This is a genomic window from Amycolatopsis sp. NPDC051061 (assembly GCF_040682935.1).
Taxonomy (GTDB): Bacteria; Actinomycetota; Actinomycetes; order Mycobacteriales; family Pseudonocardiaceae; genus Amycolatopsis.
The window spans coordinates 55,445-113,115 of record NZ_JBFBBZ010000016.1; the positions used below are offsets into that span (position 1 = coordinate 55,445).

The 57,671-nt window shown below is 71.0% G+C and carries 50 protein-coding genes, 1 tRNA gene and 1 pseudogene (2 of these 52 running past the window's edge); 16 read left to right on the plus strand and 36 right to left on the minus strand.

From position 1 onward, the window contains the following. Window positions 1–475 carry the end of a DUF2786 domain-containing protein gene (locus AB0N03_RS22625; RefSeq protein WP_364374954.1) on the plus strand. Its footprint begins 734 nt before the window's first position, so the window shows 475 of its 1,209 coding nt (coding positions 735–1,209); the start codon falls outside the window, past its left edge; it ends in the stop codon at window positions 473–475. A gap of 3 nt (window positions 476–478) precedes the next feature. Here AB0N03_RS22625 and AB0N03_RS22630 read toward each other — a convergent pair whose 3' ends face one another. Next, window positions 479–1,666 (minus strand): aldolase/citrate lyase family protein, encoded by a 1,188-nt coding sequence (locus AB0N03_RS22630; RefSeq protein ID WP_364374957.1) that lies wholly within the window; start codon window positions 1,664–1,666, stop codon window positions 479–481. Then, window positions 1,667–3,244, minus strand: coding sequence for a malate synthase A (gene aceB / locus AB0N03_RS22635; protein WP_364374960.1), 1,578 nt, complete (start codon window positions 3,242–3,244; stop codon window positions 1,667–1,669). It lies immediately after the preceding gene. 113 nt (window positions 3,245–3,357) lie between these two features. On the opposite strand from aceB, the gene AB0N03_RS22640 reads away from it, so the two are divergent. Next, window positions 3,358–4,134, plus strand: coding sequence for an IclR family transcriptional regulator (locus AB0N03_RS22640; RefSeq protein ID WP_364374963.1), 777 nt, complete (start codon window positions 3,358–3,360; stop codon window positions 4,132–4,134). Window positions 4,135–4,324: 190 nt separating this feature from the next. Here AB0N03_RS22640 and ftsY read toward each other — a convergent pair whose 3' ends face one another. Beyond that, entirely contained in the window at window positions 4,325–5,617 is a 1,293-nt protein-coding gene (gene ftsY / locus AB0N03_RS22645) for a signal recognition particle-docking protein FtsY (protein ID WP_364374966.1), read from the minus strand. Window positions 5,618–5,757: 140 nt separating this feature from the next. Between ftsY and AB0N03_RS22650 the strand changes: the two genes are divergently transcribed. From AB0N03_RS22650 to AB0N03_RS22660, 3 genes are all read left to right on the plus strand, one after another. After that, the gene (locus tag AB0N03_RS22650; RefSeq protein WP_364374969.1) at window positions 5,758–6,966 is read left to right on the plus strand and encodes an anhydro-N-acetylmuramic acid kinase; all 1,209 of its coding nucleotides are present in this window, start codon (window positions 5,758–5,760) and stop codon (window positions 6,964–6,966) included. A 20-nt stretch (window positions 6,967–6,986) separates the two neighbouring features. Next, window positions 6,987–8,552 carry a sodium:solute symporter gene (locus AB0N03_RS22655; RefSeq protein WP_364374972.1) on the plus strand — a complete coding sequence of 522 codons (1,566 nt, stop codon included), beginning with the start codon at window positions 6,987–6,989 and terminating at the stop codon, window positions 8,550–8,552. Between the two features lie 84 nt (window positions 8,553–8,636). Next, window positions 8,637–9,137: a DUF3455 domain-containing protein gene (locus AB0N03_RS22660; RefSeq protein ID WP_364374975.1), complete on the plus strand. Its 501-nt coding sequence runs from the start codon at window positions 8,637–8,639 to the stop codon at window positions 9,135–9,137. 171 nt (window positions 9,138–9,308) lie between these two features. Here the strand turns inward: AB0N03_RS22660 and smc are convergent, their stop codons facing one another. Together smc and AB0N03_RS22670 are read right to left on the minus strand one after the other, a co-directional pair. Further along, window positions 9,309–12,911: a chromosome segregation protein SMC gene (gene smc / locus AB0N03_RS22665; protein ID WP_364374977.1), complete on the minus strand. Its 3,603-nt coding sequence runs from the start codon at window positions 12,909–12,911 to the stop codon at window positions 9,309–9,311. 168 nt (window positions 12,912–13,079) lie between these two features. Further along, a complete protein-coding gene (locus tag AB0N03_RS22670) occupies window positions 13,080–13,367 on the minus strand; it encodes an acylphosphatase (protein WP_364374979.1) in 288 nt (95 codons plus the stop codon). A 202-nt stretch (window positions 13,368–13,569) separates the two neighbouring features. On the opposite strand from AB0N03_RS22670, the gene AB0N03_RS22675 reads away from it, so the two are divergent. Next, window positions 13,570–14,184, plus strand: coding sequence for a hypothetical protein (locus tag AB0N03_RS22675; RefSeq protein ID WP_364374982.1), 615 nt, complete (start codon window positions 13,570–13,572; stop codon window positions 14,182–14,184). Window positions 14,185–14,318: 134 nt separating this feature from the next. Here AB0N03_RS22675 and AB0N03_RS22680 read toward each other — a convergent pair whose 3' ends face one another. The 8 genes and pseudogenes from AB0N03_RS22680 to kdpF all read right to left on the minus strand — a co-directional run bounded on the left by AB0N03_RS22680 (window position 14,319) and on the right by kdpF (window position 22,544). After that, window positions 14,319–14,549: a hypothetical protein gene (locus AB0N03_RS22680; protein ID WP_364374985.1), complete on the minus strand. Its 231-nt coding sequence runs from the start codon at window positions 14,547–14,549 to the stop codon at window positions 14,319–14,321. 68 nt (window positions 14,550–14,617) lie between these two features. Further along, a complete protein-coding gene (locus tag AB0N03_RS22685; protein ID WP_364374988.1) occupies window positions 14,618–14,839 on the minus strand; it encodes a hypothetical protein in 222 nt (73 codons plus the stop codon). 21 nt (window positions 14,840–14,860) lie between these two features. Continuing rightward, complete coding sequence (locus AB0N03_RS22690) at window positions 14,861–15,559, minus strand: response regulator (RefSeq protein WP_364374991.1); 699 nt, start codon at window positions 15,557–15,559, stop codon at window positions 14,861–14,863. After that, window positions 15,556–18,086 (minus strand): annotated as a pseudogene (locus AB0N03_RS22695) (DUF4118 domain-containing protein). The gene AB0N03_RS22690 and the pseudogene AB0N03_RS22695 overlap by 4 nt, the downstream one beginning before the upstream one ends. 4 nt (window positions 18,087–18,090) lie before the next feature. After that, complete coding sequence (locus AB0N03_RS22700; RefSeq protein ID WP_364374994.1) at window positions 18,091–18,681, minus strand: potassium-transporting ATPase subunit C; 591 nt, start codon at window positions 18,679–18,681, stop codon at window positions 18,091–18,093. Window positions 18,682–18,686: 5 nt separating this feature from the next. Then, complete coding sequence (gene kdpB, locus AB0N03_RS22705; protein WP_364374997.1) at window positions 18,687–20,747, minus strand: potassium-transporting ATPase subunit KdpB; 2,061 nt, start codon at window positions 20,745–20,747, stop codon at window positions 18,687–18,689. Continuing rightward, window positions 20,744–22,405 carry a potassium-transporting ATPase subunit KdpA gene (gene kdpA, locus AB0N03_RS22710; RefSeq protein ID WP_364375000.1) on the minus strand — a complete coding sequence of 554 codons (1,662 nt, stop codon included), beginning with the start codon at window positions 22,403–22,405 and terminating at the stop codon, window positions 20,744–20,746. The genes kdpB and kdpA overlap by 4 nt, the downstream gene beginning before the upstream one ends. A 37-nt stretch (window positions 22,406–22,442) precedes the next feature. Next, complete coding sequence (gene kdpF, locus AB0N03_RS22715; RefSeq protein ID WP_247062298.1) at window positions 22,443–22,544, minus strand: K(+)-transporting ATPase subunit F; 102 nt, start codon at window positions 22,542–22,544, stop codon at window positions 22,443–22,445. A gap of 397 nt (window positions 22,545–22,941) precedes the next feature. Between kdpF and asnB the strand changes: the two genes are divergently transcribed. Together asnB and AB0N03_RS22725 are read left to right on the plus strand one after the other, a co-directional pair. Then, window positions 22,942–24,783 carry an asparagine synthase (glutamine-hydrolyzing) gene (asnB, locus tag AB0N03_RS22720; protein WP_364375003.1) on the plus strand — a complete coding sequence of 614 codons (1,842 nt, stop codon included), beginning with the start codon at window positions 22,942–22,944 and terminating at the stop codon, window positions 24,781–24,783. A gap of 34 nt (window positions 24,784–24,817) precedes the next feature. Beyond that, window positions 24,818–25,156, plus strand: a complete 339-nt coding sequence (locus AB0N03_RS22725; protein ID WP_364375006.1) for a hypothetical protein — start codon at window positions 24,818–24,820, stop codon at window positions 25,154–25,156. Here the strand turns inward: AB0N03_RS22725 and AB0N03_RS22730 are convergent. Both AB0N03_RS22730 and AB0N03_RS22735 read right to left on the minus strand, forming a co-directional pair. Further along, window positions 25,153–26,151, minus strand: coding sequence for a Gfo/Idh/MocA family oxidoreductase (locus AB0N03_RS22730; protein ID WP_364375009.1), 999 nt, complete (start codon window positions 26,149–26,151; stop codon window positions 25,153–25,155). The two genes, AB0N03_RS22725 and AB0N03_RS22730, sit on opposite strands and share 4 nt — an antisense overlap. Beyond that, entirely contained in the window at window positions 26,148–27,167 is a 1,020-nt protein-coding gene (locus tag AB0N03_RS22735; protein WP_364375012.1) for a LacI family DNA-binding transcriptional regulator, read from the minus strand. The genes AB0N03_RS22730 and AB0N03_RS22735 overlap by 4 nt, the downstream gene beginning before the upstream one ends. A gap of 114 nt (window positions 27,168–27,281) precedes the next feature. Between AB0N03_RS22735 and AB0N03_RS22740 the strand changes: the two genes are divergently transcribed. The 7 genes from AB0N03_RS22740 to iolD all read left to right on the plus strand — a co-directional run bounded on the left by AB0N03_RS22740 (window position 27,282) and on the right by iolD (window position 34,890). Next, window positions 27,282–28,160: a TIM barrel protein gene (locus tag AB0N03_RS22740; protein ID WP_364375015.1), complete on the plus strand. Its 879-nt coding sequence runs from the start codon at window positions 27,282–27,284 to the stop codon at window positions 28,158–28,160. A gap of 20 nt (window positions 28,161–28,180) precedes the next feature. Next, window positions 28,181–29,176: a sugar ABC transporter substrate-binding protein gene (locus AB0N03_RS22745; RefSeq protein ID WP_364375018.1), complete on the plus strand. Its 996-nt coding sequence runs from the start codon at window positions 28,181–28,183 to the stop codon at window positions 29,174–29,176. 77 nt (window positions 29,177–29,253) lie between these two features. After that, window positions 29,254–30,285 (plus strand): ABC transporter permease, encoded by a 1,032-nt coding sequence (locus tag AB0N03_RS22750; RefSeq protein WP_364375343.1) that lies wholly within the window; start codon window positions 29,254–29,256, stop codon window positions 30,283–30,285. Next, a complete protein-coding gene (locus AB0N03_RS22755; protein WP_364375021.1) occupies window positions 30,282–31,061 on the plus strand; it encodes an ATP-binding cassette domain-containing protein in 780 nt (259 codons plus the stop codon). The genes AB0N03_RS22750 and AB0N03_RS22755 overlap by 4 nt, the downstream gene beginning before the upstream one ends. A 34-nt stretch (window positions 31,062–31,095) precedes the next feature. Further along, window positions 31,096–32,025, plus strand: a complete 930-nt coding sequence (gene iolC, locus AB0N03_RS22760; RefSeq protein WP_364375024.1) for a 5-dehydro-2-deoxygluconokinase — start codon at window positions 31,096–31,098, stop codon at window positions 32,023–32,025. Window positions 32,026–32,167: 142 nt separating this feature from the next. Next, the gene (gene iolB, locus AB0N03_RS22765; protein WP_364375027.1) at window positions 32,168–33,058 is read left to right on the plus strand and encodes a 5-deoxy-glucuronate isomerase; all 891 of its coding nucleotides are present in this window, start codon (window positions 32,168–32,170) and stop codon (window positions 33,056–33,058) included. Continuing rightward, window positions 33,055–34,890 (plus strand): 3D-(3,5/4)-trihydroxycyclohexane-1,2-dione acylhydrolase (decyclizing), encoded by a 1,836-nt coding sequence (gene iolD, locus AB0N03_RS22770; protein WP_364375030.1) that lies wholly within the window; start codon window positions 33,055–33,057, stop codon window positions 34,888–34,890. The genes iolB and iolD overlap by 4 nt, the downstream gene beginning before the upstream one ends. On the opposite strand, the gene AB0N03_RS22775 is transcribed toward iolD, so the two are convergent. Further along, entirely contained in the window at window positions 34,861–36,252 is a 1,392-nt protein-coding gene (locus tag AB0N03_RS22775; protein ID WP_364375033.1) for a cytochrome P450, read from the minus strand. The genes iolD and AB0N03_RS22775 overlap by 30 nt on opposite strands. A 78-nt stretch (window positions 36,253–36,330) precedes the next feature. On the opposite strand from AB0N03_RS22775, the gene AB0N03_RS22780 reads away from it, so the two are divergent. After that, window positions 36,331–36,903 carry a TetR/AcrR family transcriptional regulator gene (locus tag AB0N03_RS22780; protein ID WP_364375036.1) on the plus strand — a complete coding sequence of 191 codons (573 nt, stop codon included), beginning with the start codon at window positions 36,331–36,333 and terminating at the stop codon, window positions 36,901–36,903. Here AB0N03_RS22780 and AB0N03_RS22785 read toward each other — a convergent pair. The 20 genes from AB0N03_RS22785 to AB0N03_RS22880 form a co-directional block, all read right to left on the minus strand. After that, window positions 36,893–37,837 carry a hypothetical protein gene (locus tag AB0N03_RS22785; RefSeq protein ID WP_364375039.1) on the minus strand — a complete coding sequence of 315 codons (945 nt, stop codon included), beginning with the start codon at window positions 37,835–37,837 and terminating at the stop codon, window positions 36,893–36,895. The two genes, AB0N03_RS22780 and AB0N03_RS22785, sit on opposite strands and share 11 nt — an antisense overlap. Continuing rightward, on the minus strand, window positions 37,834–39,063 hold the full coding sequence (locus AB0N03_RS22790) for an MFS transporter (RefSeq protein WP_364375042.1): 1,230 nt from the start codon (window positions 39,061–39,063) through the stop codon (window positions 37,834–37,836). Before AB0N03_RS22790 ends, AB0N03_RS22785 begins: the two co-directional genes overlap by 4 nt. An 8-nt stretch (window positions 39,064–39,071) precedes the next feature. Then, a complete protein-coding gene (locus AB0N03_RS22795) occupies window positions 39,072–40,625 on the minus strand; it encodes a discoidin domain-containing protein (protein WP_364375346.1) in 1,554 nt (517 codons plus the stop codon). A gap of 459 nt (window positions 40,626–41,084) precedes the next feature. Then, the gene (locus AB0N03_RS22800) at window positions 41,085–42,152 is read right to left on the minus strand and encodes an NAD(P)-binding domain-containing protein (protein ID WP_364375045.1); all 1,068 of its coding nucleotides are present in this window, start codon (window positions 42,150–42,152) and stop codon (window positions 41,085–41,087) included. 111 nt (window positions 42,153–42,263) lie between these two features. After that, the gene (locus tag AB0N03_RS22805) at window positions 42,264–43,559 is read right to left on the minus strand and encodes a GGDEF domain-containing protein (protein ID WP_364375048.1); all 1,296 of its coding nucleotides are present in this window, start codon (window positions 43,557–43,559) and stop codon (window positions 42,264–42,266) included. A 384-nt stretch (window positions 43,560–43,943) separates the two neighbouring features. Continuing rightward, on the minus strand, window positions 43,944–44,699 hold the full coding sequence (locus AB0N03_RS22810; RefSeq protein ID WP_364375050.1) for an SRPBCC family protein: 756 nt from the start codon (window positions 44,697–44,699) through the stop codon (window positions 43,944–43,946). Window positions 44,700–44,786: 87 nt separating this feature from the next. After that, entirely contained in the window at window positions 44,787–45,641 is an 855-nt protein-coding gene (locus tag AB0N03_RS22815; RefSeq protein ID WP_364375052.1) for a xanthine dehydrogenase family protein subunit M, read from the minus strand. Next, window positions 45,638–48,079, minus strand: coding sequence for a molybdopterin cofactor-binding domain-containing protein (locus AB0N03_RS22820; RefSeq protein ID WP_364375054.1), 2,442 nt, complete (start codon window positions 48,077–48,079; stop codon window positions 45,638–45,640). Before AB0N03_RS22820 ends, AB0N03_RS22815 begins: the two co-directional genes overlap by 4 nt. Then, window positions 48,079–48,603, minus strand: a complete 525-nt coding sequence (locus AB0N03_RS22825) for a (2Fe-2S)-binding protein (protein WP_364375056.1) — start codon at window positions 48,601–48,603, stop codon at window positions 48,079–48,081. Before AB0N03_RS22825 ends, AB0N03_RS22820 begins: the two co-directional genes overlap by 1 nt. Before the next feature lie 205 nt (window positions 48,604–48,808). After that, window positions 48,809–49,921 carry an XdhC/CoxI family protein gene (locus AB0N03_RS22830; RefSeq protein ID WP_364375058.1) on the minus strand — a complete coding sequence of 371 codons (1,113 nt, stop codon included), beginning with the start codon at window positions 49,919–49,921 and terminating at the stop codon, window positions 48,809–48,811. Continuing rightward, window positions 49,914–51,026 (minus strand): VWA domain-containing protein, encoded by a 1,113-nt coding sequence (locus AB0N03_RS22835; RefSeq protein WP_364375060.1) that lies wholly within the window; start codon window positions 51,024–51,026, stop codon window positions 49,914–49,916. The genes AB0N03_RS22830 and AB0N03_RS22835 overlap by 8 nt, the downstream gene beginning before the upstream one ends. Before the next feature lie 193 nt (window positions 51,027–51,219). After that, window positions 51,220–51,293, minus strand: a tRNA-Arg gene (locus tag AB0N03_RS22840). 259 nt (window positions 51,294–51,552) lie between these two features. Further along, window positions 51,553–52,422 (minus strand): MoxR family ATPase, encoded by an 870-nt coding sequence (locus AB0N03_RS22845; protein WP_364375062.1) that lies wholly within the window; start codon window positions 52,420–52,422, stop codon window positions 51,553–51,555. Between the two features lie 243 nt (window positions 52,423–52,665). Continuing rightward, window positions 52,666–53,283 (minus strand): nucleotidyltransferase family protein, encoded by a 618-nt coding sequence (locus AB0N03_RS22850; RefSeq protein WP_364375065.1) that lies wholly within the window; start codon window positions 53,281–53,283, stop codon window positions 52,666–52,668. Continuing rightward, window positions 53,276–54,106, minus strand: a complete 831-nt coding sequence (locus AB0N03_RS22855; protein WP_364375068.1) for an IclR family transcriptional regulator C-terminal domain-containing protein — start codon at window positions 54,104–54,106, stop codon at window positions 53,276–53,278. Before AB0N03_RS22855 ends, AB0N03_RS22850 begins: the two co-directional genes overlap by 8 nt. 10 nt (window positions 54,107–54,116) lie before the next feature. Then, a complete protein-coding gene (gene pcaC, locus AB0N03_RS22860) occupies window positions 54,117–54,521 on the minus strand; it encodes a 4-carboxymuconolactone decarboxylase (protein ID WP_285998970.1) in 405 nt (134 codons plus the stop codon). An 11-nt stretch (window positions 54,522–54,532) separates the two neighbouring features. Then, on the minus strand, window positions 54,533–55,309 hold the full coding sequence (gene pcaD / locus AB0N03_RS22865) for a 3-oxoadipate enol-lactonase (RefSeq protein WP_364375072.1): 777 nt from the start codon (window positions 55,307–55,309) through the stop codon (window positions 54,533–54,535). 23 nt (window positions 55,310–55,332) lie between these two features. Then, window positions 55,333–55,887 carry a protocatechuate 3,4-dioxygenase subunit alpha gene (pcaG, locus tag AB0N03_RS22870; protein ID WP_364375075.1) on the minus strand — a complete coding sequence of 185 codons (555 nt, stop codon included), beginning with the start codon at window positions 55,885–55,887 and terminating at the stop codon, window positions 55,333–55,335. Continuing rightward, the gene (pcaH, locus tag AB0N03_RS22875; protein ID WP_364375078.1) at window positions 55,884–56,621 is read right to left on the minus strand and encodes a protocatechuate 3,4-dioxygenase subunit beta; all 738 of its coding nucleotides are present in this window, start codon (window positions 56,619–56,621) and stop codon (window positions 55,884–55,886) included. Before pcaH ends, pcaG begins: the two co-directional genes overlap by 4 nt. Before the next feature lie 12 nt (window positions 56,622–56,633). Next, window positions 56,634–57,671 carry the 3' portion of a thiolase family protein gene (locus AB0N03_RS22880; protein ID WP_364375081.1) on the minus strand. It continues 144 nt past the right edge of the window, so the window shows 1,038 of its 1,182 coding nt (coding positions 145–1,182); its start codon lies off the right edge, out of view; its stop codon occupies window positions 56,634–56,636.

Sequence of the window (57,671 nt, forward strand, 5' to 3'; positions counted from 1 at the left end):
CCGCCGGATCTGGCTCGACACCCCGTACGTCGACGCCAAGTCGCTGCTGGTCCACGTGGTCGCGAAGGCCAACCGCTGCCGCGCCGTCTTCGACGCGCGCTGGGACCTCGTCACCGTGGTCGGCGACGAGAACGACCTGGACTCGGTCGCGCTGCTGACGACGTCCCTGCTGGTCCAGGCGACCCGGGCGATGATCGCCGACCCGGCCGGCCGGGACCGGGCGTTCCGGAAGTCGTTCCTCGTCTCCTACGCCACCCGGATCGGCGAGCGCCTCGAGAAGGCCGCCGCGGCCACGCTCACCGCCACGCCCGACCCGGACCGGCTGCTGCCGGTGCTGGCCTCGCACGAGCTGAAGGTGAACGCGGCCTTCACCACGCTCTTCCCCCAGGTCGTGGGCAAATCGGTGACCGTGCGCAGCGCCGAGGGCTGGGACGCGGGCCGCGAAGCCGCCGACCGCGCCCGGCTCGGTGACTAACCCTCACGCGAGCCGCAGCGCGTACTTCTCCAGCTCCGGCCGCCCGAACGGCAGCTCACCCTCGTCGAGCGCGCCGCAGTCCAGCCCGCGCAGCAGGTACACCGCCAGCGCCTGCGCCGTCGCCGGCTCGTCCAGGACTCCCCCGGCCTGCTTGTCCGCGTACGCCCGCAGCCGCTCCACCGCCGCCGTGAAGCCCGAGCGGTAGAACGCGTAGGTCGCCGCGAAACGCGTCGGCAGCTGGTGGGGGTGCAGGTCCCAGCCCTGGTAGAAACCCCGTTCCAGCGACCGGCGGACGAGGCGGAGGTGCTCCGCCCACGCGGCCGGGAGCGCGTCCCCGATCGGGAGCTTGTTGGTCGAACCGTCGGACAACCGGACGCCGGTGCCGGCCACCGCGACCTGCATCAGGCCCTTGGCCAGGTCCGCCGCCGGGTGCTCCATGCTCTGGTACGCGGCCGCGATGCCCAGGCCCGCGCTGTAGTCGTACGTCCCGTAGTGCAGCCCTGAGCACCGGCCCGACGCGGCCCGCACGATCCGCGCCACCGACAGCGTCCCGTCGAGATCCACAATGGACTGCGCCGTCTCGATCTGGACCTCGAACCGCAGCGTTCCCGCGGCGAGCCCGTACGCGGATTCCAAGCGCTCCAAGACTTCCGCGGCCACCGACACCTGCTCGACCGCCGTCACCTTCGGCAGCGTGACGACGAACCCGGGCGGCAGCGGACCGTGGTCCAGCAACGAACCCAAGAACAAGTCGAGCGTGCGGATACCGCGACGGCGCGTCGCCGCTTCGAAGCTCTTGAAGCGGATGCCGCAGAACGGCGTCCCGCCGGTGGTGGCCAGGGTCTGGCCCGCCGCCCGCGCGGCCGCGTCCTCGACGTCGCCGGGCACGCGGCCGTAGCCGTCTTCGAAGTCGATCCGCAGGTCCTCGATCGGCTCGGTCAGCAGCTTCGCGCGGACGCGCTCGTACACGTCGTCCTCGACGCCGAGGAGCTCGGCGTGCTCGATGAAGACGCGCATCGCCTGCTTGCCCCAGTCGGCGACCAGGCGGGTGCGGTACTGCGACGCCGGGACGTACACCGTGTGCACCGGCTGGCGTCCCGGCCGCTCCCCCGGGTACGACGCCGCGACGCGCGCGTCGGCCTCGGCCAAGCGCGCGTCGGCGGCGTCGTAGACGTCCTCGGGAAGACGCACCTACTTGATCCGCTCGTAGGCGGGCAGCGTCAGGAAGTCGGGGAACTCGTCGGCCAGCGCGACCTGCTCGAACAGCTCGATGGCCGGCAGCAGCCGGTCGGCCGGCAGCTCCCGGGCGAGCTCGCCGCGGACGTCCGCGAGGACGCCGCGCACCAGCTCCGACGTCACGACGTCGCCGGTTTCGAGCGTGGTCCCGTTCTTGACCCACTGCCAGATCTGCGACCGCGAGATCTCCGCCGTCGCCGCGTCCTCCATCAGGTTGTGGATCGCCGCCGCGCCGTTGCCGCTGAGCCAGGACGCGATGTAGCGGACGCCGACGTCGACCGCGGCGCGCAGGCCGGCCGCCGTCGCCCCGCCCGGCGTCGAAGCGACGTCCAGCAGCTGGTCGGCGGTGACGCTGACCTCGTCGCGGGTGCGTCCGAGCTGGTTCGGCTCGTCGCCGAGGACCTTGTCGAACTCCTCCTTGCAGAGCTCGACCATGCCCGGGTGCGCGACCCAGGAGCCGTCGAAGCCGTCGCCGGCCTCGCGGGACTTGTCCGCGTGCACCTTGTCGAAGGCGCCCTGGTTGACCTCCGGGTCCTTGCTCGGGATGAACGCGGCCATACCGCCGATCGCGAACGCGCCGCGCTTGTGGCAGGTGCGCACCAGCAGCTCGGTGTAGGCGCGCATGAACGGCGCGGTCATGGTGACGGAGTTGCGGTCCGGCAGCACGAACTTCTCGCCCGCGTCGCGGAAGTACTTGATCACGCTGAACAGGTAGTCCCAGCGGCCGGCGTTGAGGCCCGACGCGTGCTCGCGCAGCTCGTAGAGGATCTCTTCCATCTCGAACGCGGCCGGGATGGTCTCGATCAGCACGGTGGCGCGGACGGTGCCGTGCTCGATGCCCAGCGCCTTCTCCGAGTGGGTGAAGACGTCGTTCCAGAGCCGCGCTTCGAGGTGGCTCTCCATCTTGGGCAGGTAGTAGTACGGGCCCTTGCCGCGCTTGAGCTGCTCGGCCGCGTTGTGGAAGAAGTGCAGGCCGAAGTCGACGAGCGCGCCGACGGCTTCGCGGCCGCCGAAGGACAGGCCGCGCTCGGGCAGGTGCCAGCCGCGCGGGCGGACCACGATCGTGGCGTGCTCGACGTCATCCTTGAGCGCGTAGCTCTTGCCGCCGCTCTCCAGCGAGATCGTCTCGCGGACGGCGTCGTACAGGTTGACCTGGCCGGACACGACGTTCGCCCAGTGCGGCGTGTTGGCGTCCTCGAGGTCGGCGAGCCAGACCTTCGCGCCGGAGTTGAGCGCGTTGATGGTCATCTTGCGGCTGGTCGGCCCGGTGATCTCGACGCGGCGATCGCGCAGCGCGGGCGGGGCGACGGCGACCTGCCAGTCGCCCTCGCGGATCTCCTTCGTCTCCGGCAGGAAGTCGAGCCTGCCGGTGGTCCGGGCCTCCTCGCGACGCCTGCTCCGCGCCTGGAGGAGCTCGTCGCGACGGCCGGCGAACGCGTCGTGCAGGCCGGCGAGGAACTCGAGCGCCCCCGGGGTGAGGATCTCGTCGCCGCGCTCGACCGGATCGCCCAGCACCTGGACTTCAGAAGACATGGGAAAACACCTCGAAGGTTCGGATCTTTGGATAACGGCCCTACGGTTTTCTACCAGCCGGACTATAGTTTCTGCATAGCGGAACATCAACGCCGACGTAAGGAGGGCCACCGGTGGCAGCGGAGAAGAACGGACGCGACGGCGGCGTCCAGTCCCTGCAGCGCGCCTTCGAGCTGCTGGAACACCTCGCGGACACCGGCGGTGAAGCCAGCCTGTCCGAGCTCGCGACGCTGTCCGGCCTGCCGATGCCGACGATCCACCGGCTCATCCGCACCCTGGTCGACCTGGGGTACGTCCGGCAGAACACCAACCGCCGCTACGCGCTGGGCGCGCGCCTGATCCGGCTCGGCGAGAACGCGAGTATGCAGTTCGGCGCGTGGGCGCGGCCGCTGCTGGCCGAACTGGTCGAAGAGGTCGGCGAGACGGCGAACCTGGCGGTCCTGGAGCGCGACGAAGTCGTGTACGTGGCCCAGGTGCCCTCGAAACACTCGATGCGGATGTTCACCGAGGTCGGCCGCCGGCTGCTGCCGCACGGCACCGGGGTGGGCAAGGCGATGCTGGCGCACCTGCCGTCGGCCGACGTGCGTTCGCTGCTTTCGCGGACGGGCATGCCGGCGTACACGGAGCACACGTTCACCGACGCGGACGCTCTGGCCGTCGAGCTGGCTCGGATCGCTTCGCAGGGCTACGCGCTGGACGAGGCGGAGCAGGAGCTGGGCGTGCGGTGCGTCGCGGTGGCGGTGCCGGGCGCGCCGGTGCCGGCGGCGGTTTCGGTGTCCGGGCCCTCGGGGCGGTTGACCGCCGAGGCCGTGGCACACATCGCCCCGGCGGTGCAGCGGGTCGCGGACGCGTTGGGTGCGAGCCTCTCCCAGGCGACGGTCACGGTCTGACTCTGAGCGAGAGCCGGTCATCGACGAGGACTGACCTCAGGTCAGCTCACCCTTGAGCAGGTCCATCAGCAGGCCGTCGTGCCAGGTGCCGTCCGGGGCGCGCTCGTAGTCGCGCATCAAGCCCATCGCCGCGGATGGTGGTCACAAACCGAGGATTGTGCGCCCGGCGGCCCCAGCCGTCACCCGGTTTTCAGCCGAGCAGGGCGTCCACGAAGGCGCCCGGCTCGAACGGCGCCAGGTCGTCCGGGCCCTCGCCCAGCCCGACGAGCTTCACCGGCACCCCCAGTTCGCGCTGGACCTGGAACACGATGCCGCCCTTGGCGGTGCCGTCCAGCTTCGTCAGGACGATCCCCGTCACGTCGATGACCTCGGCGAACACCCGGGCCTGCATCAGGCCGTTCTGGCCCGTCGTCGCGTCCAGCACCAGCAGGACCTCGTCGACCTTCGCCTGCTTCTCCACGACGCGCTTGACCTTGCCCAGCTCGTCCATCAGGCCCGTCTTCGTGTGCAGCCGGCCCGCCGTGTCGATCAGGACCGCGTCGACGCCGGTGTCCACGCCGCGCTTCACCGCGTCGAAGGCCACCGCCGCCGGGTCCGAGCCTTCCTTGCCGCGGACGACCTCCGCGCCCACGCGCTCGGCCCACGTCTGGAGCTGGTCGGCCGCCGCCGCGCGGAACGTGTCCGCCGCGCCCAGGACCACCGTCTTGTCCTGGGCCACCAGGACGCGGGCGAGCTTGCCCGTGGTCGTCGTCTTGCCCGTGCCGTTGACGCCGGCCACCAGGACCACCGCGGGCTGCTTCCGGCCGTCGACGATGTGCGGCAGCGCCCGCACCGCGCGCTCGCTGTCGGTGGACAGCTGGGCCGTCAGCACCTCGTGCAGCACCTCGCGCGCCTCGGCCGGCGAGCGGATCGCGCGCCGGGACAGCTCGTCGCGCAACCGCTCGACGATCTGGGTCGTGGTGGCCGCGCCGAGGTCGGCCATCAGCAGCGTGTCTTCGACGTCCTGCCAGGAGTCCTCGTCGAGGTCGCCGGCGCCGAGCAGGCCCAGCAGGCTGGTCCCGAACACGGACCGCGACTTCGACAGCCGGCCGCGCAGCCGCTCGAGGCGGCCGGCCGCGGGGTCGATCTCCTCGGCGACCGGGGCCTCCGGAGGCGCTTCGGGCAGCTTGACGTCGCGGACCGTGCGCTGCGCCGAGTCGCGCGGCACCGCCGCGTCGTCGCCGACCGCGGGCTGGCCGTCGGTCTCCGGCCGGTCCTCGACGGGGTGCTCGGCGGCGGGTTCCTCGACCGGCGGAGCCGTCCCACCGGGCGCGAGCGCGATGCCGCCGCTGGCCGCGTAGGAGCCGCCCTTCGGTTTCTCCTCGACCTCGCGCTGGGCGTCCAGGGTGATCCGGCGCTTGCGCGCGACGAGCAGGCCGGTCACCAGCAGGGCGACCAGCACGACGACGGCGAGGACTACGAACAGGAACCAGGTGCTCGACACCCGCCCATCCTTTCATCCGCACCGCACCGGCGCGGACACCCCGTCCGCACAGGCAATTCATAACGACGTAGATCCCGATTGGGCCAAGACTTCACCACGCGGGGTTGCGCCACCACGGGCCCTGCACTAAACCCCTCCGGATGGGGATGTGCACGAGCCACGGCTTCCGGGTGATCGGGCTGATTTCGGGCACGTCGCTCGACGGCATCGACGTGGCCGCCGCCGACCTGCACGCCGAGGACGGCACCGTCGTCCTGACGCCGCTCGGCGAGCTCGACGTCCCCTACCCGGAATCGCTGCGCGAAGGCCTGCTCGCCGCGTTGCCGCCGAACCCCTGCACCGCCGGCGAGCTGACGCGGCTCGACACCGGCGTCGGCCAGGCGTTCGCCGACGCGGCCGCGCGCGGCGCCGACGAGCCGGCCGGCGGCCGCGCGGACTTCGTCGCCTCGCTGGGCCAGACGGCTTTCCACTGGGTCGAGGACGGTCACGTCCGCGGCACGCTGCAGCTCGGCCAGCCCGCCTGGATCGCCGAGCGCACCGGCCTGCCGGTGGTGGCCGACCTGCGCGCCCGCGACGTCGCCGCGGGCGGCCACGGCGCGCCCCTGGCGAGCACGTTCGACCAGCTGTGGCTGCGCGGCCTGGCCGAGGACTCCGGTCACCCGGTCGCCGCGCTCAACCTCGGCGGTATCGCGAACATCACCGTCGTCGCCGACGGCGAGCCGGCGATCGCCTACGACACCGGGCCCGCCAACGCGCTGCTCGACCTCGCGGCCCACCGCGTGGCCGGAGAGCGCAGCGACGTCGACGGTCGCTTGGCGCTCGGCGGTTCGGTGCGCTCCGACCTGTTCGCCCGGCTGCTCGCCGACCCGTACTTCGCCGCCGCGCCGCCGAAGTCCACCGGCAAGGAGTACTTCAACGCGCCCTACCTCGACGCCGCCCTCGCCGGGCTGCCGCCGGTCGGCGACGGCGACCTGCTGGCGACGCTGACCGAGTTCACCGCGCTGACCGTCGCCGATGAGTGCCTGCGGCACGGCGTCACGACGGTCGTGGCCTCCGGCGGCGGTGTCGCGAACCCGGCCCTGATGACGGCGCTGGCGCGGAACCTGCCGTTCGCGGTGCTCAAGACCAGCGACGACCTCGGCCTGCCCGGCGCCGGCAAGGAGGCGTACCTCACCGCGCTGCTCGGCTGGCTCACCTGGTGCGGCGTACCCGGTACGGTGCCGTCCGCGACCGGTGCCCGCGGGCCGCGCCTGCTCGGCGCGCTCGTCCCGGGCGCCGGGCCCCTGATCCTTCCCGCCCCGCTGGGGGGCACCGTGACGCGGTTGCGAGTCGCGGAGAAGGCCGGATGAACACACAGTAGGAGAAGTCCATGCGTGGTGTTGACCTCGCCATCATCGTGGTCTACCTGGCGGCGATGCCGCTGATAGGCGTGCTCGTCGGCCGCAAGCAGCGGTCGGCGGCCGACTACTTCGTCGGCGAGCGCAGCCTCCCGTGGGGTGCGGTGATGCTGTCCGTGGTGGCCACGGAAACCTCGACGCTGACCGTGATCAGCACACCCGGGCTGGTCTTCGGCAACGCCTTCCTGTTCTTGCAGCTGGCTTTCGGCTACATCATCGGCCGGACGATCGCCGCGTTCGTGCTGCTGCCGCGGTACTTCAAGGGCAACCTCGTCAGCGCGTACGCGTTCCTGGGCAAGCGGTTCGGCTCCGGGCTGCAGGGCACCGCGTCGGTGACGTTCGTGATCACCCGGCTGCTCGCCGAGGGTGTCCGCCTGTTCGCCGGCGCGATCCCGATCAAGGTGATCCTCGGGCACTACAACATCCACCTGGCCTACTGGGTGATCGTGGTGATCCTGACCGCGCTGACGCTGATCTACGCCTACATCGGCGGGATCAAGGCGGTCGTCTGGGTCGACGTCATCCAGCTGACGCTGTACCTCGGCGGCGCGGCGGTGGCGGCGATCGTGCTGCTGAACAAGCTGCCGGGCGACTGGATGAGCCAGGCTTCCGACGACAGCAAGTTCATGCTCGTCGACTTCACGAAGAACCTGCTCACCAGCCCGTACGCCTTCGTGACCGCGGTGCTCGGCGGCGCGGCGCTGTCCATGGCGTCGCACGGCGCCGACCAGCTGATCGCGCAGCGGCTGATGGCCACGCGCAGCCTGCGCGACGGCCAGAAGGCGCTCATCGGCAGCGGCATCATCGTCACGATCCAGTTCGCACTGTTCCTGCTGGTCGGCGCGATGCTCTGGGTGTTCAACGGCCGCAAGTCGGTCGCGCAGCTCGGCCTGCAGAGCCCGGACGACGTGTTCTCGCGGTTCATCATCGACGACCTGCCGGCCGGCGTCTCGGGCCTGCTCATCGCGGGTGTCCTGGCCTCGACCATGGGTGCGCTGGCCTCGGCGCTCAACGCGCTTTCGACCTCGACCGTGGCCGACCTCTACCAGCGCTTCACCAAGCGCTCGCCCGAGGATTCGAAGCTGCTGCAGCACGGTCGCATGTGGACGCTGATCTGGGCGGTCGTGTTCGCGCTCTTCGCGTCGCTGTTCTCCACCACGAAGAACTCGGTGATCGAGCTGGGCCTGGCCATCACCGGGTACACCTACGGCGCGCTGCTCGGGTCGTTCCTGCTCGGCCTGCTGATCAAGAAGGCCCGGCAGCTGGACGCGATCATCGCGTTCGTCGCCACGGTCGTCGTGATGGCGTTCGTGATCCTCGGGGTGAAGTTCAGCGCGAAGACCGGTGGCCTGATCGGGATCGACTTCAGCAAGGCAGCCGGCGATCGCGTGGCTCTCGCCTACCCCTGGTACACGCTCCTGGGGGTGGTGATCACGCTGGTCGTGGGCGGGGTGCTCGCCCTGCGCCACCGGACGCCGGACCCGAAGGCGGCCGAGGCCAACGCTGTCGGTGAAGCGGAAGAGGTGCCCGCCGCCTGATCCTTCTGAACCGTTTCCGGCGGGCGCCCGTGTCGGTCTGCGGGAGCCCGCCGGGAAGCGGCGGGAGGAATCGAAGGTGGGTTCATGAAACGGATGACGGTGGCGCTCGCGGTCGGTGCCCTGGTGCTCGGCGGCGCGGCGACGGCTTCGGCCAGCCCGGCGGGGCCGAAGGTGCCGGACGCGATCAAGGTCCCGGCCGGCAACCGCGCGCTGGCGAGCTACCCGGCCGAGGGCGTGCAGATCTACGGGTGCACCGCGGGCGCGTGGACGCTGATCCAGCCCGCGGCGGTGCTGTCCAGACACGGCAAGCCGGTGGCGCTGCACAGCAAGGGTCCGGTGTGGACGTCCATCGTGGACGGCAGCACGGTCGGTGCGGCGGCGGTGGCCAACTCGCCGCAGCCGGACGCGATCCCGCAGCTGCTGCTCAAGGCGAACCTGAACAGCGGCGACGGGGTGTTCGGCAAGGTGACCTACATCCAGCGCCTGAACACGCGCGGCGGAGTCGCTCCGGCGGGAGCCTGCACCGAAGGCGCGCAGACGGCGGTCCGCTACACGGCCGACTACGCCTTCTGGGGCGCCGGGTAGCCAGCGCCCCAATGTGGCCTTGGTTGCGTTGAACGCACCCAAGGGGCCCTTCGGTGCGTTGAACGCACCGAAGGCCACATTGGGGCGCTCGGGCCGGGCCGTACGAAGACGAGATACGAACGCGAAGAGCGGCCGCACCAACCGAGGGCAGCCGCCCTTTTCGGCGTGGTGTCAGCCGACCGGGACCGGCTCGTCCTCGGCCGTGCGCAGGCGCTGCGAGATCACCTTCGTGATGCCGTCGCCCTGCATGCTCACGCCGTAGAGCGCGTCGGCGATCTCCATGGTCGGCTTCTGGTGGGTGATGATGATCAGCTGCGACGAGTCGCGCAGCTGCTCCAGCAGCCCGATCAGCCGGCGCATGTTGGTGTCGTCGAGCGCCGCCTCGACCTCGTCCATGACGTAGAAGGGTGAGGGCCGGGCGCGGAAGATCGCGACCAGCATGCCCACCGCGACCAGCGACTTCTCGCCACCGGACAGCAGCGAAAGCCGCTTCACCTTCTTGCCCGGCGGGCGCGCTTCGACGTCGACGCCGGTGCTGAGCAGGTCGTCCGGCTCGGTCAGGACCATCCGGCCCTCGCCGCCCGGGAAGAGCACGCTGAACACCGTCTCGAACTCGCGGGCCACGTCCGCGTAGGCCCCGGCGAAGACCTCGAGGATCTTCTCGTCGACCTGCTTGATGACCGCCTCGAGGTCCTTGCGGGTGTCTTTGAGGTCCTCCAGCTGCGTGGAGAGGAACTTGTAGCGCTCCTCCAGCGCCGCGAACTCCTCCAGCGCAAGGGGGTTCACCTTGCCCAGCAGGGAAAGGTCCTTCTCGGCGCGCTTGGCGCGGCGGGCTTGCGTGTCGCGGTCGTACGGCATCGGCGGGGGCTGGGTGACGTCTTCGCCGCGGTCCTTGGCCGCTTCGTACTCGGCCATCTCGCCCGCGCTCGGCGGAACCGGGACGTCCGGGCCGTACTCCTGCACCAGATCCGTGAGGCCGATGCCGAAGTCCTCGGCGATCTTGGCTTCCAGGGTCTCCAGCCGCAGCCGCTGCTCGGCGCGCAGGACCTCGTCGCGGTGGACGGCGTCGGTCAGCTTCTCCAGCTCGCCGGTCAGCTCGCGGACCTTGGCGCGGACGCCGGTCAGGGCGGCTTCTCGGCTCTGACGGCGGGCTTGGACCTGGTCGCGTTCGGTGGCCGCGCGCTGGACCGAGTGCTCGATGCGGTCGAGGGCGATCTCGCCGCCGTTGACGACGGCGTTGGCGATCTCGGCGCCGCGCTTGCGGTTCGCGGCGGCGCGCTCGGCGCGCTCGCGGGCCTGCTGCTCGGCGTGCGCGGCGCGGCGGAGCCCTTCGGCCTTGCCCGCGATGCTGCGCGCCCGCTCCTCGGCGGTGCGCTGCGCGAGCCGCGCCTCCATCTCCTCCTGCCGGATGACGGCCAGCTCTTCGACGGCGGCGTCGCGCTCGGCGGTGTCCGGGTCGTCCTCGACGGGCTGCTCGGCGACGGCGGCGAGCCGTTCCTCGAGCTCGGCGAGCTGCTGCAGGGCCTGCTCGCGGCTCTGCTCGACCTTCGCGCGCTGGCCGCTGAAGCGTTCGACCTCGGCCTGGGCCTGGCGGGCGGCCTGCTGCAGCCGGCTGAGCCGCTCCGACGAGCGGGCCTTGCGGACCTTGGCCTCGCCGAGGGCGTCCTTGGCCTGGGAGACCTCTTCGCGACGCGCTTGCTGCTCGGCGCGGGCGCCTTCCAGCTCGGCCGCGTAGCGCTCCAGCGAACGCTCCGCCGTGCGCAGCCGCTCCCCGGCCTCGTCGACGGCGGCCTGGACCTCGATCACGCTCTCGCGCTTGCCGGAGCCACCGATCGCCCAGCGGGCGCCGAAGACGTCACCCTCGGCGGTGACCGCCCGGACCTCCGGGTGCACCGCGACCAGGTGGCGCGCCGACTCGAGGTCGCGGACCAGGGCCAGCTTGTCGAGGGCCTGCTCGACGGCGGGCCGCAGCTGCGCGGGCGCCGTGACGACCTCACGGGCCCAGCGCGCGCCTTCCGGCAGCGACGGCCACGAGTAGGTGTCCACAGTGGATTCCGGGCCGCCGAGCAGGATGCCCGCCCGGCCGGAATCGGTGTCCTTCAAGTACTTCAGCGCGCGCAGGGCGTCTTCGCCGCCGGTGACGGCGACCGCGTCGGCCACCGGGCCGAGCGCCGCGGCCAGCGCGACCTCGTACCCCGGCTCGACGGTCAGCAGCGCGGCGACCGAGCCGAGCAGGCCCGGCAGCTCGTGGGACGCGCCGAGCAGCGCACCCGCGCCGTCCTTGCGCCGCAGGCCCATCGACAGCGCCTCGACTCGGGCCTTCTCCGACGCGATCTCGCGCTCGGCGGTGCGTTCGGCCTTGACCAGCTCTTCGACGCGCGCCTTGGCCGCGTTGTTGGCCTCGACCGCGCGGTCGTGGCGGTCCATCAGGCCGGAGTCGTCGGATTCCTCGACACCGCCCTCGGCCTTGGCCACTTCGAGCTCTTCGACGGCGATCTCGGCGCGTTCCGCGGACTCCTCGAGGGAGACGCTGAGGCGGTCGATCTCGTCGGAGGTGGCGCCGTTCTTGCTGCGCAGCGCCTCGACCTGGCCGGTCAGCTTGGCCAGGCCCTCGCGGCGGTCGGCGATGGCCCGGACGGCGGCCCAGTGCGCGCGCTCGGCGGCCTGCACGCGCTGTTCGAGGTCTTCGCGCCGCAGGACGGTCTGGGCGAGCAGCTCCCGGGCCTCCATGACGGCCTCGTTGAGCTCCTCTTCCTGCTCGGCGACGTGCTCGGCCTCTTCGAGCAGCTCTTCGGGGTCGCGGCCGCCGGTCGACGTCGAGACGTCGGCCGAGAGGTGGCGCTGCCGCTCGATCGCGAGCCGGACGGTGCCGCGCAGGCGCTCGGCCAGCGCGGAGAGCTTGTACCAGGTCTCCTGGGCGCTCTGCAGCAGCGGCGCGTCCTCGGCGAGCGAGGACTCCAGCTCGGTCTCCTCGGCGGAGACGATCTCGAGGGTCTGCTCGACCTCGGCGCGGCGCTGGCGGGCGGTCTTCTCGTCGGCCTCGTCGCGGGTGATCGCGCCGCGCTGGGTGACGAGGTCGTCGGCGAGCAGGCGCAGGCGGGAGTCGCGCAGCTCGGACTGGACGGCCTGGGCCCGGCGGGCGATCTCGGCCTGCTTGCCCAGCGGCTTGAGCTGGCGGCGCAGCTCGGTGGTGAGGTCGCCGAGGCGGTCGAGGTTGCCCTGCATGTTGGCCAGCTTGCGCAGGGTCTGTTCCTTGCGCTTGCGGTGCTTGAGGACGCCGGCGGCCTCTTCGATGAAGGCGCGGCGCTCTTCGGGCTTGGATTCGAGGATCGCCGCGAGCTGGCCCTGCCCGACGATGACGTGCATCTCGCGGCCGATGCCGGAGTCCGAGAGCAGCTCCTGGACGTCCATCAGGCGGCAGCGGTCGCCGTTGATCTCGTACTCGCTCGCGCCGTCGCGGAACATCCGGCGGGTGATCGACACCTCGGAGTACTCGATGGGGAGGGCGCCGTCGGCGTTGTCGATGGTGAGGGTGACCTCCGCGCGGCCGAGCGGGGCGCGGCCCGCGGTGCCGGCGAAGATGACGTCCTCCATCTTGCCGCCGCGCAGGTCCTTGGCGCCCTGGGTGCCCATGACCCAGCGCAGGGCGTCCAGCACGTTGGACTTGCCCGAGCCGTTCGGCCCGACCACGCAGGTGATGCCCGGCTCGAAGCGCAGCGTGGTGGCCGAGGCGAAGGACTTGAAGCCCTTGAGCGTCAGGCTTTTCAGGTGCACTGGGTGCTGACCCCTCTGGCTGCCGGTACTGGCGATTCAATCGTCCCAGGCTACCCGGGAGCTCCGGCGGACCGCCGGACGCGTCCCCTCCTCGGCGCGCCTTAGCACATCTCCGAAGGCATCAGCAACCTCCTGCGTCACACCCGCCCCGGAAGTACCAAGGCCAGGTCAGCGTTCGAGGAAGCCGTTGAGTCCCCCTTTCGGGTCGGACCAGCGCTCGACGACGGTCTCCACACTTCCGGGTGATTCTCCCGACCGCAGGGCGGCCAGCAACCGCTCACAGTGGTCTCGATCACCCTCCGCTATGACCTCGACACGCCCGTCGGGCATGTTGCGGGCGCTGCCGACCAGCCCGAGTTCGAGCGCCCGGCTGCGGGTCCACCAGCGAAAACCGACGCCCTGGACGCGTCCGCGGACCCATGCCGTCAATCGCGTGTTCGTTTGTTCCTCACTCAAGCTTTCATCCTTTCCGGACACTTCGACTGCGCACAGTGATCGCGCAGCCCCACTACCTGCGCGAATAGGGCACCGACGGTGATAGCCTCGCCGCCGAGGTCGTCCTCCCGGGAACCCCCGCCCGGGGAAGCAGTGATCGATTCACGGCCTCGCTGCATCCTTGAGAACACCGCGCCTCTCCCGAACCCCCGAGGAGCCTGCAATGCCCCGCCCCGACGGGTCCGCCTCGAGCTCGCACGTGACCAGGATCGACACCGCCCCGCCGAAGAGCAGCAAACCGAACCGCACCGGGTACGTCGTGCTCGGGGTGGCCGGTCTGGTGGTCGCGACCGCGTTCGCCGCGGTCGCCGAGCTCGCCGGCCCGGACCCCGCCACCACCGCGGGCGGCACCGGTGGCACCGGCGGCCAGGGCACCTCGCAGGCCGGCCTGCAGACGGCGCCGAACACCCCGTCGCCGTCCGGCCCGTCGACCGCGGGCGCGCCGACGTCGGAGTCGTCGGCGACGTCCTCGACCGCGCCGAGCACGGTGGTGTCGATCAGCCCGGACGGCAAGACGACGACCACGGTGGTCACCCACGCGGACCCGCCCCCGCCGCCCCGCGACGACACGGGGAACCCGCCGCCGCAGTCGACTCCGAAGACGACGCCGCCGTCGACGCCCAAGACGACGCCGCCGACCACAACACCGGCTCCCACGACGACGCCCCCGACGACAACACCGTCGACGACCGGGGGCGGGACCAGCAGCGCGGGTTCGCCGTCGCCGACCACGAGCGACGCCCCGACCGCGAGCGGAAGCACCACGCACGCGCAGTAAGAGATTCCGACCGTCCCAAGGCGGCCTTGGGTGCGTTCAACGCACCGAAGGCCGCCTTGGTTGCGTTGAACGCACCGAAGGCCACATTGGGGCGCGTTCCCGGAGCCGCAGGATGATGGCGTCGGGCAGGCGGTTCAGCCGCCGCGCTTGAGCCGATGCGCGAACAGCCTCCACAGATAGACCGTCAGGAGGGCGCCGGCGCCCGCGGCCGCGACGCGCAGCCACCTCGCCCAGCCGACGGCGTCGCCGTCGAACGCCGTGAGGATCCAGCCGGACGCCCCGAAGGTCGCCCCCACGGCCAGCGTCAGCAGGATCACCAGCGGGATGCGCTCACCGCCGAGCAGCCACGTCTTCGACCCGTCCATGCCCGGTGAGGTACCCCGCCGAAAGCCGACCTAGACCTCGAAGCGGTAACCCATACCCGGCTCGGTCATCAGCGGTTCCCGCGCGCCTGGACGTACCGGAACCAGTAGCACCCGGCCAAGACCAGCCAGGCCACCGTCACCACGACCTGGACCACGCTCTGCCACTCCGACACTCCCCCGTCCCAGGCGAGAAAGCCGGAACCGATCGCGCCCACGGTCCAGAAGATCGCCAGCGCGAGAGCGGCCTTCGCCGGCAGCCGGGCGCCGGGTACCCACTTCGCCTCAGTCACCTGAACGAGTTACCCGCTTCCTCAGACCTCGAAGCGGTAACCCATGCCCGGCTCGGTGAGCAGGTGCCGGGGCCGCGAGGGCTCCGGCTCGAGCTTGCGCCGCAGCTGGGCGAGGTACACCCGCAGGTAATGGGACTCCCGCTCGTACGACGGCCCCCACACCTCGTGCAGCAGCTGCTTCTGCGCCACCAGCCGGCCGCGGTTGCGGACCAGCAGCTCCAGCACGCCCCACTCCGTCTTCGTCAGGTGGACCTCGACGCCGTCGGTGCGGCGGACCTTCTTCGCGGCCAGGTCCACGCTGAACGACGACGTCTCCACCACCGCGTCCACGTCGTCCGCGCCGGTCACCGCCGAGCGGCGGACCGCTGCCCGCAGCCGGGCCAGCAGCTCGTCCATGCCGAACGGCTTCGTGACGTAGTCGTCCGCGCCCGCGTCGAGGGCCTGGACCTTGTCCGCCGAGTCGCCGCGCGCCGACAGCACGATGATCGGGACCGTCGTCCAGCCGCGCAGGCCGGCGATCACCTCCGTGCCGTCCAGGTCCGGCAGCCCGAGGTCGAGCACCACGACGTCCGGCTTGGTCTCCGCCACCGCTTTCAAAGCGGCCGTGCCGTCGTGCGCGGTGATCACCTTGTAGCCGCGGGCGTTCAGGTTGATCCGCAGCGCCCGCACGATCTGCGGCTCGTCGTCGACCACCAGCACGGTGGCACCCGGGTCGTTCATCGTGCCTCCTCGAACGTGACGCTGTGTTCGGGCAGCGAGACCACGACGGTCAGCCCGCCACCCGGGGTGTCCTCGGCGCGGATGGTGCCGCCCATCGCCTCGGTGAAGCCCTTCGCCACCGACAGCCCGAGCCCGACCCCCGGTGTCGTGTCCCGGTCGCCGCCGAGCCGCTGGAACGGCGCGAACGCCGAGTCCGCGGTCCCCTTGCGCAGCCCCCGGCCGTGGTCGACGATCCGCAGCTCCACCTGGCCGGAGTGGGCGCTGGCCCGCGCGGAGACCGGCGAACCACCGTGACGCAGGGCGTTGTCGAGCACGTTCGCCACCACCCGTTCCAGCAAGCCCGGATCGGCCAGCACCGACGGCAGCCGGTCGTCGACCGCGACCTCGACCGCCTCTGACGAGTCCACATTGGACAGGGCGTGCGCGACGACCTCGTCGTAGCCCACCGGACGCAGGAGCGGCTTGACCGCGCCGGTGGCCAGGCGCGAGGAGTCCAGGAGGTTGTCGATCAGGCCGGCCAGCCGGTCGGCCGACAGCTCGATGGCCTCCATCAGCTCGGTGGTGTCCTCTTCGGACAGTGCGAGGTCGGGCGCGCGCAGGCTGCCGATCGACACCTTGATCGACGTCAGCGGCGTGCGCAGGTCGTGCCCGACCGCGGACAGCAGCGTCGTGCGCAGCTCGGTCGCCTCGGCCTTGCGCTCGGCGCGCGCCGCGGCGGCGGCCGTCCGCTGCTGGCGCAGGGCGAGCAACGCCTGCCCGGCCACGGCTTCCAGCACCCGCCGGTCGGCCGCGGGAAGCGCCCGCCCGCGCAGGGTCAGGTGGACGTCCGCGGTGACGGCGATGTCGACGTCGGCCTCATCCGGGTCGGCGCACGGGTGCTCCCCCGCGACCGCCACCCGGTGCCATTCGCCCTCCTGCTTCTCCAGCAGCGTCACCGACGTCAGCGCGAAGTTCTCCCGGACCTTCTCCAGCAGCCGTTCGATCGGGTTCGCGTGGGTCAGCACAGTCCGGGCGTAGGACGCGAGCAGCGCCGCTTCCGTCCGCGCCCGCGCCGCCTGGGTGGCCCGGCGCGCCGCCTGGTCGACGACCAGCGCGACGAGCACCGCGACCACGACCATCGCGATCAGCGTCACGAGGTTCTGCGGGGTGTGCACGGTCAGCGTGTACAGCGGCGGCGTGAAGAAGAAGTTCAGCAGCCCGGCGCCGAGCACGGCCGCGATCAGCGCCGGGCCGAGGCCCCCGACCAGCGCCACGACCACGGTGGCCAGCACGTAGGAGATGACGTCGGTGGCGAAGTCGAGCCCGGCCGGGATGAAGAAGCCGACCACGGTGACCAGCACCGGCAGGACGACGCCGAGCACCCAGCCCGCGACCAGCCGCGAAAACCCCAGCGGGCTCGCGCTCAGCCGGGCCCGCAGGCGCCCGCCCGCCTCGGAGTGGGTGACCATGTGGACGTCGATCGACCCGGACTGCCGCACGACCCCGGCACCGATGCCTTCGTCGAACAGCCGCGCCACGCGCGAACGCCGCGAAGTCCCGATCACCAGCTGCGTCGCGTTGACGCCGCGGGCGAAGTCCAGCAGCGCGGTCGGGACGTCGTCGCCGACGACGGTGTGGAAGGTCGCGCCGACCTCCTCGGCGAGGGTCCGGCAGCGGGCGATCGCGGCGGGCCCGAGCCCGGAGAGGCCGTCGCCGCGCAGGATGTGCACGACCTGCAGCTCGGCGCCGGCCCGCGTGGCGATCCGGCTGGCGCGGCGGATGAGCGTCTCGCTCTCCGCGCCGCCGGTGATGGAGACGACGACGCGTTCGCGCGCCTCCCAGGTGTCGGTGATGCTCTGCTCGGCGCGGTAGCGCTGCAGGGCGACGTCGACCTGGTCGGCGACCCAGAGCAGGGCGAGCTCGCGCAGCGCGGTGAGGTTGCCGGGGCGGAAGTAGTTGCCGAGCGCGGCGTCGATCCGCTCGGCCGGGTAGACGTTGCCGTGGGCGAGCCGCCGCCGCAGCGCCTCCGGCGTGATGTCGACCAGCTCGAGCTGCTCGGCGCGGCGGACGACCTCGTCGGGCACGGTTTCCTGCTGGGTGACGCCGGTGATCCGCTCGACGACGTCGTTGAGGCTCTGCAGGTGCTGCACGTTGACCGTGGACAGCACGTCGATACCCGCTTCGAGCAGTTCGTCGACGTCCTGCCAGCGCTTGGCGTGGCGCGAACCCGGCACGTTGGTGTGCGCGAGCTCGTCGACGACGGCGACCTCGGGTGCGCGGGCGAGGATGGCGTCGACGTCCATCTCGTCGAAGTCGCGGCCGCGGTGGCCGGCGTGCCGCCGCGGGACGACCTCGAGGCCGTCGAGCAGCACCGCGGTCTTCTCGCGGCCGTGCGTCTCGACCAGCCGACGACGACGTCGGTGCCGCGGTCGAGCCGCCGCCGCGCTTCGCCGAGCATGGCGAAGGTCTTGCCGACGCCCGGAGCCGCGCCGAGGTAGATCCTCAGCTCTCCTCGGCGCGGCTTCACGGGCGTGTTTGCGGTGGTCACGCTGTCAGTGTGCCCCTCCGGCCGCGGCGCGCACGGCCAAGTTGAGCTGGAGCACATTCACACCGGGGACACCGATCCCCGCGCCCGAGGTGTTCGCTTCGACCAGCTGCTTCACCCGGTCGAGCGGCAGGCCCGTGTTCCGGGCGACCCGCTGGGCCTGGAGGTCGGCGTAGGCGACGCTGATCGCCGGGTCGAGGCCGGAACCCGACGCGGTGACGGCGTCCGGCGGTACCTGATCGGGCGACACGCCTTCGCGCTTCGCGATGGTGTCCTTGCGCTCCCCGATGGTCTTCACCAGGTCCTCGTTGTACGGGCCCTTGTTGGACGCGCCGGACGGCATCTCGGGGGTGGCCGCCGACGGCCGGTTGTGGAACCACGGGTCGTGCGCCGGGTCGGCCGGCACCGGGTCGACGCCGATGAGTGACGACCCGACGGCCTGGCCGTTCTGCGTGACGACCGAGCCTTCGGCGTTGCCCTCCAGCCCGGGGATGCGGGCGATCGCCCACACCGCCAGGGGGTAGAGGATCCCGAGCAGGACCGTCATCACGATCAGCACGCGCAGCCCGGCCCAGGTCTGCTTGACGAGAGTGTTCACGACGTTCACCCGATTCCAGGGATGAGGCGCACGAGCAGGTCGATCAGCCAGATCCCGAGGAAGGGGCTGACGATCCCGCCGAGGCCGTAGACGAGCAGGTTGCGGCGCAGCAGGGCCGAGGCCGACGACGGCTTGTACCGCACGCCGCGCAGGGCCAGCGGGATCAGCACGACGATGATCAACGCGTTGAAGATGACCGCGGAGAGGATCGCCGACTTCGGCGTGGCCAGGTGCATGATGTTCAGCCCGCCCAGCTGGGCGAAGATGGCGGTGAACATCGCGGGCAGGATCGCGAAGTACTTCGCGAGGTCGTTGGCGACACTGAACGTGGTCAGCGCGCCGCGGGTGATCAGCAGCTGCTTGCCGATCTCGACGATCTCGATCAGCTTCGTCGGGTCGCTGTCGAGGTCGACCATGTTGCCGGCCTCCTTCGCGGCCGAGGTGCCGGTGTTCATCGCGACGCCGACGTCGGACTGCGCGAGCGCGGGCGCGTCGTTGGTGCCGTCGCCGGTCATCGCGACCAGCCGGCCGCCCTCCTGCTCCTTCTTGATCAGCGCCATCTTGTCTTCGGGCTTGGCCTCGGCGAGGTAGTCGTCGACGCCCGCGTCCGCGGCGATGGCCTTGGCGGTGAGCGGGTTGTCGCCGGTGATCATCACCGTCTTGATGCCCATCGCGCGCAGTTCCTTGAAGCGCTCCTTCATGCCCGGCTTGACGACGTCGGACAGCCGGATCACGCCGCGCACAATAGTGTTTTCGGCGTCCTCGGCGACGACCAGAGGTGTACCGCCCTGGGCGCTGATCTCGTCGACCACCTTCTCGGTCTCGGCGGGGAACTCGCCGCCGTTGTCGCGCACCCAGGCGCGGACCGCGGACGCGGCGCCCTTGCGGATCCGCCGGTTTCCGATGTCGAGGCCGCTCATCCGCGTCTGCGCGGTGAAGGGGACGAACTCGCCGCGCTCATCTTGGGACGCGTAGTCCGCGGTCAGGTCGACGACGCTGCGGCCCTCGGGGGTTTCGTCGGCGAGGCTGGCCAGCCGGGCGGCGCGCGCGAGTTCATCCATTGTGGACGTTCCAACGGGGATCAGTTCGGTGGCCCGGCGGTTGCCGAAGGTGATCGTGCCGGTCTTGTCGAGCAGCAACGTCGAAACGTCGCCGGCGGCCTCCACCGCGCGGCCGCTGGTCGCGAGGACGTTGCGCTGCACCAGGCGGTCCATCCCGGCGATGCCGATGGCGCTCAGCAGCGCGCCGATCGTCGTCGGGATGAGACAGACCAGCAACGCGGTCAGCACGATCACCGATTGCTCGGACCCGGAATAGCGGGCCATCGGCTGCAGGGCCACGACCGCGAGCAGGAAGATGATCGTGAGCGTCGAGAGCAGGATCGTCAGCGCGATCTCGTTCGGCGTCTTCTGCCGGGATGCTCCTTCCACCAACGCGATCATGCGATCCACAAAGGACTCACCGGGTTTGGTGGTGATCTTGACGACGACCCGGTCGCTCAGCACCGTCGTGCCGCCGGTGACCGCGGACCGGTCGCCGCCGGACTCGCGGATGACCGGGGCGGACTCGCCGGTGATGGCCGACTCGTCGACGGTCGCGATGCCCTCGACGACGTCGCCGTCGCCCGGGATCACCTGGCCCGCCTCGACGACGACCAGGTCGCCGATCTTCAGGTCGACCCCGGGCACCGGTTCCTCCGAGCCGTCCGCGGTGAGCCGTCGGGCGACCGTCTCCTTCTTCGACTTCCGCAGGGATTCCGCCTGTGCCTTGCCCCGCCCTTCGGCGACGGCTTCGGCGAGGTTCGCGAAGAGCACCGTGAACCAGAGCCAGACGGCGATCAGGACGGTGAACACGCTCGGGTCGGTGATCGCGAAGACGGTGGTGAGCGCGGAACCCACCCACACCACGAACATCACGGGATTGCCGAGCTGGTGCTTCGGGTTGAGCTTCCGGAAGGCGTCCGGCAGGGACGTCCAGAGCTGGCGCGGGCTGAACACCCCGGCGCCGACGCGGCCCGGTGTCTCAGCCACGGGAGTCACCTGAGGTCGTTCATCGGTGACGGTCATGCGAGTGCCTCCGCGATGGGCCCGAGCGCGAGCGCCGGGATGAAGGTGAGGGCCGCGACGAGCACCACCGTGCCGGTGAGCATGGTGGCGAACAGCGGGCCGGTGGTGGGCAAGGTGCCCGCGGTCTCGGGCACCTTGCGCTGCGCGGCCAGGGACCCGGCCAGGCAGAGCACGGCGAGGATCGGCACGAACCGGCCGATCAGCATCGCGACGCCGAACGACGACTGAAACCAGTCGCTCGTCGCGGTCAGGCCGCCGAACGCGCTGCCGTTGTTGTTGCCGGTGGACGCGTAGCCGTAGAGGATTTCGGACAGGCCGTGCGCGCCGCCGTTGCCCAGCGCGCCCGCCGTACCCGGCAGCAGCAGCGCGATCCCGGAGCCGAGGAGCACCACCGTCGGCATCGCCAGCATGGCGATCGCCGCGCAGGTGACCTCGCGCTTGCCGAGCTTCTTGCCCAGGTACTCCGGCGTGCGCCCGACCATCAGGCCGGCCAGGAACATCGCGATGATCGCCATGACGAGGATCCCGTAGAGGCCGGTGCCGACGCCGCCGGGCGAGATCTCGCCGTAGAGCATGTTCAGCAGCGGTCCCCCGCCGCCGAGGCCCGAGAGACTGTCGTGGGCGCCGTTGACCGCGCCGGTGGAGGTGCCGGTGGTCGTGTCGGCGAAGATCGACGTCAGGCCGATGCCGAACCGCTGTTCCTTGCCTTCCATGCTCGCGCCGGCGGCGAGTGCGGCCGGGTTGCTCGCGCGGGCTTCGGAGAACCAGATGATCGCCAGCGACGCGGCCCACAGCAGGCTCATCACGCCGAGCAGGACGTACCCCTGCTTCGGCTTGCCGACCAGCTTGCCGAACGCGCGGGTCAGGCTGACCGGGATCACCAGGATGAGGAACAGCTCGATCAGGTTCGTCCAGGCGTTGGGGTTCTCGAAGGGGTGCGCGGAGTTGGCGTTGAGGATGCCGCCGCCGTTGGTGCCGAGCTCCTTGATCACCTCCTGGCTCGCCGCCGGGGCGAGAGCGATGGTGCTCTGGCTGCCATCGGGGTTGGTGACGGCGACGCCGGCCTTGAGGCTCTGCACGACGCCGAGCGCGACCAGCACGATCGCGAACACGAACGCCATCGGCAGCAGGACGCGGACTGTGCCGCGCGTGAGGTCCACCCAGAAGTTGCCGAGCCGGTCGGTCTTCGCCCGGACGAACCCGCGCGTCACCGCGATCGCCACGGCCAGGCCGACCCCGGCGGACAGGAAGTTCTGCACGGTCAGCCCGGCCATCTGCACGAAGTGGCCCATCGTCGTCTCGGGGACGTAGGACTGCCAGTTCGTGTTGGTGACGAACGAAACCGCCGTGTTGAACGCGACGCCCGGGCTCACCGAGCCGCGGCCCAGGCCCCACGGCAGGAGCGGCTGCAACCGCTGCAAGAGGTAGAGCAAGACGATCGAGACGAACGAGAAGCCGAGCACGCCCGCGGCGTAGGTCGGCCACCGCTGCTCGGAGTCCGGGTTGACGCGGAAGAGCTTGTACAGGCCTTTCTCGAGCTTCAGGTGCTTCTCGGTCGAGAAGACGCGCGCCAGGTAGTCGCCGAGCGGTTTGTAGACCACGGCGAGGGCGGCGAGGAGGAGGCCGAGCTGGACGAGCCCGGCCGTCGTGTCGGTCATTCTTGCCCCTCCGCGGGGGTGAGTACGTCGGGGCGCATCAGAATTTCTCCGGCCTGATCAAGGCGACGAACAGGTAGACGAGCAGACCGAGCGCCAGCAACCCGCCGACGACGTTGGCCACGGTCCCGGCGCCGCTCACAGCTTCTCCAGCCCGCGCAGCGCCAACGCGAGCACCACGAACACGCCGATCAGCAGGACGGCGTAGAGCAAGTCGGCCACAGGCACCTCTCAAGACGGGTCACCGGGTTCGGTGACCGGACAGTTCACTGTGCGGCTGCGGGACCGCGTCCCGACCTGCGGCTGACGGCGTCTTGATGCGTTCCTGACACCCGTTTACGCCGTCTTTATGGCCCGTGGCGGGCGTCACGCAAACGTTTGCCCAGTACTCACCGTATGCAGTTGGTTAGTGACTCGCGACACAACGAGTGACCGAACAAGTGCGGAACGTGCAATTCGGGCAGACAAGATCTTCAGCCCGTGTTACACCTGAGTTACCGATAGTTGTATCGGCTAAGCAAATCTGAGGAGGGGTCCATATGTGCGGTATCGCCGGCTGGGTTTCCTACGACGCCGACCTCACCCGCCGCCAGGACGTCGTCGACGCCATGACGGCGACCATGTCCTGCCGCGGCCCGGACGACGAGGGCACCTGGGTCCGCAAGCACGTCGCGCTCGGACACCGGCGGCTGGCCATCATCGACCTGCCCGGCGGCCGTCAGCCGATGTCCGTGCACACGCCGAACGGCGACGTCGCCATGGTCTACAGCGGTGAGGCCTACAACTTCACCGAGCTGAAGGAAGAGCTGACGAAGCTCGGGCACAAGTGGGAGACCGACAGCGACACCGAGGTCGTGCTGCACGGTTACCTGCAGTGGGGCGACGAGGTCGTCGACCACCTCAACGGCATGTACGCGTTCGCGATCTGGGACGAGCGCGACGACCGGCTCGTGATGATCCGCGACCGGATGGGCATCAAGCCGTTCTACTACTACCCGACCCGCGACGGCGTCCTGTTCGGCTCCGAGCCGAAGGGCATCCTGGCGAACCCGCTGGCGAGCAAGGTCGTCGACACCGACGGCATGCGCGAGCTGATGGCGTTCACCAAGCGCCCCGGCTGGTCGCTGTGGAAGGGCATGGAGGAGGTCCAGCCGGGCACGATCGTCACCGTGACCCGCGAGGGCGTCCGCACCCGCACGTACTGGAAGCTCGACGCGAAGCAGCACACCGACGACCAGGAGACGACGGTCGCCCGCGTGCGCGAGCTGATGACCGACATCGTGCACCGCCAGCTCGTCGCGGACGTCCCGCGCTGCGTGCTGCTGTCGGGCGGCTTGGACTCCAGCGCCGTCACCGGCCTCGCCGCGCCGCACCTCGCCGAGCAGGGCGAGCAGCTGCGGACGTTCTCCGTCGACTTCTTCGGCCAGGAGGAGAACTTCAAGCCGGACGAGATGCGCGACACCGCGGACTCGCCCTACATCCGCGACGTCGCGGAACTGGTCGGGTCGGCGCACCAGAACGTCATGCTGAACCCGGCGGAGCTGAGCGACCCGGCCGTGCGGCGCGCGGTGCTGAAGGCCCGCGACATCCCGGCCGGCCTCGGCGACATGGACACGTCGCTGTACCTGCTGTTCAAGGCGATCCGCGGCGAGTCGACGGTGGCGCTGTCGGGCGAGTCGGCCGACGAGGTGTTCGGGGGCTACCGCTGGTTCCACGACGAGAAGGCCGTCAACGCGGACACGTTCCCGTGGCTGGCGTTCCGCACGTCGATGATGGACGAGCGGGCGTCGCTGTACACGACGGAGCTGCGGCAGAAGCTGGACCTCGAGTCCTACATCGCCGACCAGTACCGGACCGCGGTCGACGCCGTCGAGCACCTGGACGGCGAGTCGGCGCAGGAGGCGCGGATGCGGACCATCTGCAACCTCCACCTGACCCGCTTCGTGCGGATGCTGCTCGACCGCAAGGACCGCGCGTCGATGGCGGTGGGCCTGGAGGTCCGGGTGCCGTTCTGCGACCACCGGCTGGTCGAGTACGTCTACAACACTCCGTGGTCGCTGAAGACGTTCGACGGCCGGGAGAAGAGCCTCCTGCGGCACGCTACCAAGCACGTGCTGCCGGAGTCGGTCGCTCAGCGGGTCAAGAGCCCGTACCCGTCGACGCAGGACCCGGGCTACGCGGCGGCGTTGCAGCAGCAGACCAAGGAGGTCCTCGCGGAGCCGGGCCACCAGGTGTTCGGCCTGGTGGACAAGGCGTGGGCGCACCGCGTGTCCGAAGTGGACCCGGCGACCATGAACCCGGCGGCGCGGGTCGGCCTGGATCGGCTGCTCGACCTGTACCACTGGATCGAGATGTACCAGCCCACGCTCGAACTGTCTTGACCTCGACCGCCCTTGAGGTGTGAGGCTGGGCGGCATGAAGGTGCTGCTGTTCGGCCGCAACCCGGCCACGGTCTCGAGGGTGACGGCGGCGCTGTCCGCGGCGGGTTTCGCCGCGGACGGCGTCGTCTCGGAGCAAGCGGTACTGGCCCGGCTCGGCGCTTACGAGGCGCTGGTGCTCGGCGCGGGAGTCGTGGGGTCGCTGCGCGAGCGCGTCACGGCCGCGGCCGTGCGGCACGGGGTCGCGTGGGTCCAGGGGCCGCACATCCTCCCCGAGCGGGACGCCCTGGAGTACGTGCGGACGGAGATCCTGCCGCGGCTGGTCGTGAGTGAGAAACAGGGTGAGAACACTGTTTCTCACTCACGACGGGACTAGCGTCGGACCTCCGCCAACTGCACCGGACGCCGCTCGCGGCGGGACAGCTCGCACGCCTCCGCGATGTAGAACGCCTCCAACGCGTCCGCCGCCACGCACGGTGAAGGCGCCCGGCCTGCGACGACGTCGAGGAACGCCCGCAGCTCCGTTGTGTACGCCGGGCGGAACCGCTCCATGAACCCCGGGTACGCCGGCCCCGGCAGCGGGGCCACTCCCGGCTCCACCGACCGCAGCGGCGCCCGGTCGTCCAGGCCGACCACGACCCCCGACACCGAACCGAGGACGTCGAGGCGCACGTCGTAGCCCGCGCCGTTGTAGCGGGTCAGCGACACCGTGGCCAGCGTGCCGTCGTCCAGGGTCAGCGTCGCCGCCGCCGTGTCGACGTCGCCCGCGTCCGCGAAGAACCGCTCGCCGCGGTTGGCACCGATCGCGTACACCTCGGTCACCTCACGGCCGCTCACCCAGCGGATGATGTCGAAGTCGTGGACCCCGCAGTCGCGGAACAGCCCACCCGAGTGGGCGACGTACTCCGCCGGCGGGGGCGCCGGGTCGAACGTCGTCGCGCGCAGGGTGTGCAGCCATCCCAGCTCGCCCGAGGCGACCGCGGCCCGCGCGGTCGCGTAACCCGCGTCGAACCGGCGCTGGAAGCCGATCTGGACTCCGACGTCCGAGGCGCCGATCCGGTCGATCACGGCCAGGGTGCCGGGGACGTCCGCCGCGACCGGCTTTTCGCAGAACACCGGGATGCCCGCGTCGACCGCCGCGATGATCAGGCCCGGGTGCGCGTCGGTGGCCGCCGTGACGACCAGGCCGTCGAGCCCGGACGCGAACAGCTCGTCGAGGGAAGCGGATTCGACCCCGAGTTTCGCGGCAACCGAAGCGGCCCGCGCCGGGTCGACATCGGCCACCACGACCGACTCCACCTCGTCGAACCCCTTCAGCGTCTCCGCGTGCGCGGTGCCGATCCGGCCGGTGCCCGCCAGTCCCAACCTCATCGTGCCACTCCTCCTGTCGCGGAAAACCGGGCGGTGGTCGCGCGGACCACCAGGGACGGGTGCAGCAGGTGCCGGACGGGCTCCGTGCGCTCCCCGCGGACGCGTTCGACCAGTGCTTCGAAGGCCAGCCGGCCCATCTCGGTGCGCGGCTGGTCCACTGTGGTCAGTGAGAGGTGGCGCAGGGCCGCCAAAGACGTGTTGTCGTAGCCGACGATCGAGACGTCTTCCGGTACCCGCAACCCGGCCTCTTCGAGCGCCGAGATCGCGCCGACGGCGTTGAAGTCGTTGCCCGCCACCAGACCGGTCGGCAACTCAAGACGTGAGTACGTCGCCAGCAGCTCCCGCACGGACTTTTCACCGGCGGTGTCGGTGTGCTCGCTGCGCACGACGATCGGCTCCAGGCCGTGGCGCCGCATCGCCGCCTGGAACCCGCGACGACGCTGGGCCGCGCCGGCCGCGCCGCCGCCGTCGAGGTGGGCGATGCGCCGGTGCCCCAGGCCGGCGAGGTGGTCGACGGCCAGCGCCGACCCCGCTTCGCCGTCGTCGTTCACGGTGTCCACACCGGACGCTCGCGACGTGCGGGAGACCAGCACCACCGGGCACTGCCGGGCCGCGGCTTCGATGGCCGACGCGGGCACGACCGGCGAAAGCAGGATGACCCCCGCCGGGCGGAAGGAAAGCAGGCTGCGCAAGGCGTTCCCCTCGCGCGCGGGACTGCGGCCGCCGGTGTTGAGGACGAGGTCGAAGCCCGCGGCCTGCGCGGCCGCGTCCAGCCCTTCGACGACGTCGGCGAAGAAGGCGTTGCGCAGGTCGTTGACCATCACACCGAGCACAGTGGACGTCCGGCTGGCCAACGACCGCGCCATGACGTGCGGCTGGTAGCCGAGTTCCTCGGCCGCGCGCAGGACAGCGGCGCGCCGGGCTTCGGAGACCTTCGGTGAATTCCTCATCACCAGTGAGACGAGTGCGCGGGAAACCCCCGCCCGCGCGGCGACGTCCTCCATGGTCGGACGCATGCGGCGCACCTCCCCTGATCACCGGAAACTCGGCCTTGACTTGCTGTGACGGACGCTACAAGATTAGAGCGCTCTAATCAATAGAGCGCTCCAACGGACCAACGGAGGCCCCTTGTGACAGCGAGGATCCGCGTGGCCGCCGCCCCGATCTCCTGGGGCGTCTGCGAAGTCCCGGGCTGGGGCCGGGTGCTGGACGCGGCGACCGTGCTCGGCGAGATGGCGGAGCTGGGCGTCCAAGCGACCGAGCTGGGGCCGCCCGGGTACCTCCCGCGCGACCCGGCCGCACTGCGGGAGCTGCTCGGAAAGCACGGCCTGACGCTCGTCGGCGGCTTCCTCGCCGTCGTGCTGCACGAGAACCGGGAAAACGCCCTCGAGGAAGCCGAAGAGTCGGCGGCGTTGTTCGCCGCGTGCGGCGGTGACGTCCTCGTGCTCGCCGCCGCGACCGGGCTCGACGGTTACGACGAACGCCCGAAGCTCACCGACGCCGAATGGGCGACGCTCGTCGGCACCGCCGGCGAGATCCGCCATGTTGCAGGGGCCTTCGGCCTGCGCACCGTGCTGCACCCGCACGTCGGGACGCACGTGGAGCAGCAGGCCGAGGTCGAGCGGTTCCTCGCGGATTCCGATCTCGGCTTGTGCCTCGACACCGGGCACCTGATGATCGGCGGGACGGATCCGGTCGAGCTGGCCAAGCGGTATCCCGAACGGGTGGGGCACGTGCATCTGAAGGACGTCCGAGCAGACCTGGCGGCCGAAGTCCGCGCGGGCCGGCTCGGCTACACCGACGCGGTCGGGCGGGGCATCTACGCCCCGCTCGGCGAGGGGGACGTGGACGTGGCGTCGATGGTGCGCTCCGTCCAGGCGGCCGGCTACGACGGCTGGTACGTCCTCGAACAGGACACCGCCCTCGGCGACTCGAGCCCCGACGACCTACCCCGGCGGGACACCGAGCGCAGCCTGGCCCACCTCGCGAAGATCATCGACTCCCTATAAATGGTCCCAAAGGAGTGACTGTGTTCTCAATCAAGAAACTGGCCGGCGTGGCGGCGATCGCCGCCACCGGGCTGGTCCTGTCCGCCTGCAGTGGTCCCAGCGCCGACAACTCGACCAGCAGCTCGAGCGCCCCGTCCGCCGCGGCCCCGAGCACGGGCGGCCCGCTGAAGATCGCCGTCGTCACGCACGGCAGCGCCGGTGACGCCTTCTGGAACGTCGTCAAGAACGGCGCCGAGCAGGCGGGCAAGGACCTCAACATCGGCGTCGACTACTTCGCCGACGGCGACCCCGGCAACCAGGCCAGGCTGATCGACAACGCCGTCGCGCAGAAGGTCAGTGGCCTGGTCGTCTCGATGGCGAACCCCCAGGCGCTACAGACGTCGATCCAGAACGCGGTCAAGGCCGGCATCCCGGTCGTCACCATCAACTCCGGCGAGGACTCCAGCGCGCAGTTCGGCGCGATCGCGCACGTCGGCCAGAGCGAGGGCCTCGCGGGCCAGGGCGCGGGCCAGCGGCTCAAGGCGGCCGGCAAGACGAAGCTGCTGTGCGTCATCCACGAGGCCGGCAACATCGGCCAGAACCAGCGCTGCGACGGCGCGAAGCAGACCTTCGGCAACGTCACGACGCTGCAGGTCGACATCTCCAACCCGACCGACGCGCAGGCGCGGATCCGCGGCGCGCTGCAGTCCGACCCGTCGATCGACGCCGTGCTGGCGCTGAACTCGCAGGTCGCGGCCCGCGCGGTGGACGCGGCCAAGGAAGCGAGCTCCAAGGCGCAGGTGGCGACGTTCGACCTGAACGCCGACGTCGTCGCGGCCATCAAGGCCGGCACGATCCTGTTCGCCGTAGACCAGCAGCAGTACGAGCAGGGCTACCTGCCGATCGTGTTCCTCAAGCTGTACAAGGAGAACGGCAACACCATCGGCGGCGGCCACCCGGTGCAGACCGGCCCCGGCTTCGTCGACAAGACCACCATCGACACCGTGGCTCCGTACGCGGAGCGCGGCACGCGATGACCGCGGCATCTTCTGGGGCCGAGCCCCAGACCCCGGCCGGGGGGCAAGCCCCCCTGGACCCCCCGAAGGCGGGTGGGATCCAGGCACATCCCGACGAACGCGTGGGGAAGAAGAGCCTGACCGACCGGCTGGTCGTGCGGCCCGAGATCGGCGCGCTGCTCGGCGCCGTGCTCGTGTTCGTCTTCTTCTCCGTCGTCACCGGCCAGTTCCTCAGCCCGCTGGGCGTGGCGACCTGGCTCGACGACTCCTCGACCCTGGGCATCATGGCCGTCGTGGTCGCGCTGCTCATGGTCGGCGGCGAGTTCGACCTCTCGGCCGGCGTGATGACGGCGTCGACGTCGCTGGTCACGGCGATCCTGGCGACGCAGGCGGGGTGGAACGTCTGGCTCGCGCTGCTGGTGTCGCTCGTGTTCGCGCTCGGCGTCGGCGCGTTCAACGGCTGGCTGGTGATGAAGACCGGGCTGCCCAGCTTCATCGTCACGCTGGGTTCGTTCCTCGCCCTGCAGGGGCTCAACCTCGGCGTGACGCGCTGGGTGACCAACACCGTCCAGGTCTCGGGCATGCGCTCGACCAGCGGTTACGAGTCCGCCGGCGGCCTGTTCGCGTCCACGTTCAGCATCGGCGGCACCGAGTTCCAGTCGTCGATCATCTGGTGGATCGTCGTCACGGCGATCGCCGCGTGGCTGCTGATGCGGACCCGGTTCGGCAACTGGATCTTCGCGGTCGGCGGGTCGCAGGTGTCGGCCCGCTCGGTCGGCGTGCCGGTGGTGCGCACGAAGATCCTGCTGTTCATGGGCACCGCGCTCGGCGCGTGGCTGGTCGGCTCGATCAACATCCTGCGCTTCGCCAGCGTGCAGGCCAACCAGGGCATCGGGCTGGAATTCCAGTACATCATCGCGGCGGTGATCGGCGGCTGCCTGCTCACCGGCGGGTACGGCTCGGCGGTGGGCGCGGCGATCGGCGCGCTGATCTTCGGCATGGCGCGCCAGGGCATCGTGTTCGCGCAGTGGAACAGCGACTGGTTCATGCTGTTCCTCGGCATCATGCTGCTGGCCGCGGTCCTGGTGAACAACGCCTTCCGGCGCCGCGCGGAAAGGGTCCGGCGATGAGCCTCATCGAAGTCAGGGACATCGGGAAGACCTACGGCAGCGTCATCGCGCTGCGCGATGTGTCCACTGTGGTCAACGCCGGCGAGGTGACCTGCGTGCTCGGCGACAACGGCGCCGGGAAGTCGACGCTGATCAAGATCCTGTCCGGGGTGCACCAGCACGACCGCGGCGACTTCCTCGTGGACGGCGAGCCGGTGCGGTTCGCCTCGCCGCGCGAGGCCCTCGACCGCGGCATCGCGACCGTGTACCAGGACCTCGCCGTGGTGCCGCTGATGAGCGTCTGGCGGAACTTCTTCCTCGGCTCCGAGCCGACGACCGGGTTCGGCCCGTTCAAGATGCTCGACCGGAAGAAGGGCCGGGAGACGACCAAGCAGGCGTTGTTCGACATGGGCATCGACCTGCGGGACGTCGAGCAGCCGGTCGGGACGCTCTCGGGCGGTGAACGCCAGTGCGTCGCGATCGCGCGGGCGGTGTACTTCGGCGCGAAGGTGCTGATCCTCGACGAGCCGACCGCGGCGTTGGGTGTGAAGCAGGCCGGGGTGGTGCTCAAGTACGTCGCGCAGGCTCGTGACCGCGGGCTCGGCGTCGTGCTGATCACGCACAACCCGCACCACGCCTATCCCGTCGCCGACCGGTTCCTGCTGCTCAAGCGGGGTGCGCCGCTCGGGTCGTACGAGAAGAAGGACATCGACATCAACGAATTGACCCGGCAGATGGCGGGCGGTGCTGAGCTGGAAGCCCTCGAACACGAGCTGCGGCAGGTGGAGAAGAAGTGACGCCCGCCGACGCACCCTTTCCCGCGGAGGCGGAATGGCTATCGAAGCGCTGACGATCGGCCGGGTGGGCGTCGACCTCTATCCGGAGCAAAGCGGCGTCCCCCTGGCCCAGGTCAGCACGTTCGCCAAGTCGCTCGGCGGGACCGCGACCAACGTCGCGGTCGCCGCCGCGCGGCTCGGCCGGCGCACGGCTGTGCTGACCAAGGTCGGCCCGGACGGCTTCGGCGACTACGTCCGCCAAGCCCTCGACGGCTTCGGCGTCTCGCCGGCTTACGTGGGCACTTCCGAAGATCTCCAGACGCCGGTGGTGTTCTGCGAGCTGAACCCGCCCGCGGACCCGCCGCTGCTGTTCTACCGCTCCCCGATCGCCCCGGACCTGACGCTCACCGACGAGGACGTGCCCTGGGACGTCGTCACGTCGGTGCCGCTGCTGTGGGTCACCGGCACCGGTGTGTCCGCCGAACCCGCCCGCGCGACCCAGCGGAAGATTCTCGAAGCGCGGGGACGTCGTGAGCACACCGTGCTGGACCTCGACTACCGGCCGATGTTCTGGCCTTCGGTGGAGCAAGCCGAAGAAGAGATCGGTGCGATGCTCGACCACGTCACGGTCGCGGTCGGCAACCGGACCGAGGTGGAGGTCGCCGTCGGCACCGCGGATCCGGACGCCGCCGCGGACCGCCTGCTCGACCGCGGGCTGCGGCTCGCGGTGATCAAGAAGGGCGCCGACGGCGTGCTCGTGGCGACACCGGAGGGCCGGTGGACGGTCCCGCCGCAACGCGTCGAGGTCGTCTGCGGGCTCGGCGCCGGCGACGGCTTCGGCGGCGCGCTGATCCACGGTCTGCTGTCCGGCTGGGACCCGGTGCGGATCGCGGCGTACGCGAACGCCGCGGGCGCGCTCGTCGCGTCCCGGCTCGCCTGCGCCGACGCGATGCCCACCGCGGAGGAGATCGAGGAGCTGCTGTGATCGGCTCGTCGACTCCGACCCGGGCACCATCCCGACGCTGCGGGCTTGCGCCGACGCCGTCACCGACCTGGCCGCGTACGGGCTGGTGGCGATGGTCGAACCACTCCCCTACAGCCGCCGCGAAAGCCTTGGAGGCCGCGAAGTGAGCAAGCTGCACCGTCCACTCGGGACACTGTCCGACGACGCCGACCCGGTCCGGCTCACTCCCGACACCGCGGGCTGGGCCTACTGCGGCCTGCGGGTGCTCTCCCTGGCCCCCGGCGAGGTGCGGATCCTGCACACCGGCGAGTTCGAGGCGTTCGTGCTGCCTCTGGCCGGTTCGGCGACCGTCCGCGTCGACGGCCAGGTCTTCGAACTCCGGGGCCGGGACTCGGTCTTCACCCGCGTCACGGACTTCGCCTACGTCCCGCGCGAAGCCGAAGTCGAGTTGTCGACAGTGAACGGCCTCGAGGTCGCGCTGCCGATGGCCCGCTGCACCCGCCGCCTCGCGCCGGCGTATGGACCTGCCGAAGACGTGCCGGTCGAGGTGCGCGGCGCCGGGCAGGCCACGCGGCAGGTGACCAACTTCGGCGTGCCCGGGGTGTGGGACCACGCCGACAAGCTCAACGCGTGCGAGCTGATCACGCCGGGCGGCAACTGGTCGTCGTACCCGCCGCACAAGCACGACGAAGCGAGCAAGTGCGAGGTCGTCAACGAGGAAATCTACTACTTCCGCGTCGCCGGCCGCGACGGGGTGACGCCGTCGCGCGAGGGGTTCGGCCTGCACCGGACGTACACGACCGACGGCGAGCTCGATGAAGACGTCGCGGTGCGCGACCACGACGTCTTCCTGATCCCGCGCGGCTACCACGGGCCATGCGTCGCCGCGCCGGGCTACCCGATGTACTACCTGAACATCCTGGCCGGGCCGGCCGGCGAACGGTCCATGGCGTTCTGCGACGACCCCGCGCACGGCTGGGTCCGCGAGACGTGGGAGGCGCAGGAACTGGATCCGCGCTGCCCGGTGACGAGCCACGAAGGACGTGTCCGGTGAAGCTGACGACGGCTCAGGCGCTGGTCCGCTGGATCCTCGCCCAGCGCTCGGAAATCCTGGACGGGCGCGAAGTCCCGCTCTTCCCCGGCGTCTTCGCGATCTTCGGGCACGGCAACGTCCTCGGCCTCGGCACGGCTCTGGAGGAGCACCGCGGCGAGATCCCCGTGTGGCGCGGACACACCGAACAGGGCATGGCGCTCGCCGCCGTCGGGTACGCGAAGGCCACGCACCGGCGGCAGGTCGGCGTCGTGACGTCGTCGATCGGGCCGGGCGCGCTGAACATGGTCACCGCGGCCGGGGTCGCGCACGCGAACCGGCTGCCGGTGCTGCTCCTGCCCGGCGACACGTTCACCAGCCGCGCGCCGGACCCGGTGCTGCAGCAGATCGAACCCTTCGGCGACGCGACCGCGACCGTCAACGACGCCTTCCGCGCGGTCAGCCGCTACTTCGACCGGATCACCCGGCCCGAGCAGCTGCTCTCGACGTTGCCGCAGGTCGCGCGGGTGCTCACGGACCCGGCGGACAGCGGGCCCGCGGTCCTGGCGCTGCCGCAGGACGTCCAGGCGGAGACGTACGACTTCCCGGACGCGCTGTTCGAGCCGGTGACGCACCGGCCGCTGCGGCCGCGTCCGGACCGGCGTTCGGTCACCGAGGCCGCGGGAGTGCTGCGTGCTTCCCGCCGTCCACTGCTCGTGCTCGGCGGCGGCGTCCGGTACTCCGGCGCCGGGCGGCGTGGGCTGGACTTCGCCGAGCGGCACGGGATCCCGCTGGTGGAGACCACCGCCGGCCGCACGCTGGTGCCGCACACGCATGACCTGCACGCGGGGCCGCTGGGCGTCACGGGTTCGACGTCGGCGAACGTCCTCGCGGCCGCGGCCGACGTCGTCCTGGCCGTCGGGACGCGGCTGCAGGACTTCACGACGGCGTCGTGGACGGTCTTCTCCCCCGACGTCCGCCTGGTCGCGCTTAACGCGGCCCGGTTCGACGCGGTGAAGCACGGTGCTCTCTCGGTCGTCGGGGACGCCGACGCCGGGCTGGTCGACCTGGGTGCGCAGCTGGAGAGCTGGCGGGTCGACCCGGAGTGGACGTCCCGGGCTGCGGCCGAGCGGGCGTCCTGGGACGCGCACGTCGATTCGCTGCGCTCTGGTCAGGGGTCCCTGCCGTCGTACGCGCAGGTCGTGGGCGTGGTGAACGATCTGTCGGCGCCGGACGACTACGTCATGACGGCGTCCGGCGGGCTGCCGGGCGAGCTGATCGGCGGCTGGCGTGGCTCCGGCTCGATCTCGATGGACGTCGAGTACGGCTTTTCGTGCATGGGCTACGAGCTGTCCGGCGCGTGGGGTGCGGCGATCGCGCATCCGGGCCTGGTGACGACCTTGCTGGGCGACGGCTCGTACCTGATGCTGAACTCCGAGCTGTTCTCGGCCGCTTTCGCCGGTCACCCGTTCGTCGCGGTCGTCTGCGACAACGACGGGTACGCGGTGATCGCGCGGCTTCAGGAGGGGCAGGGCGGGAAGCCGTTCAACAACTTCTACGCCGACTGCACTACGTCGCACGCTTCGCCGCCGCGAGTAGACTTCGCCCGGCACGCGGAATCGCTGGGCTGCCTGGTGTTCCCGGCGTCCGATGTGGACTCACTGCGCACTGCTTACGCTGCGGCGAGGGAAGCGGCCGTGGCCGAGCGGCGGCCGGCGGTGGTCGTGGTGAAGACGCAGCCGTCGTCGTGGACCGAGGCCGGCGCGTGGTGGGAGGTCGGCGTGCCCGAGCACCTCGCGGGCCGGGACGAGTACGACCGCTCCAAGTCAGGACAGGTGCGTTACCTGCGTTCCTAGGTTCGCCCGGACGCGAGGCCGCAAGGTGAACCCGCTGGGCTTGAGCGTCAACGACTCCACGATCTTGAGTTCGTAGGAAGGATCCACCTCGAAGTCGTAGCGCTGCAGCACCATTCCCAGCGCCAGCACGGCTTCGTGCAGCGCGAACTGGCGGCCGATGCAGGCGCGCTCGCCCGTGCCGAACGGCTTGTACGCCTGAGCCGGCCGCTTCTTCACCGCGGCGGGCTCGAAGCGGTCCGGGTCGAACTCCTCCGGGTCCGGCCAGACCGCGGGATCACGGTGCACCAAAGGCAGGGGCACGATCACCCAGTCGCCCTTGCGCATCGGGTGATTCCCGCCGAGCACGACGTCTTCGCGTGCTTCGCGCGAGTAACCCGGCGCGGTCGGCCAGAGCCGCATCGCCTCGTCGAGGCAGCGACGCACGTAACGCAGCTTCGCGACGTCTCCGAAGGCGGGCTCGCGGTCACCCCACACCGCGTCGACCTCGGCGCGGGCCTTCGCCAGCAGCTCGGGGTGGCGCGTCAGGTAGTACAACGCGAACGACAGCGCGCCGGACGTCGTCTCGTGGCCCGCGACGACGAACGTGATGGCCTGGTTGCGGATGTTCACCGGGTCCAGGCGCTCCCCCGTCATCGGGTGGCCTTCGGTGAGCATCAGGCCGAGCAGGTCCCGGCTCTCCTCACCACTGCGGCGACGTTCGTCGATGACCTCGTCGACCAGGTCCGTCATGGTCGCGATGTCGGCCCGGTTCTGCTCGGCCGTGCCGGCGAACGCGCGTCGCACGAACGGGAGCTTGACGTTCTGCAGCTGCGCGTACCGCAGCGAGCGGATCATCGCCGTGACGAACGGGTGTGGTTCGGCGCGCTCGAACGAGCCGAACCGGTAGCCGAACCCGGCGAGACCGATCGTCTCCAAGGTCAACCGCGTCATGTCGGCGGAGACGTCGACCGGCCCGCTCGCGGCGTCCCAGCGCGTGACCAGCTCGCGGGCGACGTCCAGCATCACCGGGTGGTAGCGGCGCATCGCCTCGGCGGAGAAGGCCGGCTGCAGGATGTCGTGTGCGAGCCGCCAGTTCGGCTCGTGGGTGTGCGCGGTGAAGAGCCCGTCACCGGCCAGCGCGCGCAGGTTCTCGATGCCCATGCCGACGTGCTTGCCGAACTTCGTCTCGTCGTTCAGCTCGGTGACGAGGTCGACGCCGCCGACGAAGACGATCTCGAAGCCGAAGATCTTGCGCGTGAAGATCGGGCCCAGTCGTTGGCCGATGCGCAGCGTGTCCTGCAGCGGCGTGCGCGGGTTGGCCCCGATCAGGTCGCCGACCACCGGCAGCCGGCCCGGCCGGTGCGGAAGCCCGGTGGTGTCCACGGCGTACCCCCTATTGAACCCGTATCCAATAGGGTCACGATCCCCCGCTACTGAACCCGTGTCAAGTAAGGTCGGGGGATGCGGACGAGGCTGAGCACCGAGCAGCGGCGCGAGCAGCTCCTCACGATCGGGGCGGGCTTGTTCGCGAAGCGGCCGTACGACGAGGTGTGGATCGAGGAGGTCGCCGAGATCGCGCAGGTCTCGCGCGGCCTGCTGTACCACTACTTCCCGACGAAGAAGGACTTCTTCGCTTCGATCGTCCGCGCGCAACGCGACCAGCTGCTGGAAATGAGCGAGCCCGACCCGGCGCTGCCCGTGGCGGAGCAGCTGCGGGCCGGGCTCGACGTGTACCTCGAGTTCGCGCGGACGCACCCGGACGGCTACCGGATCGTGCACCGCGCCGCGAGCGGTGCCGACCGCGAGATCCAGGAGATCCGCGAGGCCGGGATGGCCGCGAACGCGGCTCGCATCCTGACCGCGCTGAGCCCCCTGACGCCGGTCACCGAGGTGACGCGGCTGGCCGTCCGCGGCTGGCTGGCGTTCGTCGCGACGACCATCCTCGAGTGGCTGGACCAGCCGACGATCACCCAGGAAGAGCTGCGGGACCTGGGCGTGCGGACGTTGTTCGCGGCGGTCGGCGTCACCCCGTGACGGCCGGCGACGCGGCGTTCGCGGCCAGTTTTCGCGGCGCGCCGGAGCCGTCCGCCAGGACCGCCCAGACGGCGTTGTCCAGCCCGTAGAGGACGGTGTGGTCGTCCTGCCAGAGCGCCTGGTCGTCGACGCTCCGCTGTTCCGCCAGTTCGGTCTCCTGCATCGTCTTCAGGTCCAGGACCGACAGCCGCCAGGCGCCGTCGCCCGTCTTCTTCTTGAAGGCGATCCGAGTGGCGTCCGGCGACAGCGATGGGCATTCGACGTTCTCCCGCAGGGTTTTCCCGCGGTAGCGCCGGTAGTCGGCCTCGACGAGGTAGGTCTTGCCCTTGCTGCCGAGGGTCGCGTAGAAGCGGTTGCCGTCCGGGGCGAACGTGATGCCCCAGTAGTTGACGTCGGCCGCGAAGTACCGCTGGTCGCCGACGAACACCGGAAGCTCTTCGATCGTCTTGACGAGCCGTCCGGTGTCGACCTCGTAGAGTCCCGCGCGCGTCGAAAAGCCGGTCTGCGCGTACGAATCGCCGGTGACGAACAGCGTCCAGTAGACGCGCTTGCCGTCCGGGGACACGCGGGCGCGGCTCGGCGTTCCCGGCAGGGACTCGGTGTGGCGGACGGCGAGGTGGTCGTCGAGGACGAGGACGTCGGTCACCGCCGGGAGCGTCCCCGGCCGGACGGCCAGGCACACCGCGGTCTGCTTCGCCACCGCGAACCGGTCGCACTTCAGCCCGCTGAGCTGGGGTTTCTTCGCGTTGTCCTTGAGTGGTACCGCGCCGACGCGGCCGGTGGCGGTGTCGCGGAACAGCAGCTGACCAGGGCTCAGCGTGAGCTGGGCGGCGGGTTCGGCGTCCGCGGTGTCGTGGCGGGCGCTGACGGTGTAGACGACGGCCGCGGCGATCAGGAGCACCGTGCCGAGGAGGGCGAGGGCGAGTTTCTTCACGGGCGCACCGGTTTCACGAGAGCGGCGGCGAGGGCGACGACGGCCAGGCCGACCGCGGCGACGAGCACCGCGGGCCGCAGGTCCCAGAGCGTCCAGGCCAGTCCGAAGAGGACAGACGAGAGCATGCGGGCCACGGCCTGCCCGGTCTGCACGACGGCCATCCCGGTGGCGCGCAGGGGCGCCGGGATGAGCGGGCCGGCGGCGGCCATGAGGACGCCGTCGGTGGCCGCGTAGAACACTCCGTGCAGGCCGAGCGCCACGACCGCGAACACCAGCGCGGCGGGCCCGCAGAGCAGCACGAGGGCCAGGCACAGCGCGACGTGCCCGCCGAGGAACACCGGCCAGCGGCCGACGCGGTCGGCGAGTTTGCCAAGCGGCACGGCCAGGACGAGGTAGACCCCGGCGGTGCCCAGCGGCAGCAGCGGGAAGAACGTCGCCGCGATCTCCCAGCGCCGCTGCAGGGCGAGGTAGACGAACGAATCGCCGACCGTCACCAGGCCGAGCAGTGCCGCCCAGATCGTCACGCGCCGGAAGTCGCTCTGCTTGAGGAGACCTGCCGCCGTTCGCAGCGACACCGCGGCGCGATCGACGCCGCCGGGGTGGTCGCGGACGAACAAAGCGAGCAGCAGGACGGCGATCGCGGCGACGCAGAAGCTGGTGAAGAACACGCTCGTGTAGCTGCCGAGGCTCAGGGCGAGCACGGCCATCGCCACGAGGGGGCCGAGGAACGCGCCGACGGTGTCGAGCGCGCGGTGCACGCCGAACGACCGCCCGAGCGCGTCCGGCGTGCTGCTGAGCGAGATCAGGGCGTCGCGCGGGGCGGTCCGCAGGCCCTTGCCGGTGCGGTCGGCGGCGAGGACGACGCCGATCGCCGCGACCGACGAGCCGGCCGCGACCAGGCCGAGCTTGCACACCGCGGACAAGCCGTACCCGAACCCGGCGACGGCCTTGAGCCGCCGCCACCGGTCGGCGAGGTGCCCGCCGAGCACCCGCACGAGGGCCGTGGCGCCCGCGTAGAGCCCGTCGAGCAGCCCGAACTGCAGCGGGTTCAGGCCGAGGCCGAGCACCAGGTAGAGCGGGAGGACGGCGGTGACCATCTCCGAAGAGACGTCGGTGACCAGGCTGACCACGCCGAGCGCCACCACGTTGGCGGAGACGCGTTTCAGCGCGGGTTTCCGGTCGGTGCCCGCCGCCAGGTCCGAGGTACGGCTTGCCGCGATGTACATGCCCGCTCCTACTGGTGGCAGGGGTAGGTCGGGCTGCTGTCGAGGACCTTGCCGTCGACGCCGATGAGCTGCGATTGGAACGAGGTGTCCGTCATCGACAGCTTGAGGACGCCGAAGGTCTTGAGCAGCTTGGCGGTCGTCGCGTGGGCCGGGCTCAGGTCGTAGAGGTTCGCGCCACCGGAGCCGCCGACGATCTCGACCGGGCCTCCTGCGTCCGCTTTGCCGTCGGCGTTCTGCGGGACGAACCGCTCGTAGTCGTGGTCGTGACCGTTGAGGACGAGGTCGACCTTGGCGGCCGTCATGAGGTTCCACAGCTCGATGCTGTCGGGGTTGTCGCCGTGGTCACCGGAGCTCCACCGCGGGTGGTGGTAGTAGGCGGCGACGCAGCCCTTCTTGTTGTTCGCCAGGTCCTGCTCGAGCCAGGTGATCTGCGGCGGCTCGGCGAAGTCGTCGTGCGTGGTGAAGTCGTTGGAGTCGAGGGCGATGAAGTGCCAGTTGCCCATTTCCCAGCTGTAGTACCGCTTTCCCTGCGGCTTGGCGATGGCGCCGAAGTAGTCCTCGTAACCCGTGAACTTCGAGTAGGACTCGTGGTTGCCCGGAATGGGGTGGGTGATGTTCTTGAACTTGCCCCAGGTCTTGTCGTAGTAGTTCTTGAAATCCGACAGGGTGGGTTCGTCGTACTGGTTGTCCCCCATGGTGATCACGGCCGCGGGCTTCATGGCGTCGACGAGTTTCGCGGTCTTCACGTGGGCACAGCTCGAACTGCTCGACGTGCAGCGTTCGGCGATGTCACCGGCCGCGGCGAGGACGAAGCCGGTTCCGCTGCCCGCCTGGGTCTTCACGGTGACCGGCGTGCTGGTGCCCGAGACGTTCCCGGCGGCGTCGCGGGCGCGGACGGCGTAGGAGTAGCCGGTGTCGGGCGTGAGGCCGTTGTCGGTGTAGGACGGGGTCGTGCTGGTGGCGACGGCGGTGCCGTCGCGCAGGATGTCGTACCCGGCGACGCCGACGTTGTCCGTGGCGGCGCTCCACGTCAGGGCGGCGCTGGTGGCGGTGGTCGTGCCGGCGGTGAGGCCGACCGGGGTGGTCGGGGCCTGGGTGTCGCCGGAGGAGTCCGTGGTGCCGAAGACCTGCATCTCCCAGAGGGAGTAGCCGTAGCTCGTCGCTCGGGTGACGCCGACGAAGCGGACGTACCGGCCGTGGGCGTTCAGGGCGAGGTCGTCGGTCTTGCCGTCGCCGTTGTCGACCGTGGTGGCGGCGGTGAAGTTCGTGCCGTCGTCGGAGACTTCGATGCGGTACTTCTTGGCGTAGGCGGCTTCCCAGTTCAGAAGAACGCGGTGGATCGCGGCGGACTGGCCGAGGTCGACCCGCAGCCACTGCGGGTCGGCGCCTTCGACGCTGGCCCACCGGGTGGTGGTGCTGCCGTCGACGGCTTTCGCACCGGCGTACGACGAGCTCTCGACGGTGGAGGTCGCGACGGGTTTTCCCTGCGAGAGCAGGGCATCGGCTTGCGCGGTGCTGGCCGCGGCGATCGCTCCGGGCACCAGGGTGATCGCCGCTACCACGGGGGTGAGGCGGGTGAATGTTCGTAGGCGGGTCGACGGCACGTCGCGCTCCTTCTGGGCCTGGCGGTGGCTGGTGGGCTGCGGCGTCGGATGGGACTGTTAGGAAAGTTTCCTAACTAAGTGGACTGTATCGGTGACCGGTTTCGGGTGACAAGACGTGTCTTGTCGTTGAATCGGTCAAGAGGGTGAGTTTCCGGGGATACTCGCAGGTCAGAGTGGTTGCCGATGATCGGCACACTGCCCCGTACCGCGGGATGCGTACCGCAGACGTCCGGCCTTTCCCGGTTCGCCGCCGGTTTGTCGGTGGCCGGGGGTAGCGTGGGAACCGGGGGCGGCGCCCATCCACCCGCGTCGTTTCCCTTGTTTCACGCCAAAACTTCGTCGTGTCCCGACGCCGGAGTTCACCCGATCCAGCGATGATCTTCGTACAGATGTTCGGGTAGCTTCGGATGTATGACCTCAGCCGTCCGAACTCAGCAGCCTCTTGATCTCGGTGGCCGCGGCGCGTCCCGCCCGGTTCGCCCCGACCGTGCTCGCCGAAGGCCCGTACCCCACGAGGTGCAGCCGCGGCTCACGCACCACACGCGTGCCGTCCATCCGGATCCCGCCCCCGGTTTCGCGGACGTGCAGCGGCGCGAGGTGGTCGATCGCCGCGCGGAAACCCGTCGCCCAGAGGATGACGTCGGCGTCGAATCGGGAGCCGTCGGCCCACGCGACGCCGTCGGGCGTGATCCGCTCGAACATCGGCCGCCGGTCGAGGATCCCGGCGGCGCGCGCGGCGCGCACTTCCGGCGTGACGGCGAGATCGGTCACGCTCACGACGCTCTCCGGCGGCAGCCCGGCCCGCACCCGCTCGTCGACCTTCGCGACGGCGTCGCGTCCCCAGTTCTCGCTGAAGGGCTCGTCGCGCCACACGGGCGGGCGCCGGGTCACCCACGCCGTCGCGCGGGCGAGCGGGGCGAACTCCATGAGTAGCTGAACGGCCGACGCCCCACCACCGACCACGACGACCCGCCGGCCGCGGAAGTCTTCGGGGCCGGTGTAGTCCGCCGTGTGCACCTGACGGCCGGCGAAGGTCTCCTGGCCGGGGTAGCGCGGCCAGAACGGCCGGTCCCACGTGCCGGTAGCGCTGATCACGGCCCGGGCGGCCCAGGACTCGGCCGGGCTCGAAACCACCAACCGCTTCCCCGCCCGCGTCACGGACTGGACGTCGACGGGCCTGAACACCGGGAGGTCATAGACGCTTTCAAAGCGCGCGAAGTACTCCGAGACGACTTCGGAGGCGGGGCGCGTCACGTCCGGGCTGCCGAACGCCATGCCGGGCAGGTCGTAGATGCCGTGCACCTTGCCGAGCACCAGGGAGGGCCATCGGTACTGCCACGCGCCCCCGGCCCGCTTCCCATGATCGAGCACGACGAAGCCGGCGTTGTTGGCGAACCCGGCCCGGCGCAGGTGGTAGGCGGCCGAGAGTCCCGCCTGCCCCGCACCGATCACCACGACGTCGGTCTCGTGATCCGCACCGCTCATGTGTGGTTCAACGGCTGACTGCCGACGGTATTTCGCGCCTTGCATCACACGGCGCCGGCCTCCACGGCCACACCGCAGCCAGCCCGACCCGGCCAAACCGAGCACCGCGCGTCACACGGCAACGCGGTTCCGCCCAGCCTCCTTGGCTCGATACAAGGCAGCGTCAGCCGAGCGGAGCACGTCGTCCAGCGTCGGCCCCGCCTCGGGGTGGCGCGCCACCCCGATCGACACCGACAACCCGCTCACCCGGACCGTCCCGCTGCCCGTCGAGATCACCACGTTCAGGTCCCCCACCGCCGCCCGCACGCGTTCGGCGATGCCGAGCACGTCGGCGCGGCCGTTGCCCGGCAGCAGCACCACGAACTCCTCGCCGCCGAAGCGGCCGACCGTGTCGCCCTGGCGCACCGCACCGGAGATCGCCACCGCGACCGCGGCCAGGACGTCGTCGCCGGTGAGGTGGCCGTACGTGTCGTTGATGCGCTTGAAGTGGTCGAGGTCGATCATCAGCACCGCGAAGCCGGTGGAGGTGGGGCCGCGCCGCTGCGCGCGGGTGTGTTCGCGTACCGCAGAATCGTGCCAGCCGGCCGTGTTGAGCAGCCCCGTCTTCTCGTCGGTGACCGCCGCGACCTGCAGTTGCTGTTTCAGCAGCAGGTAGCGATGCAGCAGCAGCAACGGCGCGACGACGAACACCACCAGCACCGGCTGCTCGGCCAGCGCCAGCGCGGCGAGCCCGCCGAGGCAGAGGGTCGCGATCTCGAAAGCGTTGTCCTCCCAGGTGCCGATCAGGTCGGCCGCCGAGCGCTGGCTCGTGTAGAGGTAGATCCCGGCGGCGACCAGGCCGATGTTCACCAGCTCGAACACCGCGGCGGCCAGGCAGAGCGCGAACAGCCCGCGGGCGGTCTGCAACGGCGTCCCGTGCAACCCGGACACCGCGAGAACGGACGAAGCAGCGAAGCACGAGAGCATCGCCCAAGCCGTGCTGGCGACGAAGCGGTGCGCAGGCCGCGTACGGACCTGACGCCACACGCGCACCCACAGGTGCGTGTAGAGCACGACAGCCAGCAGCGCCACCCAGGCGGGCGGCAGCAGGACGACGCCGGCGAGGTACCAGACCGACGTGACGTTGATGTGGGTCTGCCCGCTCATCCACCGCCGCAGCCGCTCGATGCGGCGGGACATCTCGGCCTGGGCGACGCCGAGCGCGACCAGCACCGCGAACCAGACCGGCCGCACGGGCCCGCCGAACCCGGTGACCAGCGCGCCCCCGGTCGCCACGACGGCGACCAGCTCACAGCCGAGCGCGTAGGTGATCCAGCGGCCTTTCGCCCCGGCCCACATCTCCCACCGCGCGGGCCAGCCCGGCCAGGCGGAAAGCGCTTCCCGGCGCACGGCGGCCAGGGCTCTCAAGAGCCGAAGCCACAGAAGTGACGGACCGGCATCGTGACGTACCCCTTGCGCGAAGTTCGGCCGACCAGGTAGCCCAGCGTAGCCGTTCCGACGACGCGCGTCGCCAGTCCGGGCGAATTGCGGGCAACGCACCTGCCCGAACACCCGCGCAGGGTAGATCCGACCAGCTCAGCGGCTCACGACCGGATCATCGCCGCGGGAATCCGGGCGCGAGAACGCCGAAGTGGGGATCCCACCGCCGCGATCCCGGGCGCACGGACGACCGGCGGCCAGGACCGACGAAGAATCACGGCGACACAGCTCAGCCACGCGGCGCGAATCCGGCTCGGCCGAACAGCACCAGCTCAGTTTCCCCGCCCGCAGCTCCGGCCCACCGCCAACGCGCTACTTCCGCAGCGCCCGGACGATCGCCACCAATCCGACCACCGCCGCGATTCCCAGCACCACCGGTGCCAGCCGCTTCAACACCGACTGCCCCGCGTAGTCGAGCAAATCGATCGCTTCCGTCTCCGGGGCCGCCGGGACGCTGCGCAGCGGCGGGCGATCCGACGATGCCGAGGACGGCTTCGGGTCCGTGTTGATCTCCGCCGTCGTCGGGGCGGCCTTCACCGCGGGAGCCGGCTTGGCCACCGGTTCCGGCGTGGCCGTCGGCTCGGGCGTCGGTGCCTCGGCCGCGGGAGCCGGAGCGGGCGATGCCGATGGGGCCAGCTTGTCCGACAAACACCCCGCGAACGTGTCGAGGATCTTGCCGCCGACCTCGCTGATCAGGCCGCGGCCGAACTGGGCCGGCTTGCCCGTGATCGACAGGTCCGTCGCCACCGTGCCATGGGTGCCGCCTTCGGCCTCCGTCAAGGTCAACGTCACCGTCGCCGCCGCCGTGCCCGAGCCGCGGGAGTCCTTGCCCGATGCCTTGATCGTGACCTTGTGCGCGGTGTCGTCCTTTTCCAAGAACTCGCCGTTTCCCTTGTACAACAACGAAATCGGCCCGAGTTTGACCTTCACCGTGCCGCTGAACTTGTCCCCTTCGACCTTCGTCAGCGTCGCGCCCGGCATGCACGGGGCGACGCGCTCGGGGTCGACGACCGCCTGCCAGACCTCGCCGATCGGAGCCGGGACGGTGAATTCGTGGTCGAGCCGCACGGGCCGACCTCCTCTCTGCCAGACCTGAGGTGTCCGGTGCCCACCCTAGCCGCCGCCGGAGCGGCGGCCAGGGGGACGAACCGAACCTCAGGCCCCGGCCGCCGCCGCGATCGCCCGGCCCGTCAGCACTTGGGCCAGGTGACGGCGGTATTCGACGTCCGCGTTGCTGTCGACCGGCGGGTTCGTACCCTCCGCCGCGTGCGAAGCCGCCGCGGCGATCGAGTCGGCCGAAGCCTGGACCCCGACCAGCGCCGACTCGACGCCCGATGCGCGGATCGGGGTCGAACCCATGTTCGTCAGCGCGACCCGAGCCTCCTCGATGACACCGGCCTCGGTACGGACGGTGACCGCCACCGCGACCATCGACCACGCCTGGGCGACCCGGTTGAACTTCTCGTAGTGCGCCCGCCACCCGGTGTGCTTGGGCACGCGGACCTCGACCAGCAGCTCGTCCGCGGCCAGCGCCGTGGTGAACAGGTCCTGGAAGAACTCCGCGGCCGGCACCGTCCGGCGCCCCGAAGGCCCGGCCACCACCAGCGAAGCGTCCAGCGCGAGCACCGGCGCCAGCAGGTCACCGGCCGGGTCGGCGTGGGCGATCGCGCCGCCCAGCGTGCCCCGGTGGCGGATCTGCGGGTCGGCGACCGTGTCCGTCGCTTCTTTGAGCAGCGCCGCGTGCTCGGCGACCAGCGCGTCCCGTTGGACGTCGTAGTGCGTGGTCATCGCGCCGATCACCAGCGTGTCGCCGTCCTCGCGCACGCCGCGCAGCTCCGCGACGCGCCCGAGGTCGACCAGCGTCGTCGGCGCCGCCAGCCGCATCCGCAGCACCGGTAGCAGGCTCTGCCCGCCCGCGATGACCTTGGCGTCCTCGCCCGCCGACGCCAGCGCCTGCACCGCTTCGTCCACTGTGGACGGGCGGACGTAGTCGAAGGAAGCCGGGATCACTGCGCACCTCCGGTGGCGTCGATGGAACCGAGGCCGCCGCCGGCTTCGTCGCGGCCGGGGCCGCCGGCGTCGGTGGTGCCGTGCCGCATGGCGTGCCACACCCGCATCGGTGTCAACGGCATCTCGATGTCGTTCACCCCGTAGTGGCGCACCGCGTCGATCACGGCGTTGACCACCGCCGGCGTGGACGCGATCGTGCCCGCTTCGCCGACGCCCTTGGCGCCGAGCGGGTTCGTCGTCGACGGCGTCTCCGTGCGGTCGGTGGTGAACGAAGGCAGGTCGGCCGCCGACGGCAACAGGTAGTCGGCGAACGTGCCGGTCGTGAGCGTGCCGCTGTCGTCGTGCTCGGTGCCCTCGAACAGCGCCTGCGCGATGCCCTGCGCGAGCCCGCCGTGCACCTGGCCCTCGACGATCAGCGGGTTCACCGCGACCCCGACGTCGTCGACGCAGACGTACGAGCGCAGCTTGATCCGCCCGGTCTCGGTGTCCACCTCGGCGGCGCACAGGTGCGTGCCGTGCGGGTACGAGAAGTTCTCCGGGTCGAACGTCGCGTCCGAGTCGAGCGACGGCTCGACGCCGTCCGGCAGGTTGTGCGCCGCGAACACCGCGAGCGCGACGTCCCCGATGCCGGTCGACGTGTCCGTGCCCTTCACCGTGAACTTGCCGTTCGCGAACTCGAGGTCGTCCTCGGCGCATTCGAGCAGGTGCGCCGCGATCGGCTTGGCCTTCGCGACGACCTTCTCCGCCGCCTTGACGACCGCGATCCCGCCGACGACCAGCGACCGCGAGCCGTAGGTGTCCATGCCCTTGTGCGACGACTGCGTGTCACCGTGGATGATTTCGACGTCTTCGAACGCGACGCCGAGCTGGTCGGCGACGATCTGGCTCCACGCCGTCTCGTGGCCCTGCCCGTGCGCGGACGCGCCGGTGATGACCTCGACCTTGCCGGTGGGCAGCATCCGGATCGCCGCGTGCTCCCAGCCGCCGGCGCCGTAGTCCAGCGAGCCGAGCACCCGCGACGGCGCGAGCCCGCACATCTCGGTGAACGTCGAGATGCCGATGCCGAGCTGTACTTTGTCCTTCGACGCCCGGCGCTTCTCCTGTTCGGCGCGCAGGCCGTCGTAGTCGAAGAGCTGCTTGGCCTTTTCGGTGGCGGCCTCGTAGTTGCCGGAGTCGTAGGTCAGCCCGGCCACCGTGGTGTACGGGAACTCCTCGTGCTTGATCCAGTTCTTCTCGCGCAGCTCCATCGGGTCCATGCCGAGCTCGACGGCGAGCTCGTCCATGATCCGCTCGATCGCGAACGTCGCCTCCGGCCGGCCGGCGCCGCGGTAGGCGTCGGTCAGCGTCGTCGTCGTGTACACGTTCGTGCACGCGAAGTGGTACGCCGGGATCTTGTAGATCGCGTTGAACATGAACGCCCCGAGGATCGGCACGCCGGTGCCGACGAGGCCGTTGTACGCGCCGAGGTTGGCGAGCAGCTCGACCTTGAGGCCGGTGACCTGCCCGTCCCGGGTCGAGGAGATCGTGATGTCCTGGATCTGGTCACGGCCGTGGTGCGCGGCGAGCATCGTCTCCGACCGCGTCTCGTTCCACTTGACCGGTTTGCCGAGCTTCTGCGCGACCAGCAGCGACATCATCTCTTCCGGCAGGACGCCGATCTTGCCGCCGAAGCCACCGCCGACGTCCGGGGCGATCACGCGCAGCTTGTGCTCGGGGATGCCGAGTGTCAGCGCCGACATCACGCGCAGGATGTGCGGGATCTGCGTGGCCGACCACATGGTGATCTGCGTGCTGGTCGGGTCGACGACGCACGCCCGCGGCTCCATGAACGCCGGGATCAGGCGCTGCTGGCGGAAGCGGCGCTTGACGACGACCTCCGCCCCGCTGATCGCGTCCTCGACGTTGCCGCCGGTGCCGGCCTCGGCGGAGTCGAACTTCCAGACGGCGCTGGTGTTGCTGCCCTGGTCCTCGTGGACCAGCGGGGCGCCGTCGGCGATCGCGGCTTCCATGTCGAGGATGACCGGGAGCTCGTCGTACTCGACGTCGATCTCCTCGAGCGCGTCGTGCGCTTCGGCCGACGAGCGTGCGACGACGACCGCGACGCCTTCACCGGCGAAGTTGACCTGGTCGGCGGCGAGCACCGGACGGCGCGGCGCCTTCATGTCCGGCGTGATCGGCCACGCGCAGGGCATGCCGATCGAGCTGTCCGGGTCGAGGTCCTTCGCGGTGTACACGGCGACGACGCCGGACGCGCCCTTCGCCGCCGACGTGTCGATCGAGACGATCTTGGCGTGCGCGAACGGGCTGCGCAGGATCGCCATGTGCAGCAGGCCCGGCAGCGTGATGTTGTCGGTCCAGCGGGTGCGGCCGGTGATCAGCCGCTCGTCTTCCTTGCGGCGCCGGGACTTTCCGACCTCCGGTTCGATCGTGGCGGTCATCAGTCACCACCCACGCCGGCGTGCTTGGTCTCGGCGATCCGCTCGGCTTCGGGGCCGGCGCCGGGGCTCATGTTCTGCGCGGCGTCGCGGACCGCGCGGACGATGTTCTGGTAGCCGGTGCAGCGGCAGAGGTTGCCTTCGAGCCCTTCGCGGACGGCCTGTTCGTCCGGATCGGGGTTGTCGGCCAGCAGGTCGATCGACTGCATGATCATGCCGGGCGTGCAGAACCCGCACTGCAGCGCGTGGTTGTCGTGGAACGCTTTCTGCACGGGGTGCAGCTGCCCGTCGCGGGCGAGGCCTTCGATGGTGGTGACCTCACAGCCGTCGGCCTGCACGGCGAGCACCGAGCAGGACTTCACGCTGTGCCCGTCCAGGTGGACGGTGCAGGCGCCGCAGTTGCTGGTGTCGCAGCCGACGACGGTGCCGACCTTGCCCAGTTTCTCTCGCAGGTGGTGTACGAGCAGGGTGCGGGGCTCGACTTCGTCGGTGTACTTCGTCCCGTCGACAGTGACGGTGATGCGCATCAGGCCTCCAAAAGCCGGTTCGGGAACGGCCCGCCCGACCGTGATCGGGCTCACAGACCTCCGAGCGTGCTACGCGACCTTCGCGCGGACAAGTCCTGATGTCACACGTTCAACTACTTGTTCCGCAGATACGCGGGAATCGTCGGTCGAACGCCGTATGTGCGGAAGTCCGGATGGGTGAACTTTTGTGGGCCACCCGGAGTAGTCAGCCGTGAATGCGCCCCGTCAACTCAGCAAGGCGCTTTCCGCCGCCACCCCACCGCAACGCGATGATTTCCGCGGCGATCGAAACCGCCGTCTCCTCCGGGGTGCGCGCGCCCAGGTCGAGACCGATCGGCGACGACAGCCTTTCCAGCTCCGGCTCGGTGATCCCGGCTTCGCGCAGGCGGGCGAAACGGTCGTCGTGCGTCTTGCGGGACCCCATCGCGCCGACGTAGCCGACGTCCAGGCGCAGCGCGACCTCCAGCAGCGGCACGTCGAACTTCGGGTCGTGGGTCAGCACCGCGATGGCCGTGCGCTGGTCGATGCGGCCGGCCGCGGCCTCCGCCTCCAGGTAGCGGTGCGGCCAGTCGACGACGACGTCGTGCGCGTCCGGGAAGCGGCTGCTGGTGGCGAACACCGGCCGCGCGTCGCAGACCGTGACCTGGTAGCCGAGGTAGGCGCCCATGCGCGCCATCGCGGCGGCGAAGTCGATCGCGCCGAACACGAGCAGCCGGGGCGGCGGTTCGAAGGAGTTGACGAACACCGCCATGCCCTCGCCGCGGCGCTGCCCGTCCGGGCCGTAGTGCAGGGTGCCGGTGCGGCCGCTGGCCAGCAGGCCGCGCGCGTCGTCGGCCACGGCGTCGTCCATCCGCGACGACCCGAGCGAGCCCACGGTCCGGTCCGGCCAGACGATCATGTGCTCGCCGACCAGGCCTTCGCGCTCATGCTCGATGACCGTGACGACCGCGACGGGCTCGCCGCCGCGCACCGACGCGACGACGTCGCCGAGCTCCGGCATCGACGCGCGGTCGACGTGCTCGACGTAGATGTCGATGATCCCGCCGCAGGTCAGGCCGACCGCGAACGCGTCGTCGTCGGTGACGCCGTAGCGCTGCAGCACCGGCTTGCGCTCGGCGACGACCTCCTGCGCGAGCTCGTAGACCGCGCCTTCGACGCAGCCGCCGGAGACACTGCCGGCGACGGTCCCGTCGGGGGCGACGACCATCGCGGCGCCGGGCGCGCGCGGCGCCGACGAGAAGGTCGCGACCACGGTGCCGAGTCCCACGGTTTCCCCGTCGGACCAGCGGCGGAACACGTCGTCCAGTACGTCACGCATCGGAAATCTCCCCGAGCAGTCGTTCCAAAGTGGCCAGGGTGTGCCCGGCCAGCAGCCGGTCGATGTGGGGCAAAGCGGCCACGATGCCCGACTGGACCGGAGCGTACCCCGCACGGCCGGCGTGCGGATTCACCCAGAATACGGCGTGCGCGAGCCGGCGCAGGCGGGCGAGCTGCTCGCCGAGCAGTCCGGTGTCGCCGCGCTCCCAGCCGTCGGAGAACACGGTGACCACGGCGCGGCGGGCCACGCCGCGCTGACCCCAGCGGTCGAGGAACGCCCGCAGCGTCTCGCCGAGCCGGGTGCCGCCGGCGAAGTCCGGCACCGCCGAACCCGCCGCGAGCATCGCGCGTTCCGGGTCGCGCTGACGCAGCTGGCGCGAGACCCGGGTCAGGCGCGTGCCGAGGGTGAAGACCTCGACGGACTGGGGCGCCGCCCGCGTCAGGACGTGGGCGAACCGGAGGAGGGCGTCGGCGTACGGGCTCATCGAACCCGAGACGTCGATGAGCAGCACGACCCGGCGCGGCCTGCTCGCCCGCCGGACGTACGCGAGTTTCACGGGTTCGCCGCCGCTGGCGAGCATCGCGCGCAGCGTCCGGGAGGGATCGAGCCGGCCGCGGTGGGCCGGGGTCCTTCGCGAGGCCGGCCGCCTCGGGAGCGCGGGCTTCAGGGTGGCGAGCAGTTCGCGGAGGTGTTCGCGTTCGGCGGTGGTGAGCGCGGCGAGGTCGCGGTGGCGCAGGACTTCCTGCGCGCTCGCGGCGACTTTCAGCTGCTCAGGACCATCGCCGCCCTCGGCGTCCGAGCCTCCGGCATCGACGAGCGGCGCGATCCGGGCTTGTTTCGGCGCAGCGGACTTCGCGCGCTGCGGGGTGGTGGTTTCGATCGAGAACCACTGGCTGAAGGCCTCTTCGTAGCAGGGGAGGTCGTCGGGACCGGAGCACAGCGTGAGGCGGCCCGCCCAGTAGAGCTGGGTGGGTTCGGCGACATCGACCTCGGCAACGGCGGCCAGGTAGGCCTGCACGCGGCGCGCATCGCAGGCGACCCCGGCATCCCGGAGGGCGGCGGCGAACCCGGCGTACCCGGCGACGGGATCGGCGGCGGTGGTCATGACTCCATTGTGCGCTCGCCGGTGCTGGAGGGCTGAGGAGAGCCTCGGCCGCGGGTGGCGCGGAGTGCTCGCGGGGCTGCGCGATGAGGGCGGTGGCGGCCGGTCCGGTGGGTTCGGGGCGTGGGATCGAGGCCGGCGGCACGCGGGATTGCGGCTCGGCGCGTGACTGTCTCGGGTTGGGGCGATGTCGCTGTGTCCCGGCGAGGAGTCGAACCTCGGACCTCGGCGTTCGTAGCGCCGCGCTCTGTCCTGCTGAGCTACCGGGACGGGGCGGTCTGCGCGCACGCCCCTCCCCGGGCAGGCGCAGACCGCGCTCTTCGCCGCAGCCGACCCGAAGTAGCGAGGGGTGGGCGCGAAGAGCCTTCAGGAAGATTCAGCGAACGGCGCGGGAGATCGCGCCGCATCGGTGTTGCCGGGCTTCGGTCACGATCTCCTCCTCTCGGTGGGGTGGCCTGCTGTGCTGGAAAAAGCATGCCGGAGCCCGCCGAACCGGTCAACGCAATTAACCACGGTCCTTTGTGGACACTCAGGCGAACAGCGCGTCGAGTTTCGCGCGGACCCGGTCGAGGTCTTCGCTGTACTTCAGGACGGCGCCGAGCGTCCGCGCCGCCGAGGCCGCGTCCAGCTCGTCGCGGTGCAGCGCCTGCAAAGCCCGGGCCCAGTCGAGCGACTCCGCGACCCCCGGCGGCTTCAGCAGATCCATCTCGCGGAGACGGTGCACGGCTTCCGCGATCTGCCGGGCCAGGAGCTCGCCGATATCCGGGATCCTCCGACGCAGGATCGTGACCTCGCGCGCCAGATCCGGGTGTTCCAGCCAGTGGTAGAGGCAGCGGCGCTTGAGGGCGTCGTGCACTTCGCGGGTCCGGTTCGAGGTGAGGACCACGAGCGGCGGCACTTCGGCGCGGACTTCGCCGTATTCGGGGATGGTCACGGCGTGCTCGTCGAGCAACTGGAGGAGGAAGGCTTCGAACTCGTCGTCGGCGCGGTCGATCTCGTCGACGAGCAGCACGCACGGCGAGGTGATCAAGGCCTGCAGCAGCGGGCGTGCGAGCAGGAAGCGTTCGGTGTAGAGCGAGCGTTCGGCGGTCTCGACGTCGACCCGCCCGTCCCCGGCGGCTTCGAGGGCGCGCAGGTGCAGGAGCTGGCGCGGGAAGTCCCATTCGTAGAGCGCCTGGGCGGCGTCGATGCCCTCGTGGCACTGGAGGCGGACGAGCGGCCGGTCGAGCGCGGTGGCCAGCGCGATGGCGAGCGAGGTCTTGCCGGTGCCGGGTTCGCCTTCGCAGAACAGCGGACGGCCCATGCGGAGGGCGAGGAACCCGGCGGTGGCGAGCCCGTCATCGGCGAGGTAACCGGTGGCGTCCAGCGCGGCGGCGAGTTCTTCAGGCGAGTCGGTCACGCTGTCGATCGTAGGCGGCGCGGCGGCCGGGCGCGGGTCATCGTCGGGGGGTGGTCGGCTCGACGCCTGTGTGCTGCGGGGTCGGCTCGCGTGATTGGGAGGTCGACTCGCGTGATTGGAGGGTCGACTCGCGTACCTGGGGAGTCGGCTTGCGTATCTGGAGGGTCGACTCGCGTACCTGGGGAGTCGGCTCGCGTACCTGGAGGGTCGGCTTGCGTTCGGCGTGGGTTGCGGTGGTGGGGGTCAGGTGGGGAGGTCGGCGCGGTGGTCGACGTCGCGGCCGCTGCCGAGGTCGGCGCACTCGATGAGCCTGAGGTCGGGGCGGCCGGCCAGCCAGTCTCGGGCGCCGCGGTCGCCTTGAGCGGTTTCGGCGATTTCGGCCCACCAGTGGCGGCCGAGGAGCACGGGGTGGCCGGGGACGCCGTCGTAGGCCGCGCGGGCGACGGTTTCGGGCGTCGCGCCGGCGGCGATCCGGGCGAGGATGTCGGCGCCCACCCACGGCAGGTCGACGAGGTGCACCAGCGCGGCGACGGGCCCGGTCTCGTCGGAAAGGGCGGCCAGGCCGGCCTTGAGGGAGGCACCCATGCCGGTCTCCCAGCCCTCGGCCCGTACGGCTTGGGCCGGGTCGGGCAGGAGCGCGCCGACCTCGTCGGCCGCCGCCCCGACGACGACTCGGATGGGGTCGCAACCGGCCGCGGCCAGAAGCGCGAGTGCGCGCAGGACGAGAGGTTGGCCGTCGAGTTCGGCGAGGGCTTTCGGGCCACCGAACCGGCGGCCGGCCCCGGCAGCGAGAAGGAGGCCGGCGACGGCAGGTATGGGCTCGCGGGGTGCCGAGTGCCGGGTCGGTCTGTGGTCAGCCATGGGCTCGGCCCGGGGCCCCGATGGCCAGGTCGGCTTCGATCGCGCGGGCCGTCTCCAGCAGGGGTGGTACCAGGTCCTTCGTCACCGACTCCGCCGTTGTGCGGCTTGCGTGCGTCGACAGGTTCACCGCCGCCACCACGCGGCCCGTGCGGTCGTGGATCGGGGCCGCCACCGAGCGGAGGCCTTCCTCCAGCTCCTGGTCCACCATGGCCCAGCCCTGGTCGGTCACCTTGGCCAGTTCCGTCCGGAGGCTCTCCGGGGCCGTGACCGTGCGGTCCGTCAAGCGATCCAGCTTCGCCACCACGAAGTACGCCTCCAGCTCCGCCTTGCTCAGGCCGGCCAGCAGGACGTGCCCCATCGACGTCGCGTACGCCGGGAAGCGGGTTCCCACGTTGATGCTCACCGTCATGATGCGCGAGACCGCCACCCGCGCCACGTAAACGATGTCCGTTCCCTCCAGGACCGATACCGAGCTCGACTCGTGGACCCCCGCTGACAGGTGCTCCAGGTGGGGCTGGGCCACCTCCGGGAGCGTCATGCTCGACAGGTACGAGTAGCCCAGCTCCAGGACGCGGGCCGTCAGCGAGAAGTACTTGCCGTCCGTGCGGACGTAGCCGAGGTCGGTCAGGGTCAGCAGGAAACGTCTGGCCGCCGCGCGGGTCAGGCCCGTCGCGCGGGCGACGTCGCTCAGGGTCAGCTCCGACGCGTCCGCGTGGAAGGCCTTGATCACGGCCAGCCCGCGCTCCAGCGACTGCACGTGGTGGGCACCACGGTGCGCCGGGTCGCTGTCCAGCTCGGCTTCGATGGGCCTCCCCGCGTCCATGCCCGGCACCTTATCCGGCGTCGGCCGGCCGGGCGCTCGGCTCGCCGAGCTCGGCGAGGGTGCGCTGGGCGATGGCGAACGCGGCGTTCGCCGCCGGCGCGCCGGCGTAGACCGCCGTGTGCAGGAGGACCTCGCCGATCTCCGCCGCCGTGAGCCCGTTGCGGATCGCGGCCCGGACGTGCATCGCCAGCTCGTTGTGCGCCTGCAGCGCGGTCAGCGCCGCCAGTGTGACGCAGCTGCGCGTCCGGCGGTCGAGGCCGTCGCGGGCCCAGACCGAGCCCCACGCGCCCTCGGTGATGTAGTCCTGGAACGGGCGGCTGAAGTCCGTGGTGCCCGCGACCGCGCGGTCCACGTGCTCGTCGCCGAGCACCTCGCGCCGGACCTTCATGCCCTGCTCGTGCCGATCTCCGGTCATGTCTTTCGGTGTCACAGCGCCTCCAGGTGCTCGAGGATCAGCCTCGTGAATTCTTCGGGCTGTTCGTAGTTGCCCAGGTGCGCGGCGTCCGGCACGACCTCCAGCCGCGCGCCCGGGATGCCCGCCGCGATCAGGTCGGCGTGGCCTTCCGGTGGGGTGGCCGGGTCGTCGGCGCCCGCGATCACCAGCGTCGGCGCGGTGATCTTCGGCAGCACGTCCAGCAGGTCCATCCGCTCGATCGCGCCGCAGCAGGCCGCGTAGCCCTCGGCCGGGACGGCGGCGATCATCGAGCGCAGGAACGCGGCGCGGTCCGGGTGCCGCTCGGCGTAGGCCGGCGTCAGCCAGCGGGTGACGCCGGCGGCGGCCACCGCACCGGTGCCTTTTTCGCGGACCGTCCGGGCTCGATCGGCCCACATCTGCGGTGGGCCGAGCTTCGCGGACGTGCAGCACAGCACCAGGCTCGCGATCCGGTCCGGGGCGTGGGCGCCGAGCCACATGCCCGTCATCCCGCCGAGCGACAAGCCCACGAGGTGTGCTTTCGCGACCCCGAGGTCTTCGAGCAGCGCGAGGAAGTCGAAGCCGAAATCCTCGAGGTCGTACGGCCCGGGCGGCACCGGCGAAGCGCCGTGGCCGCGCGTGTCGTAGCGGACCACGCGGAAGCCGCGCTCCAACAGCGGCACGACCTGGGGTTCCCACATCCGGAGGTCGCTGCCGAGCGATCCGCCGAACACCACCACCGGACCGTCTTCGGGCCCTTCGACGACCCTGTGCAGCCGGACTGCACCCACGCCGTCACCTCCGTTCGCGTTCGTCATAACCGGAAGAACACCGTCTCGCCCTCGCCCTGGAGGCGCACGTCGAAGCGGTAGCCGTCTTCGGTCTTCGCCGCGATCAAGGTGCCGCGCCGCTCCTCCGGGACCGTCGCCAGCACCGGGTCTGCCGAGTTGTCCTGGTCCTCGAAGTAGATCCGCGTGACGCACCGGTTGAGCAGGCCGCGCGCGAACACCGACACGTCGATGTGGCGGGCCTGCGTGGCGCCGCCCTCGCCGGGCACCGCCCCCGGGAGCAGGGTGAGGATCCCGTACGTGCCGTCGGGGGTGGTCGGGCAGCGGGCGAAGCCGCGGAAGTCGCCGGACGCCTCGCCGCGCGGGTCGTCGGGGTGGCGGAATCCACCGTCCGGATCGGCCTGCCACGTCTCGATCATGGCGTCCGGGACCGGGTCGCCGTTGCCGTCGCGGACGATGCCGCGGATCCAGAACGCACCGGGCGTGCCCTCGGGCACGACGTGCGGGCCGTCGGGCCAGGGCAGCCCGATCGACAGGTACGGGCCGACGGTCTGCGAAGGGGTGGGAAGCAGCTTGGTCATTCGTCTTCGTCCTCTTCCTCTTCGAACACCGACGCGTTGTGCCCGCGCAGCACGATGTCGAACTGGAACCCCAGCGCCCACTCCGACTGCGTGATCTCGTGGTCGTAGCGCGAAACCATGCGCTGCCGGGCCTTCTCGTCCGGGATGGAGTTGAAGATCGGGTCCTGGTAGAAGAGCGGGTCGTCCGGGAAGTACATCTGGGTGACCAGCCGCTGGGTGAACGCCGAGCCGAACACCGAGAAGTGGATGTGCGCGGGACGCCAGGCGTTGTCGTGGTTCTTCCACGGGTATGCGCCCGGCTTGATGGTAGTGAAGGTGTAGCGGCCGTCGCTGTCGGTCAGGGCGCGCCCGACGCCGTCGAAGTTCGGGTCGAGCGGCGACGGCCAGCGGTCGCCGGTGTGCCGGTAGCGGCCGCCCGCGTTCGCCTGCCAGATCTCGACGAGGGAGTCGCGCACCGGGCGGCCGTCGCCGTCGAGCAGCCGGCCGGTGACGATGATCCGCTGGCCCTGCGGCTCACCGTCGTGCCGGCGGGTGAGGTCGTTGTCGAGCTCGCCGAGACGGCCCGGGCCGAGCAGCGGGCCGGTGACCTCGGTCAGCATCTGCGGGAGCAGCACCAAGTCCTGCTTGGGGTGCCGCAGCGCCGTGGAGCGGTAGCCGGGGTAGCCGAGCGGCGGGTGCGTGCCTTCGGGGTCTTCGCCGTAGCGGGGCAGCCTGAATTCGGTCGGAGTAGCCACGTCTTCTCTCCCTTACCGGCCTTCGAGGACGACGGCCAGGCCCTGGCCGACGCCGATGCAGATGGCGGCGAGTCCCCAGCCACCGCCGCGGCGGTGGAGGTCGTGCGCCAGGGTGCCGAGGATGCGGCCGCCGGACGCGCCGAGCGGGTGGCCGATCGCGATCGCGCCGCCGTGGGTGTTCACGATCTCCGGGTCGAGCTTCTTCCAGTCGCGCAGGCAGGCCAGCGACTGCGCGGCGAAGGCCTCGTTGAGCTCGACGGCGGCCAGGTCGTCCCAGCCGATGCCGGCACGCTCGAGGGCGATTTCCGCCGCGCGCACCGGGCCGATGCCGAAGGCGTCCGGGTCGACGCCCGCCGCGCCGCGGCCGGCGATCCGGGCCAGCGGGGTCGCGTTGAGCCGGCTCGCGCTCGCTTCGTCGCCGAGGAGGAGCGCCGACGCGCCGTCGTTCAGCGGGGAGGCGTTGCCCGCCGTGACCGTGCCGTTTTCCTTGCGGAAGGCGGGCTTCAGCTTGGCCAGCTTCTCGGAGCTGGAGTCGGGCCGGATGCCCTCGTCGCGGGCCAGCTCCACGCCGTCGACCGGGACGACCATGTCGTCGTAGAAGCCTTCGTCCCACGCCTTCGCGGCGTTGACGTGGCTGCGGGCGGCGAAGGCGTCCTGCTCGTCGCGGCCGATGCCGTAGCGCTCGGCGAGCTTTTCGGTGGACTCGCCGAGGGAGATCGTCCACTGCGACGGCATCGCCGGGTTGACCATGCGCCAGCCGAGCGCGGTGTTGTAGAGGGTCTGGTTGCCGGCCGGGAAGGCCTTCTCCGGCTTGGGCATGACCAGCGGCGAGCGGGTCATGGACTCGACCCCGCCGGCGACGACCAGGGAGGCGTCGCCGACCTGGATCGCCCGGCTGGCCTGCATCACCGCGTCGAGACCGGAGCCGCACAGGCGGTTGACGGTGTTGCCGGGGACGCTCGTCGGCCAGCCGGCCAGGAGGGTGGCCATGCGGGCGACGTTGCGGTTGTCCTCGCCCGCGCCGTTCGCGTCGCCGAGGGTTACCTCGTC

Excerpts from the sequence above, each read along its gene's own strand:
- aceB (WP_364374960.1), bottom strand. The coding sequence starts at position 3,244 with ATGTCTTCTGAAGTCCAGGTGCTGGGCGATCCGGTCGAGCGCGGCGAC.
- AB0N03_RS22650 (WP_364374969.1), top strand. The coding sequence starts at position 5,758 with ATGGGGATGTGCACGAGCCACGGCTTCCGGGTGATCGGGCTGATTTCG.
- AB0N03_RS22655 (WP_364374972.1), top strand. The coding sequence starts at position 6,987 with ATGCGTGGTGTTGACCTCGCCATCATCGTGGTCTACCTGGCGGCGATG.
- AB0N03_RS22660 (WP_364374975.1), top strand. The coding sequence starts at position 8,637 with ATGAAACGGATGACGGTGGCGCTCGCGGTCGGTGCCCTGGTGCTCGGC.
- AB0N03_RS22675 (WP_364374982.1), top strand. The coding sequence starts at position 13,570 with ATGCCCCGCCCCGACGGGTCCGCCTCGAGCTCGCACGTGACCAGGATC.
- AB0N03_RS22680 (WP_364374985.1), bottom strand. The coding sequence starts at position 14,549 with ATGGACGGGTCGAAGACGTGGCTGCTCGGCGGTGAGCGCATCCCGCTG.
- AB0N03_RS22690 (WP_364374991.1), bottom strand. The coding sequence starts at position 15,559 with ATGAACGACCCGGGTGCCACCGTGCTGGTGGTCGACGACGAGCCGCAG.
- kdpB (WP_364374997.1), bottom strand. The coding sequence starts at position 20,747 with ATGACCGTCACCGATGAACGACCTCAGGTGACTCCCGTGGCTGAGACA.
- kdpA (WP_364375000.1), bottom strand. The coding sequence starts at position 22,405 with ATGACCGACACGACGGCCGGGCTCGTCCAGCTCGGCCTCCTCCTCGCC.
- asnB (WP_364375003.1), top strand. The coding sequence starts at position 22,942 with ATGTGCGGTATCGCCGGCTGGGTTTCCTACGACGCCGACCTCACCCGC.
- AB0N03_RS22725 (WP_364375006.1), top strand. The coding sequence starts at position 24,818 with ATGAAGGTGCTGCTGTTCGGCCGCAACCCGGCCACGGTCTCGAGGGTG.
- AB0N03_RS22730 (WP_364375009.1), bottom strand. The coding sequence starts at position 26,151 with ATGAGGTTGGGACTGGCGGGCACCGGCCGGATCGGCACCGCGCACGCG.
- AB0N03_RS22735 (WP_364375012.1), bottom strand. The coding sequence starts at position 27,167 with ATGCGTCCGACCATGGAGGACGTCGCCGCGCGGGCGGGGGTTTCCCGC.
- AB0N03_RS22755 (WP_364375021.1), top strand. The coding sequence starts at position 30,282 with ATGAGCCTCATCGAAGTCAGGGACATCGGGAAGACCTACGGCAGCGTC.
- iolC (WP_364375024.1), top strand. The coding sequence starts at position 31,096 with ATGGCTATCGAAGCGCTGACGATCGGCCGGGTGGGCGTCGACCTCTAT.
- AB0N03_RS22780 (WP_364375036.1), top strand. The coding sequence starts at position 36,331 with ATGCGGACGAGGCTGAGCACCGAGCAGCGGCGCGAGCAGCTCCTCACG.
- AB0N03_RS22790 (WP_364375042.1), bottom strand. The coding sequence starts at position 39,063 with ATGTACATCGCGGCAAGCCGTACCTCGGACCTGGCGGCGGGCACCGAC.
- AB0N03_RS22800 (WP_364375045.1), bottom strand. The coding sequence starts at position 42,152 with ATGAGCGGTGCGGATCACGAGACCGACGTCGTGGTGATCGGTGCGGGG.
- AB0N03_RS22820 (WP_364375054.1), bottom strand. The coding sequence starts at position 48,079 with ATGACCGCCACGATCGAACCGGAGGTCGGAAAGTCCCGGCGCCGCAAG.
- AB0N03_RS22825 (WP_364375056.1), bottom strand. The coding sequence starts at position 48,603 with ATGCGCATCACCGTCACTGTCGACGGGACGAAGTACACCGACGAAGTC.
- AB0N03_RS22830 (WP_364375058.1), bottom strand. The coding sequence starts at position 49,921 with ATGCGTGACGTACTGGACGACGTGTTCCGCCGCTGGTCCGACGGGGAA.
- AB0N03_RS22835 (WP_364375060.1), bottom strand. The coding sequence starts at position 51,026 with ATGACCACCGCCGCCGATCCCGTCGCCGGGTACGCCGGGTTCGCCGCC.
- AB0N03_RS22850 (WP_364375065.1), bottom strand. The coding sequence starts at position 53,283 with ATGGCTGACCACAGACCGACCCGGCACTCGGCACCCCGCGAGCCCATA.
- AB0N03_RS22855 (WP_364375068.1), bottom strand. The coding sequence starts at position 54,106 with ATGGACGCGGGGAGGCCCATCGAAGCCGAGCTGGACAGCGACCCGGCG.
- pcaC (WP_285998970.1), bottom strand. The coding sequence starts at position 54,521 with ATGACCGGAGATCGGCACGAGCAGGGCATGAAGGTCCGGCGCGAGGTG.
- pcaG (WP_364375075.1), bottom strand. The coding sequence starts at position 55,887 with ATGACCAAGCTGCTTCCCACCCCTTCGCAGACCGTCGGCCCGTACCTG.